Source organism: Bacillus sp. Bwzl_19, assembly GCF_054900515.1.
Genome location: NZ_CM142729.1, coordinates 3357825 through 3415495, shown reverse-complemented (window position 1 = coordinate 3415495; position 57671 = coordinate 3357825). Strand labels below are relative to the sequence as shown.

62 protein-coding genes and 1 pseudogene (2 of these 63 cut by a window edge) are annotated in these 57671 nt (G+C 47.3%); 46 read left to right on the top strand and 17 right to left on the bottom strand.

Annotation, left to right across the window (positions count from 1 at the left end):
- Window positions 1-176, bottom strand: partial view of a bifunctional hydroxymethylpyrimidine kinase/phosphomethylpyrimidine kinase gene (locus ACW5MY_RS18135; RefSeq protein ID WP_013354014.1) — the beginning only. Its footprint begins 637 nt before the window's first position; 176 of the gene's 813 nt are visible here — the first part of the coding sequence; the start codon lies at window positions 174-176; its stop codon lies off the left edge, out of view.
- A gap of 89 nt (window positions 177-265) precedes the next feature.
- Between ACW5MY_RS18135 and ACW5MY_RS18130 the strand changes: the two genes are divergently transcribed.
- The 6 genes from ACW5MY_RS18130 to ACW5MY_RS18105 all read left to right on the top strand — a co-directional run bounded on the left by ACW5MY_RS18130 (window position 266) and on the right by ACW5MY_RS18105 (window position 4296).
- Window positions 266-454, top strand: a complete 189-nt coding sequence (locus tag ACW5MY_RS18130) for a hypothetical protein (protein ID WP_014471204.1) — start codon at window positions 266-268, stop codon at window positions 452-454.
- An 83-nt stretch (window positions 455-537) separates the two neighbouring features.
- Complete coding sequence (locus ACW5MY_RS18125) at window positions 538-1344, top strand: glycosyltransferase family 2 protein (RefSeq protein WP_013354012.1); 807 nt, start codon at window positions 538-540, stop codon at window positions 1342-1344.
- Between the two features lie 14 nt (window positions 1345-1358).
- Window positions 1359-2042, top strand: a complete 684-nt coding sequence (locus ACW5MY_RS18120) for a uracil-DNA glycosylase (RefSeq protein ID WP_013354011.1) — start codon at window positions 1359-1361, stop codon at window positions 2040-2042.
- A 58-nt stretch (window positions 2043-2100) separates the two neighbouring features.
- On the top strand, window positions 2101-2523 hold the full coding sequence (locus ACW5MY_RS18115) for a YwdI family protein (RefSeq protein ID WP_289394471.1): 423 nt from the start codon (window positions 2101-2103) through the stop codon (window positions 2521-2523).
- A gap of 18 nt (window positions 2524-2541) precedes the next feature.
- Window positions 2542-3861, top strand: coding sequence for a purine/pyrimidine permease (locus tag ACW5MY_RS18110; RefSeq protein ID WP_013354009.1), 1320 nt, complete (start codon window positions 2542-2544; stop codon window positions 3859-3861).
- A 63-nt stretch (window positions 3862-3924) separates the two neighbouring features.
- Window positions 3925-4296 carry a DUF423 domain-containing protein gene (locus tag ACW5MY_RS18105; protein ID WP_013354008.1) on the top strand — a complete coding sequence of 124 codons (372 nt, stop codon included), beginning with the start codon at window positions 3925-3927 and terminating at the stop codon, window positions 4294-4296.
- 46 nt (window positions 4297-4342) lie between these two features.
- Here ACW5MY_RS18105 and gerQ read toward each other — a convergent pair whose 3' ends face one another.
- A complete protein-coding gene (gene gerQ, locus ACW5MY_RS18100; RefSeq protein ID WP_013354007.1) occupies window positions 4343-4894 on the bottom strand; it encodes a spore coat protein GerQ in 552 nt (183 codons plus the stop codon).
- 280 nt (window positions 4895-5174) lie between these two features.
- Here gerQ and ACW5MY_RS18095 point away from each other — a divergent pair, with 280 nt between their 5' ends.
- The 16 genes from ACW5MY_RS18095 to ACW5MY_RS18020 all read left to right on the top strand — a co-directional run bounded on the left by ACW5MY_RS18095 (window position 5175) and on the right by ACW5MY_RS18020 (window position 22433).
- Window positions 5175-5945, top strand: coding sequence for a glycosyltransferase family 2 protein (locus ACW5MY_RS18095; protein ID WP_013354006.1), 771 nt, complete (start codon window positions 5175-5177; stop codon window positions 5943-5945).
- A gap of 4 nt (window positions 5946-5949) precedes the next feature.
- Complete coding sequence (locus ACW5MY_RS18090) at window positions 5950-7374, top strand: capsular polysaccharide export protein, LipB/KpsS family (protein WP_013354005.1); 1425 nt, start codon at window positions 5950-5952, stop codon at window positions 7372-7374.
- A 22-nt stretch (window positions 7375-7396) separates the two neighbouring features.
- Entirely contained in the window at window positions 7397-8566 is a 1170-nt protein-coding gene (locus ACW5MY_RS18085) for a DegT/DnrJ/EryC1/StrS family aminotransferase (protein ID WP_013354004.1), read from the top strand.
- Window positions 8567-9430, top strand: a complete 864-nt coding sequence (locus ACW5MY_RS18080) for a GNAT family N-acetyltransferase (protein WP_289394018.1) — start codon at window positions 8567-8569, stop codon at window positions 9428-9430.
- On the top strand, window positions 9430-10551 hold the full coding sequence (locus ACW5MY_RS18075) for an N-acetylneuraminate synthase family protein (protein WP_013354002.1): 1122 nt from the start codon (window positions 9430-9432) through the stop codon (window positions 10549-10551). Before ACW5MY_RS18080 ends, ACW5MY_RS18075 begins: the two co-directional genes overlap by 1 nt.
- On the top strand, window positions 10544-11284 hold the full coding sequence (locus ACW5MY_RS18070) for a cytidylyltransferase domain-containing protein (protein ID WP_014472356.1): 741 nt from the start codon (window positions 10544-10546) through the stop codon (window positions 11282-11284). The genes ACW5MY_RS18075 and ACW5MY_RS18070 overlap by 8 nt, the downstream gene beginning before the upstream one ends.
- Before the next feature lies 1 nt (window position 11285).
- Window positions 11286-12290, top strand: coding sequence for a PseG/SpsG family protein (locus ACW5MY_RS18065; RefSeq protein WP_061573617.1), 1005 nt, complete (start codon window positions 11286-11288; stop codon window positions 12288-12290).
- Window positions 12291-12317: 27 nt separating this feature from the next.
- Window positions 12318-13055, top strand: coding sequence for a sugar phosphate nucleotidyltransferase (locus tag ACW5MY_RS18060; protein WP_013353999.1), 738 nt, complete (start codon window positions 12318-12320; stop codon window positions 13053-13055).
- A 2-nt stretch (window positions 13056-13057) separates the two neighbouring features.
- A complete protein-coding gene (gene rfbB, locus ACW5MY_RS18055; protein ID WP_013353998.1) occupies window positions 13058-14005 on the top strand; it encodes a dTDP-glucose 4,6-dehydratase in 948 nt (315 codons plus the stop codon).
- Window positions 14006-14025: 20 nt separating this feature from the next.
- Window positions 14026-14874, top strand: a complete 849-nt coding sequence (rfbD, locus tag ACW5MY_RS18050; protein ID WP_013353997.1) for a dTDP-4-dehydrorhamnose reductase — start codon at window positions 14026-14028, stop codon at window positions 14872-14874.
- Complete coding sequence (locus tag ACW5MY_RS18045; protein WP_014471193.1) at window positions 14871-15326, top strand: dTDP-4-dehydrorhamnose 3,5-epimerase family protein; 456 nt, start codon at window positions 14871-14873, stop codon at window positions 15324-15326. The genes rfbD and ACW5MY_RS18045 overlap by 4 nt, the downstream gene beginning before the upstream one ends.
- Window positions 15327-15547: 221 nt before the next feature.
- Entirely contained in the window at window positions 15548-16009 is a 462-nt protein-coding gene (gene bslB / locus ACW5MY_RS18040) for a biofilm surface layer hydrophobin BslB (RefSeq protein ID WP_014471192.1), read from the top strand.
- A 185-nt stretch (window positions 16010-16194) separates the two neighbouring features.
- A complete protein-coding gene (locus ACW5MY_RS18035; protein ID WP_013353994.1) occupies window positions 16195-17481 on the top strand; it encodes a Glu/Leu/Phe/Val family dehydrogenase in 1287 nt (428 codons plus the stop codon).
- Window positions 17482-17688: 207 nt separating this feature from the next.
- On the top strand, window positions 17689-19236 hold the full coding sequence (gene pruA, locus ACW5MY_RS18030) for an L-glutamate gamma-semialdehyde dehydrogenase (RefSeq protein ID WP_462061636.1): 1548 nt from the start codon (window positions 17689-17691) through the stop codon (window positions 19234-19236).
- 71 nt (window positions 19237-19307) lie between these two features.
- On the top strand, window positions 19308-20990 hold the full coding sequence (locus ACW5MY_RS18025) for a M20/M25/M40 family metallo-hydrolase (protein ID WP_289394014.1): 1683 nt from the start codon (window positions 19308-19310) through the stop codon (window positions 20988-20990).
- 24 nt (window positions 20991-21014) lie between these two features.
- Complete coding sequence (locus tag ACW5MY_RS18020) at window positions 21015-22433, top strand: amino acid permease (RefSeq protein WP_065522453.1); 1419 nt, start codon at window positions 21015-21017, stop codon at window positions 22431-22433.
- Between the two features lie 31 nt (window positions 22434-22464).
- Here the strand turns inward: ACW5MY_RS18020 and ACW5MY_RS18015 are convergent, their stop codons facing one another.
- On the bottom strand, window positions 22465-23667 hold the full coding sequence (locus ACW5MY_RS18015) for a multidrug effflux MFS transporter (RefSeq protein ID WP_289394013.1): 1203 nt from the start codon (window positions 23665-23667) through the stop codon (window positions 22465-22467).
- Window positions 23668-23887: 220 nt separating this feature from the next.
- Here ACW5MY_RS18015 and ACW5MY_RS18010 point away from each other — a divergent pair, with 220 nt between their 5' ends.
- From ACW5MY_RS18010 to ACW5MY_RS17980, 7 genes are all read left to right on the top strand, one after another.
- Entirely contained in the window at window positions 23888-25126 is a 1239-nt protein-coding gene (locus ACW5MY_RS18010; RefSeq protein WP_014471187.1) for an MFS transporter, read from the top strand.
- A 161-nt stretch (window positions 25127-25287) separates the two neighbouring features.
- Entirely contained in the window at window positions 25288-25902 is a 615-nt protein-coding gene (locus ACW5MY_RS18005) for a type 2 periplasmic-binding domain-containing protein (protein ID WP_289394012.1), read from the top strand.
- Window positions 25892-26602 carry a cupin domain-containing protein gene (locus ACW5MY_RS18000; RefSeq protein WP_014471185.1) on the top strand — a complete coding sequence of 237 codons (711 nt, stop codon included), beginning with the start codon at window positions 25892-25894 and terminating at the stop codon, window positions 26600-26602. Before ACW5MY_RS18005 ends, ACW5MY_RS18000 begins: the two co-directional genes overlap by 11 nt.
- The gene (gene bacC / locus ACW5MY_RS17995) at window positions 26599-27360 is read left to right on the top strand and encodes a dihydroanticapsin 7-dehydrogenase (protein ID WP_013353985.1); all 762 of its coding nucleotides are present in this window, start codon (window positions 26599-26601) and stop codon (window positions 27358-27360) included. The genes ACW5MY_RS18000 and bacC overlap by 4 nt, the downstream gene beginning before the upstream one ends.
- Window positions 27361-27376: 16 nt before the next feature.
- The gene (locus ACW5MY_RS17990) at window positions 27377-28795 is read left to right on the top strand and encodes an ATP-grasp domain-containing protein (protein ID WP_289394011.1); all 1419 of its coding nucleotides are present in this window, start codon (window positions 27377-27379) and stop codon (window positions 28793-28795) included.
- A complete protein-coding gene (locus ACW5MY_RS17985) occupies window positions 28792-29973 on the top strand; it encodes an MFS transporter (protein ID WP_007407671.1) in 1182 nt (393 codons plus the stop codon). Before ACW5MY_RS17990 ends, ACW5MY_RS17985 begins: the two co-directional genes overlap by 4 nt.
- A 12-nt stretch (window positions 29974-29985) precedes the next feature.
- Entirely contained in the window at window positions 29986-31185 is a 1200-nt protein-coding gene (locus tag ACW5MY_RS17980; RefSeq protein ID WP_014471183.1) for a pyridoxal phosphate-dependent aminotransferase, read from the top strand.
- Window positions 31186-31199: 14 nt separating this feature from the next.
- Here the strand turns inward: ACW5MY_RS17980 and ACW5MY_RS17975 are convergent, their stop codons facing one another.
- The 3 genes from ACW5MY_RS17975 to hemQ form a co-directional block, all read right to left on the bottom strand.
- Window positions 31200-31979, bottom strand: a complete 780-nt coding sequence (locus ACW5MY_RS17975) for an SDR family oxidoreductase (protein WP_014471182.1) — start codon at window positions 31977-31979, stop codon at window positions 31200-31202.
- Between the two features lie 549 nt (window positions 31980-32528).
- A complete protein-coding gene (locus tag ACW5MY_RS17970; protein WP_061573620.1) occupies window positions 32529-32726 on the bottom strand; it encodes a helix-turn-helix transcriptional regulator in 198 nt (65 codons plus the stop codon).
- A 165-nt stretch (window positions 32727-32891) separates the two neighbouring features.
- The gene (hemQ, locus tag ACW5MY_RS17965) at window positions 32892-33656 is read right to left on the bottom strand and encodes a hydrogen peroxide-dependent heme synthase (RefSeq protein WP_013353979.1); all 765 of its coding nucleotides are present in this window, start codon (window positions 33654-33656) and stop codon (window positions 32892-32894) included.
- A gap of 256 nt (window positions 33657-33912) precedes the next feature.
- Here hemQ and pta point away from each other — a divergent pair, with 256 nt between their 5' ends.
- Window positions 33913-34884 carry a phosphate acetyltransferase gene (pta, locus tag ACW5MY_RS17960; RefSeq protein ID WP_013353978.1) on the top strand — a complete coding sequence of 324 codons (972 nt, stop codon included), beginning with the start codon at window positions 33913-33915 and terminating at the stop codon, window positions 34882-34884.
- Window positions 34885-34922: 38 nt separating this feature from the next.
- On the opposite strand, the gene ACW5MY_RS17955 is transcribed toward pta, so the two are convergent.
- Window positions 34923-35900 carry a YeiH family protein gene (locus ACW5MY_RS17955; RefSeq protein WP_013353977.1) on the bottom strand — a complete coding sequence of 326 codons (978 nt, stop codon included), beginning with the start codon at window positions 35898-35900 and terminating at the stop codon, window positions 34923-34925.
- Window positions 35901-36014: 114 nt separating this feature from the next.
- On the opposite strand from ACW5MY_RS17955, the gene ACW5MY_RS17950 reads away from it, so the two are divergent.
- The 6 genes and pseudogenes from ACW5MY_RS17950 to ACW5MY_RS17925 all read left to right on the top strand — a co-directional run bounded on the left by ACW5MY_RS17950 (window position 36015) and on the right by ACW5MY_RS17925 (window position 40705).
- Window positions 36015-36905 carry a LysR family transcriptional regulator gene (locus tag ACW5MY_RS17950; RefSeq protein ID WP_013353976.1) on the top strand — a complete coding sequence of 297 codons (891 nt, stop codon included), beginning with the start codon at window positions 36015-36017 and terminating at the stop codon, window positions 36903-36905.
- A gap of 55 nt (window positions 36906-36960) precedes the next feature.
- Window positions 36961-37824: a lipoate--protein ligase family protein gene (locus tag ACW5MY_RS17945; protein ID WP_013353975.1), complete on the top strand. Its 864-nt coding sequence runs from the start codon at window positions 36961-36963 to the stop codon at window positions 37822-37824.
- 154 nt (window positions 37825-37978) lie between these two features.
- Window positions 37979-38158 (top strand): hypothetical protein, encoded by a 180-nt coding sequence (locus ACW5MY_RS17940; RefSeq protein WP_013353974.1) that lies wholly within the window; start codon window positions 37979-37981, stop codon window positions 38156-38158.
- 49 nt (window positions 38159-38207) lie between these two features.
- Entirely contained in the window at window positions 38208-39131 is a 924-nt protein-coding gene (locus tag ACW5MY_RS17935; RefSeq protein ID WP_088613629.1) for a DUF6895 family protein, read from the top strand.
- Window positions 39100-39878: pseudogene (locus tag ACW5MY_RS17930) on the top strand (hypothetical protein). Before ACW5MY_RS17935 ends, ACW5MY_RS17930 begins: the two are co-directional and overlap by 32 nt.
- Window positions 39869-40705: a hypothetical protein gene (locus tag ACW5MY_RS17925; protein WP_013353971.1), complete on the top strand. Its 837-nt coding sequence runs from the start codon at window positions 39869-39871 to the stop codon at window positions 40703-40705. The pseudogene ACW5MY_RS17930 and the gene ACW5MY_RS17925 overlap by 10 nt, the downstream one beginning before the upstream one ends.
- On the opposite strand, the gene ACW5MY_RS17920 is transcribed toward ACW5MY_RS17925, so the two are convergent.
- The 5 genes from ACW5MY_RS17920 to ACW5MY_RS17900 all read right to left on the bottom strand — a co-directional run bounded on the left by ACW5MY_RS17920 (window position 40695) and on the right by ACW5MY_RS17900 (window position 44564).
- Window positions 40695-41648, bottom strand: coding sequence for an ABC transporter permease (locus ACW5MY_RS17920; RefSeq protein WP_289394009.1), 954 nt, complete (start codon window positions 41646-41648; stop codon window positions 40695-40697). The genes ACW5MY_RS17925 and ACW5MY_RS17920 overlap by 11 nt on opposite strands.
- Window positions 41645-42565 (bottom strand): ABC transporter ATP-binding protein, encoded by a 921-nt coding sequence (locus ACW5MY_RS17915; protein WP_013353969.1) that lies wholly within the window; start codon window positions 42563-42565, stop codon window positions 41645-41647. Before ACW5MY_RS17915 ends, ACW5MY_RS17920 begins: the two co-directional genes overlap by 4 nt.
- A gap of 97 nt (window positions 42566-42662) precedes the next feature.
- The gene (locus ACW5MY_RS17910; protein WP_013353968.1) at window positions 42663-43217 is read right to left on the bottom strand and encodes an HAAS signaling domain-containing protein; all 555 of its coding nucleotides are present in this window, start codon (window positions 43215-43217) and stop codon (window positions 42663-42665) included.
- Entirely contained in the window at window positions 43218-43493 is a 276-nt protein-coding gene (locus ACW5MY_RS17905; RefSeq protein WP_080565290.1) for a PadR family transcriptional regulator, read from the bottom strand.
- A 300-nt stretch (window positions 43494-43793) separates the two neighbouring features.
- A complete protein-coding gene (locus ACW5MY_RS17900; protein ID WP_013353966.1) occupies window positions 43794-44564 on the bottom strand; it encodes an RsfA family transcriptional regulator in 771 nt (256 codons plus the stop codon).
- A gap of 203 nt (window positions 44565-44767) precedes the next feature.
- Here ACW5MY_RS17900 and ACW5MY_RS17895 point away from each other — a divergent pair, with 203 nt between their 5' ends.
- From ACW5MY_RS17895 to ACW5MY_RS17885, 3 genes are all read left to right on the top strand, one after another.
- Window positions 44768-44992 carry a YuzB family protein gene (locus ACW5MY_RS17895; protein WP_003151034.1) on the top strand — a complete coding sequence of 75 codons (225 nt, stop codon included), beginning with the start codon at window positions 44768-44770 and terminating at the stop codon, window positions 44990-44992.
- Between the two features lie 161 nt (window positions 44993-45153).
- Window positions 45154-46455, top strand: a complete 1302-nt coding sequence (locus ACW5MY_RS17890) for an HD domain-containing protein (protein ID WP_013353965.1) — start codon at window positions 45154-45156, stop codon at window positions 46453-46455.
- A 39-nt stretch (window positions 46456-46494) separates the two neighbouring features.
- Window positions 46495-46995 (top strand): YwgA family protein, encoded by a 501-nt coding sequence (locus ACW5MY_RS17885; protein ID WP_014471169.1) that lies wholly within the window; start codon window positions 46495-46497, stop codon window positions 46993-46995.
- A gap of 64 nt (window positions 46996-47059) precedes the next feature.
- On the opposite strand, the gene ACW5MY_RS17880 is transcribed toward ACW5MY_RS17885, so the two are convergent.
- Window positions 47060-48439, bottom strand: coding sequence for an APC family permease (locus tag ACW5MY_RS17880; protein WP_045512764.1), 1380 nt, complete (start codon window positions 48437-48439; stop codon window positions 47060-47062).
- Between the two features lie 379 nt (window positions 48440-48818).
- Between ACW5MY_RS17880 and ACW5MY_RS17875 the strand changes: the two genes are divergently transcribed.
- A complete protein-coding gene (locus ACW5MY_RS17875; RefSeq protein ID WP_013353962.1) occupies window positions 48819-49238 on the top strand; it encodes a MarR family winged helix-turn-helix transcriptional regulator in 420 nt (139 codons plus the stop codon).
- A gap of 38 nt (window positions 49239-49276) precedes the next feature.
- Here ACW5MY_RS17875 and ACW5MY_RS17870 read toward each other — a convergent pair whose 3' ends face one another.
- The gene (locus ACW5MY_RS17870; protein WP_003151042.1) at window positions 49277-49465 is read right to left on the bottom strand and encodes a 2-hydroxymuconate tautomerase; all 189 of its coding nucleotides are present in this window, start codon (window positions 49463-49465) and stop codon (window positions 49277-49279) included.
- A 105-nt stretch (window positions 49466-49570) separates the two neighbouring features.
- On the opposite strand from ACW5MY_RS17870, the gene ACW5MY_RS17865 reads away from it, so the two are divergent.
- The 3 genes from ACW5MY_RS17865 to ACW5MY_RS17855 all read left to right on the top strand — a co-directional run bounded on the left by ACW5MY_RS17865 (window position 49571) and on the right by ACW5MY_RS17855 (window position 51339).
- Window positions 49571-50230, top strand: coding sequence for a site-2 protease family protein (locus ACW5MY_RS17865; protein WP_014471167.1), 660 nt, complete (start codon window positions 49571-49573; stop codon window positions 50228-50230).
- Window positions 50231-50242: 12 nt separating this feature from the next.
- Window positions 50243-50764: a YwhD family protein gene (locus ACW5MY_RS17860; protein ID WP_289394005.1), complete on the top strand. Its 522-nt coding sequence runs from the start codon at window positions 50243-50245 to the stop codon at window positions 50762-50764.
- A 143-nt stretch (window positions 50765-50907) separates the two neighbouring features.
- Window positions 50908-51339, top strand: coding sequence for a hypothetical protein (locus ACW5MY_RS17855; protein ID WP_013353959.1), 432 nt, complete (start codon window positions 50908-50910; stop codon window positions 51337-51339).
- A 24-nt stretch (window positions 51340-51363) separates the two neighbouring features.
- Here ACW5MY_RS17855 and ACW5MY_RS17850 read toward each other — a convergent pair whose 3' ends face one another.
- A complete protein-coding gene (locus ACW5MY_RS17850) occupies window positions 51364-53436 on the bottom strand; it encodes a transglycosylase domain-containing protein (protein WP_013353958.1) in 2073 nt (690 codons plus the stop codon).
- A gap of 199 nt (window positions 53437-53635) precedes the next feature.
- Here ACW5MY_RS17850 and speE point away from each other — a divergent pair, with 199 nt between their 5' ends.
- Window positions 53636-54466, top strand: coding sequence for a spermidine synthase (gene speE / locus ACW5MY_RS17845; RefSeq protein ID WP_289394004.1), 831 nt, complete (start codon window positions 53636-53638; stop codon window positions 54464-54466).
- A gap of 58 nt (window positions 54467-54524) precedes the next feature.
- Window positions 54525-55397 (top strand): agmatinase, encoded by an 873-nt coding sequence (speB, locus tag ACW5MY_RS17840; RefSeq protein WP_013353956.1) that lies wholly within the window; start codon window positions 54525-54527, stop codon window positions 55395-55397.
- 113 nt (window positions 55398-55510) lie between these two features.
- Here speB and ACW5MY_RS17835 read toward each other — a convergent pair whose 3' ends face one another.
- Window positions 55511-55630: a PhrC/PhrF family phosphatase-inhibitory pheromone gene (locus ACW5MY_RS17835; RefSeq protein ID WP_014471166.1), complete on the bottom strand. Its 120-nt coding sequence runs from the start codon at window positions 55628-55630 to the stop codon at window positions 55511-55513.
- Window positions 55614-56759, bottom strand: coding sequence for a response regulator aspartate phosphatase (locus tag ACW5MY_RS17830; RefSeq protein ID WP_013353955.1), 1146 nt, complete (start codon window positions 56757-56759; stop codon window positions 55614-55616). The genes ACW5MY_RS17835 and ACW5MY_RS17830 overlap by 17 nt, the downstream gene beginning before the upstream one ends.
- A 228-nt stretch (window positions 56760-56987) precedes the next feature.
- Between ACW5MY_RS17830 and ACW5MY_RS17825 the strand changes: the two genes are divergently transcribed.
- Window positions 56988-57671 carry the beginning of a YncE family protein gene (locus ACW5MY_RS17825; protein ID WP_289394003.1) on the top strand. Its footprint extends 711 nt past the window's final position, so 684 of the gene's 1395 nt are visible here — the first part of the coding sequence; its start codon is at window positions 56988-56990; its stop codon lies off the right edge, out of view.

Genomic DNA, 57671 nt, shown 5'->3' with positions numbered 1-57671 from the left:
GCATCGATCGGAAACACTTGATGATCCCAGCTGTTTTCCGGGTCCATCGCTACGATAACGGTCAAAGCCGTCATTCCGTATACGTTTTTTTCTTGAAATGTTTTTAAATCGGCCTGAATTCCCGCGCCGCCGCTGGAATCAGAACCGGCTATAGTAAGTGCTTTGTGCATTGACATATCAATGGCCTCCATCAGTGTTTTATATCTCATTATAGTTAGATTTTCTCCTGATCACAATACGGAAGGCTTAGAGGAATGATTTGACAGTGCTTGTTCCGCCGGCCTTGATCTGTTTGTGCACGTGTTATGCGCTGGTGTTGGTGCCTGTTTATCAGTCAAAACTTTGGAATGTCATGGATGCGGGCAGATTTGATATCAAGGCGGTATGCATGGTTTGGGGAGACCTTCTGATCATTCTGGTTTTGCTGGCGGGCATGACCTGGATATGTGTCTGACCGGGTGAAATAAAAAATCCCCCCTGATCTCTCAGCCGCTTTATGTTTTAATAGAACATGAGAAAAAGCAGAAGGAGCGGATCATGAATATATCAATTGTCATAGTCACGTATAATCGGATTCCGGCTTTGTGTGAGCTGCTGGAGTCAATTTCCAGGCAGACCGTAAAGCCTTATGAAGTGATCATCGTAAATGATGCGGGGGAATCGGTCGAGCAAGCGAAGCAGCTGTACAGCGATCTGCCGATTCAGATTATTGATTTAGAACAGAATGCCGGTCATGTGGAAGCTCGAAACGCCGGTGTGAAACAAGCGTCAGGTGATTGTATCATGCTGTGCGATGATGATGATTTCATTACGCCGGGCCATTTGGAAAGAATGGCGGCTGAGCTCGCTGATGCCGACTTTGTTCATGCTGACGCGGAAATTGTGTCATTTGAAGAACGGGACAACACGAGATATCCGGTATCACGGAAGCCATTCGCCTATACGGCCGATTATGAGGATATGCGGGTGTTTTCCACGTATGTTCCGTCAGGCAGCATGTACAGACGTTCTCTGCATGACACGTTAGGATATTTTGATCCGGATGTCCATAATTATTGGGACTGGGATTTTTATTTACGCGCTGCGAAACAGCACCGTGTGAAGCGTGTTCCTTGCGCGAGCGTCATCTATGCGTTTTTTGAGGGAGGCGGCAATCAGTCCGCGGATCTCGGCGCCAAACGGAAGCAGTACTTAGACCGGTTAAGCGAAAAGCACGGGCTTGGGGAGCTCCCGACGAAAAACTTCGCGGTTCTTCTTGAAGAGCCGGATATGAAGAGGCGGGAGGCGCCGACTGACATTGTGTGGGACGGAAAGCCCGTCTATTCGAGACTGCACAGTTCATAAGGGGGACGGACAGTTTGAAACAGCTTTTAAAAGACAGCTGGTGGAATCAGCTGAAAGATGAATTCGACAAACCGTATTATCAAGAGCTGAGAGAGATGCTGAAACAGGAATACAGCAGCCAAACGATTTATCCTGACAGCCATGATATTTTTAATGCCTTGCATTATACGTCCTATGAGGATGTAAAAGCGGTCATTCTCGGACAAGATCCGTATCACGGTCCCGGACAGGCGCACGGGCTCAGTTTTTCCGTTCAGCCCGGCGTCAGACAGCCGCCGTCATTGAAAAATATTTTCATAGAGCTTCAGGATGATATCGGCTGCTCCGTACCGAATCACGGATCACTCGTCAGCTGGGCGAAGCAGGGAGTGCTGCTGTTAAACACAGTGCTTACGGTTCGCCGCGGCCAGGCTAATTCCCACAAAGGCAAGGGATGGGAGCGGCTCACTGACCGCATCATTGATGTGGTGAATGAAAGAGAAAAGCCGATTGTCTTTATCCTGTGGGGACGTCACGCACAGATGAAAAAAGAGCGTATTGACACATCGAAACACGTTATTATTGAATCGACTCACCCGAGCCCGTTTTCGGCAAGGAACGGCTTTTTCGGGAGCAGACCGTTTTCCCGTACAAACGCCGCCCTTGAAAAAATGGGGGAGCAGCCGATTGACTGGTGCATCCCCGATCTGCCGCAATAACCGGTTTTTTGAGGCGTTTCCGCCCGGCGGAAACGCCTTTTTTGACGCCCGGGGCCGTATGCTGTCAGAAAAAATAACAAACTCATTTCTGCGATTCGGTCAGAAATTTGATAAAATGCAGGAAGAAGACAAATTACTGCTGGAGGATTTACTCATGAACATACATATCTCTGCTTTGATTCAGAAGATGGAAGAAGAACTGAGGCAGGCAAAAACGGCGTCCCGCGCCGAGGAGATCAAAATGCACGTGGCCGCCGTCCGCTCTCTGTGTGACGTCGTGCTCGGCACCCAGACGCACACCGCTGTGGCGCCTGTGCAGAATCCGATTTCGAAAGAGGCGCCGAAGCCTTCCGCGTCTCCTTCGACAGACCCGCTTCTGCTTGAAAAAATGATGGGCAGCGCCGGGCTGAATCAATATCAGAAAAAAACGAAAGACGAACGCGGGGAAGACGGAAACGGGGATTCCATTTTCGATTTTTAACAGGAGAGGTTGATTGACTTGAAACTAATACTCGGGGGTTTGCAATGGACGGCATTTATGATCGCGGCTGCGATTGTGGTTCCTGTCGCCATCGCACAATCATTTCACTTGAACCATGCCGATTCTGCCGCATTGATTCAGAGTACATTTTTTGTGCTCGGCGTCGCCGCGGTCATCCAATGTCTTCAGGGACATCGTCTGCCGATTAATGAAAGCCCGGCAGGCTTATGGTGGGGCGTGTATACGATTTACGGCGGACTGACGGGCACGGTGTTCACGACATTCGGCGAGACGCTGCGGGCGCTTCAGGGGGCGCTGTTATTAAGCGCTGTCTTTTTCTTTTTGTTCAGCCTTTTTAAAGTGATTGAACGGCTGGCCGTACTGTTTACGCCGGTTGTGACTGGCGTGTATCTGCTGCTTTTGGTCATGCAGCTGAGTCAGCCGATAGTAAAAGGTCTTTTGGGCATCGGCTATTTAAAAAACAGCGTCGACGGCCTTGTCTTTGGGCTTGCCATGGTTGTGACGGCCGCAATGTTCATCATGTCCCGATCACATGTTACGTTTTTAAGGCAGTATGCGATTCTTCTTTCGCTTGCGGGCGGATGGATATTGTTTGCGGTCTTCGGCGCTGCCAAACCGATTCAAATACCGGACCGCATCATTCAGCTGCCGACTCTCTTTCCGTTTGGAAAACCTGTGTTTGACAGCGGACTGATCATTACATCACTCTTCATTACAGTGCTTTTGATTGTCAACATGCTTGCGAGCATTCGGGTTGTTGAAGCGGCGGTGAAAAAATTCGGCGGCACCGCAGGGAAGCGGCGTGAGCGCCCGGCCGGGTTTGCGGCCTCGATCAGCCACCTTTTGAGCGGATTGACGGGAGGCATTGCGCCTGTGCCGATCTCAGGGGCGGCCGGTTTTATTGAGACGACGAAGCTTCCTTCGAAAAAGCCGTTTCTTTTGGGCAGTGTATTTGTCGCTATCATCAGTATGATCCCATTATTTATGAATGCGTTTGCGAGTCTGCCCTCACCGGTCGGCTTTGCGGTGAATTTCGTCGTTTTCTCCACAATGGCGGGTCTTGCCTTTACGGAGTTTGACTCTTATGAGAAAGCGGAGCAAAAACGAATCCGCTCCATTATCGGTCTGGCGCTTCTGACGGGAGTCGGTGTGATGTTTGTGCCTGAGAGCGCATTATCAGGCATGCATCCGATTCTGATTTCGCTCTTAAGCAACGGTCTTGTGCTCGGAACGCTGCTGGCGATAGCGGTCGACCGGATCTATCTTATCAAAAAGAAAAAATCCGACAATCTCGTGTCATCGGAGGACGGGCGTTGAATTTTCCCGATGTTGGGTTATGATTGAATTGGAAACTTTAACGAAAAGGCGGGAGAAGAATAGATGAAAGTGTTTATTATTCTGGGTGCGATTAACGCCTTATTGGCTGTGGCGCTGGGTGCTTTCGGGGCGCACGGGCTTGAAGGGAAAATCCCTGATAAATATTTGCAGGTATGGCACACAGGCGTGCAATATCATATGTATCACGCGCTCGGCCTTCTGGCTGTCGCGTTTTTAGCCGAAAAGCTCTCTGGCGTGGGGAGCGTTTCTGTCGCGGGCTGGCTGATGTTTGCGGGCATCGTTCTGTTTTCTGGAAGCTTGTACGTATTGAGCGTGACGCAGATTTCCATTCTCGGAGCGATTACACCGCTCGGCGGCGTGGCGTTTATTATTTCGTGGATTATGATTGTCGTCGCGGCCGTCAAATATTTATAAAGAAAAAAAGCCAATCCTCTGCCAAGTGAGCGATTGGCTTTTTGATTTATCTCGGAGAATAAGAAGACATGGAGTACGGATAAGTATAAGCAATTTCCTCATCAAACGTGATGTAATCAAGGTAAATGGTCAGAAGCAGATAACGGGTACCCGTTTTCGGGTCGCTGATGATGATATGATCACGCCCCGCAGCCTGAATCACGCCGCGGAAAATCTTTGAATTCCATTCTTTGCTGTTTTCAAACGTCATATAAATCGTCGCCGTTTTGCCCCGATTCAACCGCAGAATATTTTCAATGTATGACTCTTCAATCGGCAGCATGCCGGGAACGTTTTGTGACGATGATGGACCTGACGGGATCTGAAAGCTGCTGCCGCCCTGCTGCTGCGGCTGCGTCTGGCCGGGGAACCCCCCGCCGAAGCTCTGCTGGCCTTGCTGCATCGGCATCGACATCTGCTGCTGCATCGGCATCATCTGTGATCCTTGGCCCTGAGGCTGCGGATAAGGATTAGGCCCGAGCTGCGGCTGGAATCCCTGCATATCCATTCCCATCCCCATCCCCTGCATTTGCTGATATTGATTCTTTTTCGGTTTCATATTGTTCCTCCTTTGATGAAAACCTCGTGATGCTGGAACCTCCTGACAAGTAATCAGACAGCCGTCAGAGCGGCTGCTGTTTTTATCTATTCCACCATATGAGCCTTTAGAAAGATTTATGCGAAAAAAGAAAACACGCTGCCTGAGACCGGCCATCAGAGCCGGCCTTTTTTGTGCGCGCAAAGCTGACTTTTCACATAATAGTCTGTATTCCTAGCGCATCTTTGACATAAGGAACATATGATAGCGGTAGTTTCAGGTACGAAAAGGGGGTGACGAGTTGCCTAAAGTGTCAGTGATCATGACGAGCTATAACAAAAGTGACTATGTGGCCCGCTCAATTAAAAGTATTCTGTCTCAGACGTTTACAGACTTTGAGCTTTTCATTATGGATGACAACTCAAATGAAGCGACATTGGCGGAAATACGCCCTTTTCTCACGGATCCCCGCGTCCGGTTTTATCAAAGCGATGTATCGGGCGTCAAAGAAAGAACGGAAAAAACACGCTATGCGGCCTTGATTAATCAGGCAATAGAAATGGCGGAGGGCGAATACGTGACGTATGCGACCGACGACAACACGTATGTGCCGGACCGGCTTGAGAAAATGGTGAAAGAGCTTGATGACGACCCGGAAAAAGCCGTTGTGTATTCAAGTTCCAAAACCTATCATCTGAATGAACAGAAAGAGACGGTGAAGGAAACGGCCAGGCCCGCCGAACGGATTGTGTGGAATGCGCCGTGCGCCATTGACCATTGTTCGGTCATGCACCGGTTTTCCGTGCTGGAACAGGTCAAATCGGCATTCGGCTCCTATTGGGATGAAAGCCCCGCGTTTTACCGGATCGGTGACGCCCGTTTCTTCTGGAGAGTGAATCATTTTTATCCGTTTTACCCGATTGCTGAGGAGCTTGACATCAATTATATTACCGATCAATCCATCCATTATCAGCTTTTTGCGGCGGAGAAAAACGAGTTTGTGAACAGCCTTCCGCAGCAGACCACGTGCCGAGAGCTGAGGGAATCATTAAAAAAGCTTGGAAAGGGGTGAGGGCTTGTCGGCATACTTAGCGAACTATTGGGTGCTGTACCGGCAGTATATTGACCTTTTTCATTCACTTCGCTACAAAGACATCCCGCTCGCATTGATCAGTAATTTTTATCAATATATCAGTCCGGCGCTTCGGGAGAGCATGGAGCAGAACCCAGAGCTTTTCGGCCCGGCTGACCGGCATATTCCTGAAGCCAATATTCAGTCTTATTTTGATCAAAAGAAGCAAACCATTAAGAAAACAGATGAGAAACCGGTAAACGGAAAAGTCATTCTGCATTTTGACCACCTTCGATTCACCGAGGGAAACTACCGGCAGTTTGATCCGGCGAAAACGGCGGTTTTAGCCAGATGGAGTCTTCCTGATCATCACGGGCTGCCCGTTATCAGCAAATTGGAGCTGACGGGAATGGACAAAAAAGGGAACCCCGTCCCTTATATTGAAAAAGCCCATTCCATTCTGAAAGAGCACAGCAGCCATCCCGCTTTCGGAAACAGAGCGTTTCAGGAGCGTTTGTATAAAGACATTCCGTTATTTATTGAAGCGATTGATGCCATTGATATTTTGTTTACGGCCGAGAACATTTCCGCCGTTGTAGTCGGCACGACAGAGGATATTTACAGCCGTGTGCTTGCGCTGATGTGCGCGAAAAAAAACGCCGTCAGCATCTGTCTTCAGCATGGGGCGCTCATGGGAGATGAAGCGTTTCTGCCCGTGTTTACGGACTATCAGGCTGTGTTCGGGGCTTATGAAGCGGAGTGGTATAAAGCAAAAGGCTGCAGGGAGGAACAAATCATCATCACGGGTCATCCCCGTTTCGACGAGATTTTCTCAAGAGAGCCGATAGATAAGGACACGTTTTACCGAAAGCTTTCCTTTCTCCCGTCAAAGCGAACGGTGCTGATCGCCACTCAGCCGTTCTCTGATGAATTTTATACGGGAGTTCTTGAAGAACTGATCAAGCATAAGAACATGCAGCTTATTATTAAACCGCATCCGTGGGAAATCGGCAAAAACAAGCTGGATGCTTACCATCAGGTGCTGCGGAAATATAAAGCCGGCAAAATCATCAAAAAAGAAATGGGGCTTTATGATATTCTCCCGTATGTTGACGCCGCGGTGACGCAGACATCAACGGTCGGCCTTGAAGCGATGCTGTTTCAGAAACCCGTACTGATCGGAAAATCAGCGGGAACCCGCCAATACCCTTATTATCATTCTCTCGGGGAATTTGCTTTTGAGGACCCGCAGGCGCTTGCTCAGGAATTGATTCGGGTATGCGAAAGCCCCGACGAATATCAAAAGGCAGAAAAGGCGCGCCGCACTTTTATCGCCGCGAACTATCCTGTTCAGGATTCGCTGGCCGCTTTATGCCGAGTGCTTCAGGAAAAAACCGGAGTCGACTTCAGACGGGTTGACCCTTCATAAAAAAGATAGGAGCGCAAAGAAAATGGTGCAAAAAAGATCATCTTTTCTTCCCTATTCATTGCCCATGATCGGGAAGGACGAAATTCAGGAGGTTATTGATACGCTTGAAACGGGCTGGCTTTCAAAGGGACCGAAAGTGGAGGCGTTTGAAAAAGCTTTCGCCGCCTGGACGGGAGCAAAGCACGCGATCGCGCTGAATTCATGTACCGCCGCGTTGTTTTTGGCCCTGAAAGCGAAAGGGATCGGTCCCGGCGACGAGGTCATTACGTCTGCCGTGACGTTCAGTTCAACAGCCAATACAATCGTGCATACAGGCGCAGTTCCGGTGTTTGTAGACATTGATCCGCTTACCTTGAATGCGGACCCTGAGAAAATTGAGGCGGCTGTGACCCCGCAGACAAAGGCGATTGTGCCCGTTCATTTCGCCGGCCAGTCGTGTGAGATGGATCAGATTCTGGCCATTGCCGAAAAGCATCAGCTGTTTGTCTTAGAGGATGCGGCCCATGCCGTGTACACCACTTATAAACAGAAAATGATCGGATCAATCGGGGACGCGACGGCATTCAGTTTCTACGCGACAAAAAACCTGGCAACCGGAGAAGGCGGCATGCTGACGACGGATGATGACAGGCTTGCCGACCAGATCAGGGTGCTCAGCCTTCACGGCATGAGCAAAGGCGCGTGGAACCGTTATTCTTCAAACGGAAGCTGGTACTATGAGGTCGAAACGCCCGGCTATAAAATGAATATGTTTGATCTTCAGGCGGCGCTTGGGCTTCATCAGCTGAAACGGATTGACAGCATGCAGGAAAGAAGAGCCGAAATTGCGGCCCGCTACCAGGACGCCTTCAGAGACATGAAAGGGCTGACCGTCCCATATGTCAGTGAGAACGGACGGCATGCATGGCATTTGTATGTTATTCAAGTAGAGGAGCAGGAAGCAGGAATCAGCCGGAACGATCTGATTTCCGCTTTGAAAGACCAATATAATATCGGCACAAGCGTTCATTTTATTCCGGTTCCGTTCCATCCGTATTATCAAAAAACATACGGATATAAGGAAACTGATTTTCCGGCCGCGGCCGCGTATTATCACCGCACCGTATCACTCCCTCTTTATCCGTCAATGACAGATGATGACGTTGAATACGTCATTGCAGCCGTTACGGATATCATCAAAGGGGCTGATTAGGTGTACAGACTGAGGGAAAATCTTACTCAAGACATGATTCAAGCCTTTCTCCATCAAAAGGGCATTCAGCCGGAGGCCTATGAATCGTCGCTCTGTTTATTGGAAGAAAACAGCCTTCAAGGCGTGATTTTATACGAAAACTCTTCGTGGGAAAGTCAATTGTTCCAAAAAAAAATCATCAATGTGAAGCTCGCAGCCGCAAACAGCACCGGGCAGCTCAAAAGGCTGTTTCAGGAGTTTTACGCCTCAAGGCGGGCTGACGGCACCGATTTTATATTTATTAAAATACCGGCTGAAGATGTCGGAGCTATGCAGGTCGTTCAGCAGCTTCCGACCGCCTGTTTTGTCGGGAGTTTGTTCAAGCTCGTCAGTCCGGTGCGTGTTTATAACAGTTGGCCGCCGTTTGAGATTACAGAAGCCGGACCCGGCGACACGGAAGCGATCAGCCGGCTGGCCCGCGACGCCTTTACAAAAAGCAGGTATTACCAAGACCCTCATCTCAGCTATGAAAGTGCAAACCGCCTGTTTGAAGAGTGGGCGCGGAATAATGCGGAAGGCAGAGCTTCCTTACAATTCGCCGCCAAATACAAGGGAGAGACCGTGGGCTTTGTTCAAGGGCTGTCTAAAGGCGATGAATTTGTCCTTGATCTGATGGCGGTAAAACCGGGATTTGAAGGAAAGGGCGCGGGATACCATTTAGCGGCGCGCATTATTGAACAATCACTGCGCTTTCAGCATAAGACTGTATCAGCGGGAACGCAGCTTCACAATGTAAGAGCCATCCGCCTGTATGAAAGAATGGGATTTAAAGCGGATGCGTCTTATTACTATTATCATGTGTGGCCCGGGAAGGAGGCGGACTGATGGCATCATGCAAAATCGGATCGAAGTCAATCGGCGAAGGTTCGCCCGTTTTCATCATCGCCGAAGCCGGGATTAATCATGACGGAAAACTGAGCCAGGCGTTTGAATTGATAGACGCGGCCAGTGAGGCCGGTGCGGATGCAGTCAAGTTTCAAATGTTTCAGGCGGACAAAATGTATCAGAAAGACCCCGGCTTGTACAAAACCGCAGCGGGTAAAGACGTCTCAATATTTTCTTTAGTGCAATCAATGGAAATGCCCGCCGAATGGATAGAACCGCTGCTTGACTATTGTAAGAAAAAAGGCGTGCTGTTTTTAAGCACGGTATGTGACGAAGGCTCTGCGGACTTATTATATGCGACATCTCCGTCAGCTTTTAAAATCGCCTCCTATGAGCTGAACCATCTGCCGTTATTGAAATATGTCGCGGGGCTGAAGACCCCGATTATCTTTTCAACCGCGGGCGCTGATATTTCAGATATTCAGGAGGCTTATAAAACTATTACCGGCGAGGGGAACAAAGAGATTGCGATTATGCACTGTGTGGCGAAATATCCCGCACCGCCTGAATACAGCAATCTGAGCGTCATTCCCATGCTCGCCGCCGCTTTCCCGGATGCTGTGATCGGCTTTTCCGACCACAGCGCCCACCCGTATGACGTCCCGTGCGCAGCTGTCAGGCTCGGAGCGAAGCTGATCGAAAAGCATTTTACGATAGACAAAAACCTGCCCGGCGCCGATCACTCCTTCGCCCTCAATCCGGATGAATTAAAGGAAATGGTTGCGGCGATCCGTTCAGCTGAAGCGGAGCTGAGACAGGGGCATCACGCTCCGGTGCCGGAAATACTGTCGGGAAGCTCCCATAAAACCACGACATCAATTGAGGGGGATATCAGGAAATTCGCTTACAGAGGCATTTTTTCAACAGCGCCGATTCAAAAAGGCGAATGTTTTACAGCGGATAACATTGCCGTTCTTCGTCCCGGACAAAAGCCGCAGGGGCTTCACCCGAGGTATTTTGAACTTTTAACTGACGGGGCGCGTGCGGTCAGGGATATCCCCGCCGACACGGGCATCACCTGGGATGACCTTTTGACGAAAGGCAGCTCTTATGATGACTGACATTCTGTTTATCATTCAGGCACGGATGGGAAGCGAGCGTCTTCCAGGCAAAGTGCTGAAGCCGATCGGCGGATATACCATTCTCGATATGATTGTCAAAAGAGTTCGGCAAAGCGCGTATTATGATCAATCACGGGATAATCTGATCATCGCCACGTCTGACAATAAGACCGACGACATACTGTCCGCACACTGCCTCAGCAAGCACTACCGTGTGCACCGCGGCAGCGAGCAGCGCGTGCTTGACCGGTTTGCACAAGTCATCGAACAAGTAAAACCGGCCATCGCAGTCAGACTGACGGGGGATAACCCGTTTGTCGATCCTTCGCTGCTTGATCTTCTGATTAAATCGCATTCAGACCAGCACGCGGATTACACGTATATCGGGGGTACGCCGCTCGGCATCGGCGGCGAGGCGGTAAACGCGAATCTTTTAACAGAACTGAGCGCCGCCAAAACGCTGGCGGACAAATATCAGGAGCATGTGACACTTTTGATAAGAGAATCTCCTGAGAAGTATCGGCTCCTCTTTCCAGAACCCCCGCAGGAACTTCGTGCTCCTCACTTGCGGCTGACCGTCGATACCGAAGAGGACTACCGGCTGGCCTGCGAGCTGTACGCAAAAGCAGGAGCGCGCCCTGATATTCCGGCAAAGGAATTAATTCATCTGCTGAATAGCGATCCGGAGCTCAGAGCCATTAATCAGATGATCCGGCAAAAAGAGGCTGATTAAGATGCGGGTTTTGATATTCTCAGACGGGGGCTATGAAATCGGCATGGGGCACGTCGTCCGGATGAAACTGCTTGCCGATGCCATTAAGACCAAATGCTCCATTACGTTTTATACCAACAAAGAGGCTTCCTCTTATCTTTCTTCTGACAAATGGGAAGTAATCATCAAGCCTGACAAGGGACAGAAGGAATTTATTGTCCGGGAAATAAACCGGCAGGCTCCTGACCTGCTCATATTCGATCTGCTCGATATACCGTGTGACTGGCTTGAAGAAATCAAAAAGCACTCATCTGCCCGCATCGTCTTGTTTGAAGAAAAACGGGAACATGTTATTCATTTATGCGATGCCGTCATAAACGGCATATATGGCGGACTGAAAAGCCGGATGGTTAAAATGGGCAGCGCCGTTGTATATGAAGGCCCGGAATATATGATTCTTCATCCGGGTTTTGAAAAAGCCAAACAGCTCTATCAGCTCAGAAAAGAATGCCGGACCATTTTGGTTTCTTTAGGAGGAAGCGACCCTAAGAAGCTTGTCTTTAAAGTGATAGAAGCATGCCGCCGCATTCCGGATATTCAGCGCAAACAGGTGATCATCGTCATGGGCGGCGCCGCTCCACACGCTGATGACGTGCGCGCGCTTATTGCGCAAATGCCTTATGCCGGGTTGGTAAGGCAGACAAATGACATGGCCGAGCTTCTCACAAAGGCTGATATGGCCGTCGTGTCCGGCGGCATTACTTTATATGAAACCATTTGTACGGGTGTGCCCTGCATCGTTCTATCTCAAGTGGCGCATCAAACCGTGACGGCAGAAAAATTCGCCGGACGGGGAGCCGCCGTTCATCTCGGCCTCGGAGAACGCATGTCAGCGGACGTTCTTGCTCGGCATATGTCTGAGCTGACCGCTGATTATCAGATGCGGCTCGGACTTCATCAGAACGGAACGCCGCTGGTTGACGGGAGAGGCATCAAACGGGCGGCGGCGATTCTTTTTGAATTGTGATAAAACCACACGTAAGGAAGTGTTGATGTGAAAGGTGTTATCTTAGCCGGAGGCACCGGCTCACGCCTTATGCCGCTGACGAAAGCGGTCAATAAGCATTTACTCCCTGTCGGTCCATATCCGATGATTTACTGGTCGATCATGAAGCTGGAAGAAGCGGGAATTAAGGATATATTGCTGATTACGCAAAAAGAGTATATTCCGCAATTTCATAAACTTCTTGAAAACGGAGAAGAGCTCGGCGTCTCGATCACATATCAGGTTCAGCCCGCCGCATCCGGCATTTCGGACGCTTTATCGTACGCAAAACGGTTCACCGGACGCGACCCGTTCGTTCTGCTTTTAGGAGATAATATTTTTGAAGATTCATTAAAACCTTATACGGAACGCTTCGCACAGCAGGGAAAAGGAGCGAAAGTGCTGCTGAAGGAAGTTGATGATCCTGAGCGCTTCGGCATCGCCGAGATTGATGAAAAAAACAAACGGATCAAGTCGATCATTGAAAAGCCGGAGCAGCCGCCGACCAGCCTATGCGTCACAGGGATCTACATGTATGACGCCGAAGTGTTTTCTTATATTGATCAAATTTCCCCTTCAAAACGCGGCGAGCTGGAAATTACGGATGTCAATAATTTATACATTGAACACAGTGAGCTGACGTATGATGTGTTAAAGGGCTGGTGGGTGGATGCGGGCACGCATGAATCGCTCTGCCTCGCCGGAAGCCTGGCGCAACAGGCGATACAGAAAGGACAGGAACATTAATCATGCCAAAATCATATTTAATTACAGGCGGCGCCGGATTTATCGGCCTCACCTTTACAAACATGATGCTGAAAGAAACGGACGCGCAGATTACCGTCCTGGATAATCTCACGTATGCAAGCAGGCCGCTTGAAATAGAAGCCTTAAAAAAGAACGGCCGTTTCCGTTTTATTAAAGGTGACATCTCTAAAAAAGAGGACATCGACAAAGCCTTTTCCCAAATGTATGACGCCGTCATTCATTTTGCGGCTGAATCTCATGTGGACAGAAGCATAAATCAGGCAGAGCCGTTTATCACAACAAATGTGATGGGCACATACCGACTGGCCGACGCGGTGTTACAGGGAAAGGCCGGCAGACTGATTCATATTTCAACTGACGAGGTGTACGGAGATTTGGGGCCGGATGATCCCGCTTTTACGGAGACGACGCCGCTTTCGCCGAATAATCCGTATTCCGCAAGCAAGGCAAGCTCAGACCTGCTCGTCATGTCCTATGTGAAAACCCATAAGCTTCCCGCCATCATTACGAGATGCAGCAACAATTACGGGCCTTATCAGCATCACGAGAAAATGATTCCGACCATTATCAGACACGCCGTAAACGGCACGCCGGTTCCGCTGTACGGCGACGGGATGCAGATCAGAGACTGGCTGTTTGCCGAAGATCATTGCCGCGCCATTAAACTTGTACTGGAAAAAGGAACGCTCGGCGAAATTTACAATATCGGCGGCGGAAATGAACGGACGAATAAAGATCTGGCGGCTTTTATCATGAAGGAGCTCGGAGTCGAGGGACGGTTTGCCCATGTCGAAGACAGAAAAGGGCATGACCGCCGTTACGCCATCAATGCCACAAAGCTGAAACAAGAGCTGGGCTGGCGGCAGGACGTAACGTTTGAAGAAGGAATGAGAAGAACCATTCGCTGGTATACAGGCAGCCAAGACTAATCGGAAAGAAGGGGATCCGATTGACAAAAGTATTAGTAACCGGAGCGGCCGGCCAGCTGGGGCGGGAGTTATGCCGCCGACTGAAGCAGGAAGGGTATGAAGTGATCGCCCTGACAAAAGCGATGATGAATATATCCGACCAGCAATCGGTGCGGCACTCGTTCAGCCATTACAAGCCGGATATCGTCGTCAATACGGCGGCATACACCTCCGTTGACAAATGTGAAACGGAGCTCGACAAAGCGTATTTAATAAACGGAATCGGAGCCTATTATACATCGCTTGAGGCTGAAAATACCGGAGCGAGATTTATTCACATCAGCACCGATTACGTCTTCAGCGGCAAAGGAACACGGCCTTCTCACACAGATGATCCCGCAGACCCCGGAACGATTTACGGAAAAAGCAAAAAACTCGGCGAAGAACTGATCCGGTTAACGGGAAAAAACCACACCATTATCAGAACATCGTGGGTGTACGGCAGCGGCGGGAACAACTTTGTCAATACGATGCTGAAGCTTGCGGATACACATGATCAAGTGCGTGTCGTAAACGATCAAGTCGGCGCACCGACCTACACAAAGGATTTAGCCGAAACGGTGATCGGTCTCTTTGACAGGCCGCCGGGCACGTACCACGCCGCAAACAGCGGAGTGTGCAGCTGGTATGAATTCGCCAAGGCCATTTTTGAAGAAAGCGGCAGGACCGCCGATGTGCTGCCCGTCACGACGGAGGAATACGGAAATAAGACGCCCCGTCCCGCTTACTCGGTGTTAAGCCTTGAGTCGATTGAACGGCAGGGGCTTGGCATGAGGCATTGGCGGGATGCGCTGCGGGATTATTTACAAAGGGAGGGACAGTGCAAGTGATCGAAGGCGTAAAAATCAAAAAGCTGATCAAACACAGTGACGACCGAGGTTTTTTCTCAGAACTCGTCCGTGACGATGAACAACTTCTGGAACATTTCGGGCAGGCTTCCTGGTCAAAAAGCTATCCCGGCGTCATTAAAGCGTTTCACTATCATGAGAAACAGGATGACCTGTGGTTTTTCCCGACGGGCCATGCCCAAGTCGTGCTGCATGACCTTCGCGAAGAGTCAGCAACCAAGGGAGAAACGGATGTCTACTACATGGGAGAAGACAATCCGATGCTGCTTCTCATTCCCAAAGGAGTCGCGCACGGTTACAGAGTGCTGGGAGAAACCCCGCTGACTATTATTTATTTTACGACAATGTCCTATAATCCGGATCAGCCTGACGAAAAAAGAATCCCGTGGAATGATGAAACCATCGGATTTGACTGGAAGACGGCTCATCGGTAGCGCACAAGACGGAGACAGCGGATGTCTTCGTTTTTTGATTTTCAGCTGATGTCTTTGAAAATAAAAGATAGAATATTCTTAAAAAACAATTTACTTACATGGGTAAAGGTGGTAGATTATTCTCAGGAAAAGAGAAACTCCAATTCGCGCGAATGGAATCATCAGACACGCTTTTCCGGCAGAGGACGCTCTGAATCCCATATAATCTGGAGGAATCAATGATGTTAAAAAGAAAATCATTTTCTGCTTTTTTCATCAGTGCTGCTGTATTTTTAGCTGTGTTCTTGCCATCTTTTCATGCGAATGCCCAATCTGCCGTTATTGAAGCGAAAACCATCAACAGTACGAAAGAATACGCGACGTCTGATATTGAAGTCACATACAAGCCGAATGCGCTGCTTGCCGTCGGTGCCATTGAATTTCAATTTCCCGACGGGTTCAACGCCACTGTGAGGGACTCTGTAAACGGAAGAACATTGAAAGAAACGCAAATTCTCAACTATGGAAAAACGGTCAGACTCCCGCTTACCCTTGACTTGCTGGGAGCGACTGAATACAATCTCGTTCTGGTGCGTAAAAACCTTCCGCGCGCCGGCACGTATACAATCAAAGGCGATTACGTAAACGGTTTGGGTGCCGGCAGTCTTTACGCCGAAACAAAACTGGTCATTGACCCGCGTTAATCCGGGATGAAAGAGGCTGACAACAGCCTCTTTTTTTATGCGCAAAATCCTGGCATGAATCTTGCATATAAAAAGGGGCATAACGACAATGTGAAAGGGACTGATGGGTCTTGGTGTAAAAGCGCTTACATTTTGTTCTGCCGGTAATTGAAGCTTACACGTAAAATACGATGAGGTGATAAAACATGTCAGCCAACCCGCTTTCTAAAAGCAATCAGAAAGATGAAGAAAAAGAAGTTCTTAATTTGTTCTTGTCAACACAATCGATCATTAAGGAAGCCCTGCGTAAACTGGGGTATCCCGACAATATGTATGAATTAATGAAAGAGCCGATGCGGCTTTTGACCGTCCGCATTCCGGTCAAAATGGACAATGGCTCAGTACAGGTTTTCACGGGCTACCGCTCACAGCATAATGATGCGGTCGGCCCGACAAAAGGGGGCGTGCGGTTTCACCCTGAAGTCAGTGAAGAAGAGGTCAAGGCGCTTTCCATCTGGATGACTTTAAAATGCGGCATCACAAATCTTCCTTACGGGGGCGGGAAAGGAGGCATCATCTGTGATCCGCGGACGATGTCATTCGGGGAGCTGGAACGGCTGAGCCGCGGATATGTGCGGGCAATCAGCCAGATCGTCGGCCCGACAAAGGATATTCCGGCTCCTGACGTATATACCAACTCGCAGATTATGGCGTGGATGATGGACGAATACAGCCGGCTGAGAGAATTTGATTCACCGGGATTCATTACGGGCAAACCGATCGTTCTGGGCGGTTCACAGGGGCGGGAAACGGCGACCGCGCAAGGCGTCACGATTTGTATTGAGGAAGCCGTTAAGAAAAAAGGGATTCCATTGGAAAATGCGCGCATCATCATTCAAGGGTTCGGAAATGCCGGAAGTTTTCTCGCTAAATTTATGCATGACGCGGGCGCCAAGGTGATCGGCATCTCAGACGCCCACGGCGCTTTGTATGATCCTGACGGCCTTGACGTTGATTACCTGCTGGATAAGCGGGACAGCTTCGGCACGGTGACGAATCTCTTCTCAGATATCATAACGAATCGGGAGCTGCTGGAGAAAGACTGTGATATTCTCGTGCCTGCCGCGATCTCCAATCAGATTACGGCTGAAAACGCTCATAACATTAAAGCCTCGATCATTGTGGAAGCGGCGAACGGGCCGACAACGATAGACGCCACGAAAATCCTGAATGAAAGAGGTGTGCTTCTTGTGCCGGATATTTTGGCAAGCGCGGGCGGCGTGACAGTGTCTTATTTTGAATGGGTGCAGAATAATCAAGGATTTTACTGGTCTGCGGAGGAAGTCGCCGGAAAACTGCGCAGTGTTATGGTGAATTCATTTGAATCCATTTATCAGACAGCGCATACCCACAAGGTCGATATGCGTTTGGCCGCATATATGACAGGCATCAGAAAATCGGCTGAAGCCGCCCGTTTCCGCGGCTGGGTATAAGTGTTACCCGCAAAGAAATTTTGCGCTGATTAAACAGAAGATCGCAAAATTTCTTTGCGTTTTCTGAATGCAGCTGACAGATTCGGACAAGCTTCGTCCGCTTTCGGCAGAGATTTTCTTTTTTTTATCACAGCTTGTTATGCTGGTATGCTTCTTGCATCTTCATAAAGCGTGAGCACACATTACAAAATACGAGGAGGAATTCTAATGACAGTTTCTTACGCACACGAACCGTTTACAAATTTTCAGGAAGAGACAAATAAACAATCGTTTCAAGAAGCGCTGGCTTATGTGAATTCACAGCTGGGCAAGCATTATCCGATTATCATCAACGGTGAATCGATTGAGACGGATAAAAAAATCGTTTCCGTCAATCCGGCTGATAAAAAAGAAGTGATCGGCACTGTATCGGCGGCCGGCAAGGAGCTTGCGGAGAAGGCCATGCAGGCGGCGCTTGAGGCATTTCAAACATGGAAAAAAGTACGGCCGGAACACCGCGCGAACGTGCTGTTTAAAGCGGCGGCGATCATCCGCAGAAGAAAGCACGAATTTTCCGGGTACCTTGTGAAAGAAGCGGGAAAACCGTGGAAGGAAGCGGATGCTGATACGGCGGAAGCGATCGACTTTTTAGAGTATTACGCCCGTCAGATGCTGAAGCTGAAAGACGGTTCCCCTGTAAAGAGCCGTGACGGAGAATTTAATCAATATCATTATGAGCCGCTTGGCGTGGGAATCGTCATTTCTCCATTCAACTTCCCGCTTGCGATTATGGCCGGAACGGCGGCAGCGGCTATCGTAACAGGCAACACAATATTGCTGAAACCGGCGGATGCGGCGCCTGTCGTGGCGGCGAAATTCGTTGAAGTCATGAAGGAAGCGGGCCTGCCGGACGGCGTACTCCAATTCATACCGGGCGACGGAGGAGAAATCGGCGACTTCCTGGTTGAGCATCCGAAGACGAGGTTTGTGTCATTTACAGGCTCCCGTGCAGTCGGATGCCGCATCTATGAACGAGCCGCAAAAGTGCAGCCGGGCCAAAAGTGGCTGAAACGGGTCATCGCCGAGATGGGCGGAAAAGATACGGTGCTTGTAGACAGAGATGCTGATCTTGATCTAGCCGCTTCCTCAATCGTGTATTCCGCTTTCGGATTTTCAGGCCAAAAATGTTCGGCCGGTTCCCGCGCGGTCATTCATCAGGACGTCTATGATGAAGTTGTCGAAAAAGCCGTCGCTTTAACAAAATCACTCACCGTCGGAAGTCCGGAAGATTTTGATACATACATGGGGCCTGTCATCCACGAAGCGTCTTATAATAAAGTTATGAGTTATATCGAAATCGGCAAAACAGAAGGAAAACTTCTGACGGGAGGCGAAGGTGATGATTCGAAAGGATACTTTATTCAGCCGACTATTTTTGCGGATGTAGATGAAAACGCCCGCCTGATGCAGGAGGAATTTTTCGGGCCGGTCGTCGCGATCTCTAAAGCCCGGGATTTCGACCATATGCTTGAGATCGCCAACAATACGGATTACGGACTGACAGGCGCTTTGTTATCGAAAACCCGCGCGCACATTGAACGCGCCCATGAAGACTTTCACGTCGGAAATCTATATTTCAACCGCGGCTGTACGGGTGCGATTGTCGGATACCAGCCGTTCGGGGGCTTCAATATGTCAGGAACGGATTCAAAAGCCGGAGGACCTGATTATCTGATTCTTCATATGCAGGCGAAAACAACATCTGAAGCCTATTAATCTTTCGGAAATAGCGCGATGACAAAGAGATTCGCGCTATTTTCTCTATATGAGAGTAAGGAGGATGAAACATGTATCAGCAGCTCAGCAAAATGCTTCCGGAGGAGAAAATAGAAGCCATTACGAAATCGCTGGTGGCATTAAACAGCATTAACGGCACATTGGAAGAAGGAAAGAAGGCCGACTATATCAAAGATATGATCAAGAGCTTTCCCTACTTTCAGGACAACCCGTCACATGTGTGGGAGCAGGCGATTCCTGAGGACCCTTACGGACGCAAAAATATTTTCGCGTTTATTGAAGGAAACGGTGACAGCCTGAATACGGTCATTTATCACGCCCATCTTGATACGGTCGGCATTGAGGATTTCGGCCCTTTAAAAGATATCGCTTTTGATTCCTACCGTCTCGCGGAGTATTTCTCGAGCTATGAATTTGATCAGGAGGTGCAGCGGGACGCCCGCTCAGGCGAGTGGATGTTCGGAAGGGGATCGGTTGATATGCAGAGCGGTATTGCCGTTCATCTCGCCAATCTGCTTCACTTTTCTGAACGGCGTGAGCAATTGCCGGGCCATATTCTGTTCATAGCAAACCCAGATGAGGAAAGCCAGCATTCCGGCATCTTAACAAGCATTTCTGAATTAAAACGGCTGAAACAAGAAAAACAGCTTCGTTATTTAGCGGCGATTAATACCGACTTTATCACGCCGCTGTATGATGGTGACACGACACGGTACATATACACGGGCGCCGCCGGGAAGCTTTTGCCTTGCTTTGCGATTTACGGGCGGGAAGTGCATGTCGGGGATACGCTGTCCGGCATAGACCCGAATTTGATCGCGTCAGAAATCACCAGAAGAATCCATAACAATATTCATATGGCAGAAAACATTGAAGGAGAGCTTGTGCTTCCGCCGACCTGCCTGTACCAGCGTGACAACAAAGAAGCGTATAATGTGCAGACCGCCGTCAGCAGCTACGTCTATTTTAATTATTTTATTTACGAAAAAACCGCCAAAGAAATCATGGATCAGCTGACTGCCGTGGCTGACGAAGCCTGCAAAGAGACAGAACAAAAATTATCTGATTATTACGACGAATATTGCAGGAGAACGAGCCTTCCGAAAAAAGAGATCTCATGGAACGTTCAAGTGTACAGTCTGGAAGATTACCTGAAAAGGCTGAGAAGCCGCGGCATAGACCCGGCGCAGTGTATAGAGCAGGCGTTTAAAACGTATGAACATCTTGAACTGCGGATGAGATGCTTTAAAGCCGTCGAGGAACTGCAAAAACTTGATCCTGAGCAGGGTGCCAAGGTCATTATTTTCTATGCGCCGCCTTACCTTCCGCACAATTATTTGAAGGAAGAGAGCACGCGGGACCGGCTATTGCAGCATGTCATTCAAGAAGCCGTCGATAAAACAGCGGCGTCAACGGGAGAAACATTCGCTTTTAAAAAGTTTTTCCCTTATTTAGCGGACGGAAGCTTCTTATCGCTGCATGAAACAGACGCTGAGGTTTCCGCCTTTACCGATAATTTTCCGGGATGGGATGTCATCGGCATGATTCCTTTTAAAGAAATCAGGGAATTAAATATTCCATCGGTCAATATAGGGGTATATGGCAAGGACGGCCATAAATGGACGGAACGGGTGTATAAACCGTACACATTCCATGTGCTGCCTGAACTCATTCAGCAGACGACGCTGCACCTTTTGCACAGCTACCGATTAGACATACGCACAAATGGCTGACATAACGGGATAAGGGGGATGTATATGCAGGGAGATACCAATCAAAATGAATTACAGCGCACGATGAAGGGCCGGCATTTATTTATGATCGCCCTCGGCGGCGTGATCGGGACGGGGCTGTTTCTGGGCTCCGGTTTTACGATCAGTGAAGCGGGGCCGATCGGCGCGATAATGGCTTATGTGATCGGCGGATTTTTAATGTATCTGGTGATGCTTTGTTTGGGGGAGCTTGCAGTCGCCATGCCGGTCGCCGGTTCGTTCCAGGCGTATGCCGCAAAGTTCCTGGGGCCGTCGACGGGTTTTACGATCGGATGGATGTACGCATTCAGCTGGGCCAATACAGTGGGGCTTGAGCTGACGTCGGCGGGGATTTTAATGCAGCGGTGGTTTCCGGACGTTCCGATTTGGGTGTGGTGCCTTGTATTCGGTGTCGTCATTTTTTCCATTAACGCGCTATCCGCGAGGAGTTTTGCGGAAATGGAATTTTGGTTTTCCAGCATTAAGGTCATGGCCATTGTATTGTTTATTATTCTCGGCTGCGCTGCCGTATTCGGCTTTGTCGGTTTTAACGGCGGGCAGACGGCGCCGTATCTGTCAAACTTTATGACGGACAAAGGGCTTTTCCCGAACGGGGCACAAGCTGTGCTGTTTACGCTTGTCATGGTGAATTTTTCATTTCAGGGAACCGAACTGGTCGGAATCGCCTCTGGAGAAAGCGAAAACCCGGAAAAGACGCTTCCCCGCTCAATCCGAAACGTCATATGGCGGACGCTGTTTTTCTTTGTGCTGGCGATGTTTGTTCTCGTATCCATTTTGCCGTACCAAACGGCAGGCGTCATCGAAAGCCCGTTTGTGGCTGTGTTAGATAAAATCGGCGTTCCCTATGCGGCTGATATCATGAACTTTGTCATTCTGACCGCCATGCTGTCGGTGGCGAATTCCGGGCTGTACGCTTCGTCCAGAATGATGTGGTCACTATCAAAAAGCAAAATGGGTCCCGCTTTCTTAACGAAACTGACGAAAAAAGGCGTGCCCCTGAAAGCTCTTTCCATCACCATCGCTATCTCCGGTTTATCCCTGCTGACAAGTGTAGTCGCGGCTGAAACGGTGTATGTATGGCTGATTTCCATTTCGGGTATGATTACCGTCGTCGCGTGGATGTCAATCTGCGCTTCACAATTCGTTTTCCGCAGGCGCTTTCTCGCTGAAGGAGGAAATCTGAAAGACCTGGCATTTAAAACGCCTCTTTATCCGCTCGTGCCGATTCTCGGATTTTCGGTCTACGGGCTGATCTTAATCAGTCTCATCTTTATCCCCGACCAGCGTATCGGTCTGTACTGCGGCGTCCCGCTGATGATCATCTGTTACGCGTATTATCACTTCGGTATCAAAAAACGCTTGAAGCGTGAGCCGGCTTCTTCGGAAAAAGGCGCCGCAGGATAAGAAGAAAGCCCTCCGCAATAAGCGGCGGGCTTTACTTTGTTTTCCGTTTTGCCGACAGAGCGTAGGAAAGAACGGCAAAGAGCTGAAAACCGAAAATGCTGACAGCCATCGGCCAGGCGTTTTCTTCTCCGGCTATTCCGACCAGTGGGGCGGCAGCCGCGCCGCCGATAAATGGCAGGAGTCCGAGAAGAGCCGCAGCGCTCCCCGCGCCTTTCTCCTGTTTTTGCATAGCCAAAGAAAACCCTGTCGTCGTGACGACGCCGACTGAAGAGACAATAATAAATAAAGAAATGCAGACCGCTGTCAGGCCTAATCCGAAGGCAAGCGATAAAAGCAAAGCGATGCTCCCGATGACGGCAATGAACAGCCCGGCGACAAACAGCTTCCTTTCATCATGTGTTTTGGCCATCCGTCCGGTGATTTGGGCAGCGCATATGATTCCCGCTCCGTTTACGGCGAACAGCAGGCTGAACGTTTGCGCCGACACGCCGTAGATGTTTTGCAGCACAAACGGCGACCCGGCAATATATGCGAACATGCCGGTCATCACAAACGCCTGGCTGAGCGCAATTCCCATAAACATCCGGTCGCCGAGCAGGCTCCGAAACGTCATCAGCGTCTCCCGGAGTCCGCCGCTTGTCCGTTTTTCAGGCGGAAGTGACTCAGGCAATGCCGTAATTACTGCGGCAAAAATGATACAGCCGATCACCGCCAGCACGATAAACACGATTTTCCACCCGGCGAACTGAAGGATAAATCCCCCTGTAATCGGCGCTAAGATCGGCGCCGCCCCATTCACAAGCATCAGTAATGAGAAAAAAGCCGTCAATTCTTTTCCGGAATACATATCGCGTGCGGAAGCCCGTGCGATGACGATTCCGGCCGCCCCTGTGAACCCTTGAATAAACCTCATGACAATTAAAAACGAAACAGAAGGGCTGAAGGCGCATAATAAAGAAGACAGCATATAAAGCAGCAATGACAGAATCAGAGGCCTCCGGCGCCCGATCATATCACTGAGCGGCCCGACAACAATCTGGCCGATCGCAAGCCCCAAAAGACAAAACGTCAGGCTCAGCTGCGCAAGTGACGCTGACGTATGGAGGTCGGCCGCCACTTCAGGCAAAGCGGGCAGATACATATCGAGTGAAAGCGGCCCGAATGAAGCCAGCGTCCCGAGAATCAATACCATGCCGAGGCCTGCGCGGCCGGCCTTTGAATAACCGTTATTCATTTCATGACCCACCTTAACAAATGATTCTATCACTATAGCATAACCGGATGGCATATTTTATAACATTTGCTGAATATAAACTAAATATTTTATTTAAAATCTGAATGTAAATAAAAAAATGAAATTAGTTTTCGTATGAAATGTAAAATGAAAAATAAGGATGCTAAACTATAAAACAACAAAAGGTAGAAAAGTTTTACGGAAGAGGTGTTTAAAGAGCATGAACAGCAAACAAACCGAACACATCGAAACGAAACGCCGATTTCCGGTCTTTCTCGCGCTTGCTTTGACATTAGGCGTATTTGCCGCGGGTTCTGAAGAGCTGGTGATTTCCCCGCTGCTTCCGGATTTAGCGCAGGCTTTCAGCTCGGATGTCAGTGTGCTGGCGCTTTCCATCAGTATTTACGGAGTGATGATTTTTATTGGGGCGCCGCTTTTGGTTCCGCTGGGAGATAAATATTCCCGTGAACTCAGCCTGATGGCGGGGCTTCTTATATTTACGGCCGGCACGGTGATCTGCGCGCTGGCGCACAATATCTTTTTCTTCTTTCTGGGCAGGGCGCTTTCCGGGCTTGCGGCGGGTGCGTTTGTGCCGACAGCTTATGCGCTGGTCGGCGACCGTGTGCCTTATGCGCATCGCGGCAAGGTGATGGGTTTGATCGTTTCGAGCTGGTCGCTTGCTTTGATTTTCGGTGTTCCGATCGGCTCTTTTATCGGCGGTGTTTTGAATTGGCGGTGGACATTTTGGATTTTCGCCCTGATGGCTGTCCTCGTTGCTTCGCTCATTTTCATTGAGGCGCGCCGCAGCACGGCGGATGGGGACAAAACAGAAGAGGAAAGCGGACGGCAGGCAGGCACCTTCCGGGATGCGCTGAAGGTGCCCCGTGTTCCTGTATACCTCACGATCACTTTTTGCAACATGATCGGTTTTTACGGCATGTATTCATTTCTCGGCACGTATCTTCACCGCGTGCTGCCGGGAGGAAATACCGCTTCCGGGCTGATGATCATGGTGTACGGAATCGGGTTTTCCATGAGTGTGTTCACGGGGAAAATCGCCGACAAGGCGGGAAAAATGCGTTCCCTGATCGCGGCATTGGCCGTTATCAGCATATGGCTTGCCTGTCTCGCTTATGCGCCGTCATCAATGCCGTTTTTGGTCATCGGGTTATTCGTCTGGGGCTTGATGCAAAGCCTGACGGTGACCTTGCTCAGCACCATTTTAAGCGATTGCTCACAGAGCCGCCGGGGCAAAATCATGGCATTCTACAGTCTGGCGTCCAATTTGGCCGTGACCCTGGGTTCGGCTGTCATGGGTCCGGTCTACGTCGGATACGGATATGCAGCTGTCGGGTTTATCTGTGCGGCCGTCACCCTCATCGGCTTTGGCCTCAGCGTTTTTGCTTACAGAAGATATGGCAGACATGAGCATACGGCTGACCAATCATTGTATCGGTAAAATAAAGTTTCTATAATTTTATAAATGTTAATTTTTAACACCTTAGTTTGTAAGGTGTTTTCTATTATATAGGAATAATTATCAATATTCTCAAATAATATTGACAGTTTGAATCTCTATGGATAATATTTACTTAAAATTTAACAGATTGGTTGGTGCTCATGATTATATTGGATAATAGCATTCAGACGAAAAGCAAGGCTTATTCAATATCTAAACTGATTACGATCAACACGCTCGGTCCTGAAGGGACAAGCAGTGAGTACGCAGCAAAAAACTTCATCACCAATTTTACCCTCCTCCAAGGGGTGAACAGCAAGTTATCTCTGCATGATACATTTGAATCGTGCATTGAAAAAACGCTTCAAAGTCCGTTGGAATACACAATTGTGCCTCACGCGTATGACGGTATTAAGCATTTCTACATGAGACCGGATCTGCAGCTTCTGCAAATTTTCAGGTGCGACACCCCAATGTACGGCCTGGCTGTCCGGCCTGATTTTGAATATACCGATGTCATGCTTGATAAGGCTGTTATCGTATCCCACCCGTCTCCTATCAATTTGATTAAGTATTTTACCCGTAAAGATGTCACGTTTGATCTGGTGAACTCAACAAGCGTAGCCGCAAAAAGAGTGAAGGACGGTTTGTCCGACATCGCGCTGACAAATGAACTGGCCAGACAAAAGTACGGCCTTCAATTTGTAAAAACATTTAAAAGCATTCCCATGAGCTGGTCATTATTCGGAAAAGGAGAGATTCATGATGAAAACTAAACAAGACTTGCAGGAACTTTATTTCCCGACGCCTAAATTAATAGAATGGGAAAACGGAGTAAGACAATATTCATCCGTCAGAGGCGATACGGAAGTTCTGCTCTCTTACGTTCCGCCGCATACAAACGTCGAACCGCATCAGCATAAGGAAGTCCAAATCGGCCTTGTCGTTTCCGGCGAGCTGTCCATGACAGTCGGAGACGTCACAAGAAAGATGACGGCGCTGGAATCAGCCTATATCGCGCCTCCTTATGTGCCACACGGCGCAAGAAATGAAACGGATCAAGAAGTGATCGCTATTGATATTAAACGCCTTAAAGCCGGTGAAACCTACACAAGCCCCGAGGATTATTTTTTGAATATTTTTAAAACTAGAGACTTATTGCCTGGTATGGAAGTCACATTCTTCGTGGAGGACTGGGTGGAAATCATGCTTGCCAACATTCCGGGCAACGGCGGGGAAATGCCGTTCCATAAACACCGCAATGAACAGATCGGCATCTGCATCGGCGGCGGCTATGATATGACCATTGAAGGCTGCAAAGTGGATATGACATTCGGAACAGCTTATTTCTGCGACCCGAGAGAAGATCACGGCGCCATCAATAGATTTGAAAAGGATTCAAAATCAGTCAATATCTTTTTCCCTCCGCGCTATAACAGAGCAAAAGCGAAAAAATTAGAGGCGAAAGAGTCATGAACTTGACAGATAAAACCGTCCTCATCACAGGGGGCGCATCAGGCATCGGTTATGCTGCGGTTCAGGCGTTTCTGAATCAGCAGGCAAATGTGGTCGTCGCGGATATTGATGAGGCGCAGGGAGAAGCGATGATCCGGAAAGAAAATAATGACAGGCTGCATTTTGTCCAGACGGATATTACAAATGAACCGGCATGTCAAAACGCCATCCTGTCAGCGGTTGACAAGTTCGGCGGATTGGACGTGTTAATCAATAACGCCGGCATCGAAATTGTCGCCCCGATTCATGAGATGGAGCTGAGTGATTGGAACAAGGTGCTTAATGTCAATCTCACGGGCATGTTTCTCATGAGCAAGCACGCGCTGAAGTATATGCTCAAAAGCGGCAAGGGCAATATCATTAACACGTGCTCCGTCGGTGGAGTCGTCGCATGGCCCGACATTCCCGCATATAACGCATCTAAAGGCGGCGTTTTGCAGCTGACGCGTTCTATGGCCGTCGATTATGCGAAACACAACATCCGCGTCAATTGCGTGTGCCCGGGAATCATCGACACACCTTTGAATGAAAAGTCGTTCCTTGAAAATAACGAAGGCACGCTTGAAGAAATCAAAAAAGAAAAAGCGAAAGTCAATCCGCTGCTGAGGCTCGGCAAGCCTGAGGAAATAGCGAACGTCATGCTGTTTCTCGCCTCGGATTTATCAAGCTATATGACCGGAAGCGCCATCACCGCAGACGGTGGATACACCGCACAATAGAGAAGGAGTGTTACATATGGAGAGAAAAACAGTATTGGTTATCGCTGATCTTGGGGGCTGCCCGCCGCATATGTTTTACGAAAGCGCAGCCGAAAAATACAACCTCGTCAGCTTTATTCCGAGACCCTTTGCAATTACAGCCTCTCATGCGGCCTTAATTGAAAAATACTCGATTGCGGTCATTAAAGATAAAGACTATTTTAAGAGTCTGGCTGATTTTGAGCATCCCGATTTGATTTACTGGGCTCATGAAGATCATGACAAACCTGAGGAAGAAGTCGTCGAAGAAATCGTCAAGGTGGCCGACATGTTTGCGGTTGACGCCATTACGACCAACAATGAACTGTTTATCGCTCCGATGGCAAAAGCGTGTAAACGTCTCGGCCTGCGGGGAGCGGGCGTACAGGCCGCTGAAAACGCGAGAGATAAAAACAAAATGAGAGCCGCCTTCAACCGGGCCGGCGTCAAATCCATCAAAAACAAACGGGTGACGACCCTGGAAGATTTCCGCGCCGCGCTTCAGGAAATCGGAACGCCGCTTATTCTGAAGCCTACATATCTGGCGAGCTCGATCGGCGTGACGCTTATCAAAGAGATGGAAACGGCCGAAGCTGAATTCAACAGAGTCAATGAGTACTTGAAATCGATTAACGTACCGAAAGCGGTCACGTTTGAAGCGCCGTTTATCGCGGAAGAATTCTTGCAGGGCGAGTATGATGACTGGTACGAAACAAGCGGTTATTCCGACTATATCAGTATCGAAGGCATCATGGCCGACGGAGAATACTTCCCCGTCGCGATCCATGATAAAACACCGCAAATCGGATTCACGGAGACAGCGCATATTACGCCGTCCATCCTGGATGATGACGCCAAGCGGAAAATCGTCGAAGCTGCCAAGAAGGCGAATGAAGGACTCGGCCTCGAAAACTGTGCAACGCATACAGAAATAAAATTAATGAAAAACCGGGAAGCCGGACTGATTGAGTCAGCGGCCAGATTCGCGGGATGGAATATGATTCCGAATATTAAAAAGGTCTTCGGCGTCGATATGGCGCAGCTATTATTGGATGTTCTCTGTTTTGGAAAAGAAGCCGATCTGCCGAAAGGATTATTAGAGCAGGAGCCATGCTATGTCGCAGACTGCCACTTGTATCCTCAGCATTTCAAAGAGAACGGCCAGCTGCCTGAGACGGTTGTCGATTTCGTCATTGAAAGCATTGAAATTCCTGACGGCGTCTTAAAGGGAGACACTGAACTCGTTTCTTTCTCAGCGGCGGAGGCGGGTACGTCAGTGGATCTGCGGCTGTTCGAAGCGTTCAACAGCATTGCGGCGTTTGAGCTGAAAGGAAGCAATTCGAACGACGTGGCCGAATCAATCAAACAAATTCAGCAGCAGGCGAAGCTGACTGCAAAGTATGCGTTATCGGTATGAAACAGCTGAAACCGAACTCTAAGTATTTGCTTTTCGGGCAGGCGCTTTCGTTTATGGGAGACTATTGCGTTCTCCCGGCCCTGCTCATTTTGTCTACATACTATCATGACTACTGGGTGACGTCCGGCGTCATCGCGGTCCGCAGCATTCCGATGGTGTTTCAGCCGTTTTTAGGCGTGCTTGTGGACCGGCTCGACAGGGTGAAAATCATGCTGTGGACGGATGTGATCAGAGGTGTCATCTTCTTGGGGCTGACATTTCTCCCGAAAGGCGAATATCCGCTGCTTTTTCTGGCGTTGCTGTTTGTCTCTTACGGAAGCGGCGTGTTTTTTAACCCGGCCCGTCTCGCGGTCATGTCGTCTTTAGAAGCGGATATTAAAAATATCAATACCTTATTTGCCAAAGCCACGACGATTTCGATTATTGTCGGCGCCGCAGCCGGCGGTCTTTTTCTATTAGGCGGTTCTGTCGAGCTTGCCGTCGCCTTTAACGGGGTAACCTACCTTGTCTCCGCGTTTTTCATCAGCCGTATTAAGCTTCAATACGTGCCGATTCAGTCAGAAAACGTGAGAGAAGCCTTTCAGTCGTTTAAGGAAGGCCTGAAGGAAATCAAAACAAATGCTTTCGTGTTAAACGCCATGTTTACGATGATTACGATGGCGCTGTTATGGGGTGTCGTCTACAGCTATTTTCCGATTGTCAGCCGCTTTTTAGGCGACGGGGAAATCGGCAATTTCATTCTGACGTTCTGTATCGGCTTCGGCGGCTTTATCGGCGCCGCCCTTGTCAGCAAATGGGGCTTTAACAATAATAAAGGGCTGATGTATTTTACAGTGTTATCAATTGTCTCGCTTGCGCTGTTTTTGTTCACCCCGATTTTCGCCGTGTCAGTCATTGCCGCCATTCTTTTCTTTATTGCAATGGAATACGGCGAGGTGCTGGCGAAGGTCAAAGTTCAGGAGAATGCGGCGAACCAGATTCAGGGCCGGATCTTTTCCGTGGCAGAGGCGTCCATCGGATTGTGCATCGCCGTCGGTTCCATGCTGATCAACATTGTAGATGCGGCGGTTATCATGGCGTTTATCGTGCTTCTGGTCAGCGGGTTGTTTCTGCATACAAAACTGGTCAATAAATCGTTTTCAGAACGGAATAACGAATCGGAGCAAATTCATTTATAAGGAGCCTTTCAGATGGAAATCATACCGTCCGACGTCATCAAGACACTTCCGAAACAGGAATTTTCGCTCGTTTTTCAAAAGGTAAAAGAGTTGGAGAAAACGGGGGCCCGGATCATCAATCTAGGGCAGGGGAATCCCGATCTCCCCACTCCGCCGCATATCGTTCAATCATTGCGGGAGGCTGCGCTGAATCCTTCGTATCACGGATACGGCCCGTTCAGAGGCTATCCGTTTCTGAAAGAAGCCATCGCGGAATTTTATGAGAGAGAATACGGTGTATCGGTCAATCCGGAGACAGAAGTTGCGCTGTTCGGCGGAGGAAAGGCGGGTTTGTACGTTTTGACGCAATGCCTGCTGAATCCCGGCGACATCGCCTTAGTCCCGAACCCCGGCTACCCTGAGTATTTATCGGGAATTACAATGGCCAGAGCGGAGCTGCATGAGATGCCGCTTCATCCAGAGAACGGCTATCTGCCGGATTTTGAGCAGATTGATCCCGCCGTCCTGAAAAAAGCAAAGCTGATGTTTTTGAATTATCCGAATAACCCGACGGGCGCGACAGCGGATCAGGCGTTTTATGAAAAAGCGGCGGCGTTTGCTAAAAAACATGACATCCATCTCATTCACGATTTTGCATACGGCGCGTTCGAATTTGATCAGAACCCGGCCAGTTTTCTCCAGGCGAAGGAAGCCAAGACGGTCGGCGCGGAGCTGTATTCATTTTCGAAAACCTTCAATATGGCAGGCTGGAGAATGGCGTTTGCCGTGGGGAATGAAAAGATCATTCAGGCGGTCAATGAATTTCAGGATCACGTATTCGTCGGTATGTTCGGCGGCCTTCAGCAGGCGGCAGCGGCGGCGCTGTCAGGAAGCCCTGAACATACAGAACGGCTGAAGCGCACATATCAGGAACGGATTGATTTTTTCACTGAGTTATGTGAAAAGGAATTGGGCTGGAGTATTGAAAAGCCGAAAGGGACTTTTTATGTCTGGGCTGAAATTCCGAATGAATTCGAGTCTTCACACCAATTTTCGGATTATCTGCTGGAGCATGCCCATGTTGTCGTGACGCCCGGCGAGATTTTCGGCAGCCGCGGAAAGCGTTATGTCAGAATATCAATGGTGGCCAAGCAGGGGGACTTGAGGGAATTCGTTTTGCGGATTCAAAAGCTCGGTTTGTCCTTTGCTTCATTACAAGGAACATCCCGCTGACAGCGGGATGTTTTTTATATGCTTTTCATGCTTCCGCCGTCGGCCGACACTTGCTGCCCCGTAATATAAGAGGCTTCTTCCGAGGCGAGAAAGGCAGCCAGCGCCGCGGCTTCTTCTGCGGTTCCGACACGCTTCATCGGAACGCCTGAGGCAATCCGTTCTTCCGCTTCTGCTTTGGAAATGCCGTTTTGCTTCATGACATTCTGCACGAATTGGTGATAGCGGTCTGTGGCGATAAATCCGGGATTCAGACAATTGACAGTGATGTGAAAAGGCGCAAGCTGAATGGCGATATTTTTGCTGGCATTAATTAAAGCGGCGTTCATCATGCTGTTGGTAAACATGTTGGCGCCGGGCTCTTTCCATAGGTTTCCCACAATATTAATGATTCGGCCGAATTCGTGCTGCTTCATGATCGCTGCGGCTGTTTTCATAGAATCGATATAAGCGATTGTTTTATTCGTAAAGGTATTTGTCATATCCTCTATATCGCAGTTTTCAAAAGTGTCCGGCGAGCCGCCCGGTATGTTGTTGATCAATACATCAAGCCGTCCGCATTTTGATCTGATTTCTTCAAAAATGCCGCTTCTCGTCTTCTGATCCGACATATCCCCGGCCAGAACGGTGACGCCCGCATCCGGATGTTTGGCGAGAATCTCTTCTTTTACGGATTCAATATTTTCGGGAACTCGTGAATTAATGACGGTATGAAAGCCATTGTCCGCCAGTTTCAGAGCGATCGCTTTGCCGATCCCCTGACTGGCTCCCATAATAAATGCGGTTCGTTTTGACAACTGTCTGCACCCCTTTACCAAAATGGAATCTCTTTTACATCGTAAAAAAAAATGACGAAAATAGCAAATTTTATTTAAATTCTGACAAATGAAAACCCGCCAAAGAGGCGGGGGGGTGTTCGATTAATATCATTAGATTGGAATTATAATGAAGGTTTCTAATTATTAATTGTTAGTATTTCTTATTCAGAATGAGGATTGATAAAAACGCTGTACTTATAATTAGCGAGGAAAATAGGAGTAAAATTTGTTCTTTGTCCAGGTTGATTAATTTAAAATAAAATATAGTCAAGAAAATAAAAAGATAAATGAAAGTCAGCATACCAGTATGAGCCAAGCTCTTCTGTATAATAAACTTTCCTCGTTCATCTCTTTTTAATGGTAATGATGGGGAGGTGGCCCATAGAACATAGCTTATAATTGAAAGCGTTAATGTAGAAAAAGTTATTGAAGGTAATTTTGTTTGAGTAAATACTGAAAGTGCAATGAAAGCTCCTGATATAATGATGAAAAAAACAAATGAAATCATAAAAAAGTTTTTCTTCATTTTTATTCCTCCTCTAACAAAAATATATTATCTACACTTTCTCTGAAAATCTTTGCTATTTTCAAAGCTAAGGGCAGGGAGGGGTTATATTTCCCATTCTCAATTGAAATAATAGTTTGTCTGGACACTTTTAATTTCAGGGCTAAAGTTTCCTGTGAATAAGAATGTCTTTGTCTAATTTCTTTTAACCGATTTTCCATTCATATTTCACCTCATTTTGAAACAACAATTGCTAAAGATGTAAAGTAAATTATACGTAAAGCACACTTTACATAACTTTCAACTTTTTATCAATGTTTTTTCGATTTGTATTCGAATAGTATTAAAAAAAGCCTGATTTTTTACAATCAGGCTTTAACCACTTATTACACGTGTAAAAACTGCGGAAGCGTGTCGAGAGACAAGCGGTTTCCGACAAAAAATGAACCGAATTCGCCGTAGCGCGCGCTGACTTCGTCAAAGCGCATTTCATAGACAAGCTTTTTGAACTGAAGCACATCATCACTGAAGAGCGTGACGCCCCATTCGTAATCGTCAAAACCGACAGACCCGGTGATAATCTGTTTGACTTTGCCGGCATAGCTCCGTCCGATTAAGCCGTGGCTTCTCATCAGGCTTTTGCGTTCATCCATAGAAAGCATGTACCAGTTGTCATTTCCGCTTCTTCTTTTATCCATCGGATAGAAGCAGACGTATTTCGCTTCCGGCAGCTCAGGGTACAGGCGTGCGCGGACATGCGGGTTTTCATACGGATCGCCTTCTCCGCTAGCCAGGTAGTTGCTCAGCTCAACCACGGACACGTAAGAATAAGCCGGGATTGTAAATTCAGCAAGCTTTGATTTATTAAATTCAAGCTCGATTTCGTTCAGCTCTTCCATTGTCGGGCGAAGAATCATCAGCATGAAATCGGCTTTCTGTCCGACGATGCTGTAGATGGTTTGCGAGCCTTTGCCTTCTTTTTGGGCGACGCCCCATTTTTCAAGCAGTCCCGTAAATTCGTGAATAATCGACAGGCGCTCATCGCTGGATAACAGCTTCCATGACGTCCAGTCCATTGTGCGGAAATCGTGAAGCGCGTACCAGCCGTCAAGCGTTTGGGCGGCTTCGTTCGTTTTTTGCTGCTCACTCATGTATCTTCACTCCTATATCTTTTCATTGATGCCTTCACTATATCACAGTTTAACCGTTTCAGCTGTGGAGAAACCTTGAATAATCCATAGCCTTGTGTCAGAAACTAAGCCGTGAACAAACCGTCAGTTAAATTAGTTAGAAAAATAAGATTTTTCTTTGAAAGCGCTATAATGAAAGTTGGTTATTTGAATTTAACAGGAAGAAGAGTATGCTGTAAAAGTAAGCGTTTTTTGTCAACATAGAGGAGGGTATATCGTGGCAGATTTATTTACAAAAGTACAAGAAAAAGTAGCAGGAAAAGATGTAAAAATCGTATTTCCTGAAGGAATGGACGAACGTATCCTGGTTGCGGTCAACAACTTGGCGGGCAACAAGGTATTAAAGCCGATCGTAGTCGGCAATAAAGAAGACATTCAAGCAAAAGCGAAAGAATTAAATCTTACGCTTGACGGCGTTGACATTTTTGACCCGAATACATATGAAGGCATGGAAGAACTCGTTCAGGCTTTCGTAGAACGCCGCAAAGGCAAAGCGACGGAAGAACAGGCCCGCAAAGCCTTATTGGACGAAAACTATTTCGGCACAATGCTTGTGTACAAAGGTCTCGCGGACGGACTTGTCAGCGGAGCTGCACATTCTACTGCCGATACGGTTCGACCTGCACTGCAAATCATTAAAACAAAAGAAGGCGTGAAAAAAACATCTGGTGTCTTCATCATGGCTCGCGGTGACGAGCAATATGTATTCGCTGATTGCGCGATCAACATTGCTCCTGACAGCCAGGACCTTGCCGAAATCGCCATTGAAAGCGCCAATACGGCTCAAATGTTTGATATTGACCCGCGCGTTGCCATGCTCAGCTTCTCTACAAAAGGATCGGCGAAATCAGACGAGACGGAAAAAGTGGCCGAAGCGGTGAAAATTGCGAAGGAAAAAGCGCCTGAACTTACGCTTGACGGCGAATTCCAATTTGATGCTGCATTTGTGCCGTCTGTTGCGGAGAAGAAAGCGCCGGACTCCGAAATTAAAGGAGACGCGAATGTATTTGTATTCCCAAGCCTTGAAGCAGGAAACATCGGCTACAAAATCGCTCAGCGCTTAGGCGGATTTGAAGCGGTTGGACCGATTCTGCAAGGATTAAATATGCCTGTAAACGATCTTTCCAGAGGATGTAATGCGGAAGACGTCTACAATCTTGCGTTAATTACGGCGGCTCAAGCGCTGTAATCCGGAAAATGCCGGCCTTTACGAAGGCCGGCATTTTTTTATAGAAAGAAAGTCACTGCCGCCCAGCCGAACAGGGATAAACAGAGAGAACCGATCAAACCAGCCGCGAGCGCCCGCCAGCCGTCATGCCGAAACGCCGATATATGGACTTTTAAGCCGAGACCCGCCATCGCCATGCCGATTAAAACATAAGACACTTGCACAAGAAACGCGGAATGCGCGGCAGAAATGACGCCTGATGTGTGGATGGCGCTCATTCCGAGAAATCCGAAGATAAACCAAGGGATGGGCAGCGAAGCGGCAGAAACCGTCTCTGACTTACCGCTGCGGCGGGCCCGCATGCCAAGCATGAATGCGGCCGGAACGAGCAGCGCGACCCGGGTCAGCTTGACGATCACCGCCATCTCGACGGCTGTTTTTCCTCCGGCGCTGCCGGCCGCCGCCGCATGCGCCACCTCATGAAGCGTTGCTCCGCAAAAGGCCCCGTAAGCCGCGGGCGAAAAGCCCAATACATGATAAGAAAGAGAATACACAACAGTAAAAATGGTTCCTAATAATGAAACGGCGGCGGCACTGATGGCTGCTGCATTTTCATTTGATCTGATCTGCGGCGCGATCGCGGCAATGGCAGCCGCCCCGCAGATCGCTGTGCCGCAGGCCGTTAATATGCTGAGTGTCTGATCCATTCGAAACAGCCGGGACAGTCCGTATACAACAGCGCCCGCAAACATCATACAGCAAACGGCAATTGCAAATACGTGCCAGCCGGCATGATAGATATCCGCCAGGTTCAGTCTCATGCCAAGCAGGATAATGCCTGCTTTCAGCAAATATTTGCTTGAGAACGCAATCCCCGGCTCTAATGCCGCCTGATGTCCGAAAACGGCGCGCCAGAGCATGCCGATCAGCATCGCGAGGACAAGCATTCCGAGCATTTGTAAAAAAGGCAGGCGGCTGACATAGAAAGCCGCAAACGCAATTCCTGCGGTAACTGTAACACCCTTTACCATCTTCATTTCAGTCACTTCCCATTTGTTGATAACTCCACTTTACTGCGGTCTTAATCATTAGTAAAATATATTTATATGATCTAAACGATTAGGAAAAATAATGATTAGGGGCGATGCTTTTTGTATTATGGGGAACTGAAAACATTCATTGCCGTCGTGGAAGAAAAAAACTTTACAAAAGCGGCGCAGAAGCTGATGATTTCTCAGCCGAGCGTCAGTCTTCACATTAAAAATCTGGAGAAAGAATTTCAAACCGCCTTGCTGAACCGCTCGCCGAAGCACTTTACGACAACGCCGACGGGAGACATTCTCTATCAGCGCGCCAAGCAAATGGTCTTTTTGTACGAGCAGGCGAAAACCGAAATTTACGCCCATCACCATTATGTCAAAGGGAAGCTGAAAATCGCAGCGAGCTTCACCATCGGCGAATATATTCTGCCGCCGCTTCTCGCAAAGCTTCATGCCGAGTATCCCGAGCTGAACCTGGACGTCATGATCGGAAACACGGAGGAGGTCAGTGAAGCGGTTCGGATGCTTGAAGCCGATATCGGATTAATTGAAGGGCATACGGGGAAAAACGAGCTCGACATTCAGCCGTTTATGGAGGACGAATTGTGCATTGCCGCACCGAACGGACACCCGCTCGCCGGCAGAAAAAACATATCGGTTACAGACTTGCAAAATCAAGCGTGGGTGACGAGGGAGAAGGGTTCGGGAACGAGGGAATATTTAGACCACGTCCTTCATTCAAACGGACTGCGGCCGAAATCCTTGATGACGATCAGCAGCAACCAGGGCGTCAAGGAAGCCGTCATCAGCGGAATGGGCCTTTCCGTCCTGTCAAAAAGCGTGCTGCAAAAGGATCTGCTTCACCGCAGCATTTCCGTGCTTGAGATAAAAGGATTCTCCTTGAAGCGGAAACTGTCTATCATTCAATCTTCCATTATGGAGAGCACAAAAAACAAAGAAATCTTCATCGTTCTTTTGAAAAGCCAATTTCAATCATCTTAAGCGGAGTGATATAATAAATGCATGAAAAGCCTATGACGAAAGGGATTTAATATAGATGGGAAAGCAACCGATTGATTTACTGATGCAGCCGAGCTGGAGAATCATTGACCAATCCAGCCTCGGCCCTTATTTTGATGCGAAGCAGTCATTCGCAATAGATGATACGCTGTGCGCCTCCGCGGGCAAAGGGGAATCGCCTGCGACAGCACGATCTTGGGTGCACCACCGGACGATCGTGCTCGGCATTCAGGACACACGGCTTCCATTTTTAGAGGACGGCGTGAAATTGCTGAAGGACGAAGGCTACCGTGTCATTGTCCGAAATTCCGGGGGCCTCGCGGTCGTTCTCGATGAAGGCGTATTGAATATCTCGCTTATTTTTGAAGATGAGAAAAAAGGCATCGACATCGACAGAGGCTACGAGGCGATGACAGAGCTGGTGCGGCGGATGCTGAGTCCGTACAACGCTGAAATTGAAGCGTATGAAATTAAAGGATCGTACTGTCCGGGGAGCTATGATCTCAGCATCGGCGGCCGAAAATTCGCGGGAATCTCACAAAGACGGCTGCGGGGCGGAACCGCGGTTCAGATTTATCTCTGCGCCGATAAAAGCGGCAGTGAAAGGGCCGACTTGATCAGACGTTTCTATCAAGCCGCTTTAAAAGACAAAAGCAACGATACAAAAGGCGTATACCCCGACATAAGGCCCGAAACGATGGCATCATTAAGTGAATTGCTGCAAACGGACATTTCCGTACAGGACTTAATGCTGGCGCTTTTGACCGAACTGAAGGAACTCAGCGGCCGCCTGTATGCGGCCGGATTATCGCCGGAAGAAGAAATCGTATTTGAAAAAAATCTGACCCGAATGCTTGAGCGGAATGAGAAGGTGTTTGGTACGCAGGAAAGCTTGGACTGAGTCCGGGCTTTTTTGTTTTTCTGATAATTATATACTATTTATTTATAGTGAAAAAAGAAGTGTTATATCAAAAATAGTTTACAATATATACCTTATTTGATTAATATATTGATGTAGGTTCCAAATAATTCTATAAACTAAAGGAGATGGAGATATGAATTTTAAAAAAATAAAAGAAGAAAAAAGAATCACGATCCCGACACATTTGTTAGCCGGAGATGCAGAGCAATCAGGCAATACTTTCGCTTGGAGCGGCTGGGTGCTTGTAGTGCCAAGCCAAGAAGACAATCAAAACCCGAATTTGAATTTCTCTGATTTAGCCACTCAAAAGTAGATTATCAGCTGTTTGGAACCTACACATCTGAGACAAGGTGGTGAAAAATTTGACCCAAGCGTATATAAAAGAAATTAAGCAGGGAGCACTGTCATGGATCGTTGAGAATATTCATTTCTTTGATATGAATCATAAAGTAGCGAATGATTTCAGATGGCGGCTTAAAACATTTATAGAGCTCATTTTTCTTACCAATTACCTGATCAGAAATCAGGCAGATGATAAGGAGGTTACGGTTTTAACAGACTTTATTACAGAAAGGCTTCACAATGAAAAGCTAGAAGAATTTATTCATTTTGATCCGGACGGTCTTGCCGGATTGGCTATTGCGGGGGAATTTCTTACCTTAACAGATCACCCGTCCCGGGCTTCGGTGATATGGGAGCTGAAAAAATTCACGGGATCGCGTTTTGATGGCAGCCTTGCTAAAATTCCCTTTCGGAAAATGGATCTGAAGTACAGTCTGGAAAGAGCGGGCGTGACTTCAGAAATAACGGATTTTTCTGACTTATATAACTACACAGCAGCTGGTCAGAATATCCCAAATACATATATGACTGATCATGATGCGTACAGTATAACTCATACGATTTTTTATATAACAGACATGGGATGTTCTTCGCTTACAGATAAGGAGTATAATCTGCCGTCTTTGAAAGAAAAGGTCCTGAAGTTTCTCGGGATTTATATATGTCTCGAGAATTTAGATATTACCAGTGAATTATTGATGTGCAGTTCTTTTTTAAATATTGACATGGAAAGAGAAAATCATAAACCGCTCTATGAGGCAGCATGGAATAAAATATATCAGGGCCGAATGAAAGAGGGGAATGTTCCGGGCATCACCTATCAACATAAACCCGGTTTGAAAGATGAACAGCGAAGAGAAGATGTGTTTAAACATTGCTACCATACAACACTTGTTGCTGCGGGAGCCGCGCATGCCTGTCTCAGAGCAGAAAGGAACTATTAACTTGAACAGATTAGCTGAAGAGACGGATCAATTTTTATTATCTTTTGCCGAACAATCGCTTCCGGATATGAAGTGCATTCAGCTGTTTGCAGGCTTCTGCAAATACTACAGAAAGACAAGCCATTCTTCCGCTGTAAAAGAACATATTGAACGGATTGCGTCTGCTTTCGTTGATAAGTCATGCTGGGAAGATCTGTTTCACAGTAACACGGCCATTGTGAATGAACGGCAAAAACCTATAAAAAGAAGCAGGGATTGAAAGCGAATGATCAGATTATACGTCATGGATTGCAAAACGGCTATCTTATAAAAAAAGAATGGCCTTATTTTAAATACGATGAATTAGTCGGTTTGCTGAACGAGCTGGGAATGTCATCTGATGATGAGAAAGTGCGTTTTTACAAAGATTCGATGTTTCAGCCTTTGCTTCATGACGCATGGAAAAGGACAGCTGAAAACGAGCTGGAGTTTATTGAGTATTGTCTTCTTTATTTAGATGAGGGAGAGCATCAGCTTCATCCCGGCTTGAAGGCGTCCATTCAAAAATGGCTTGTGTTTTGTCTCGGCAGCAGAAATATGAAACAGCTGTGCACTATGTTATTTATTCAATCATGTATCGATCCTTTTTTTTATGGCTGTCAAGCAGCTCTTCATTACATTAATAACGAAAATCCATCCATTCATTGTGCCCCGGCTCTTCTGCCGGCGATTGAGATTCTGAATCTGGAGTGTGAAACATGCAGATAGTAGAGGAACATTTTAATATAAAAAAAACAGAAGAATGGCTGCTGGTTTTTTGGAAGAACCTTCAGCTGCACCCGGAAGAAATGGAAGCAGAGGAGCTCATGCACCTGTTTTGCGGTTTAGCGGCATGTCATCATTTCGAAAAAAACAAGGATACGGAAGAAGTCATCCTCTACTTAGACAGTTATTTTGGAGAAAAAACGCACGAATGCCACCCGGTCCTGTTCGCGTACGCGTATCATGTATACCGCAAGATGTATGCCGCAAAAAGCATTTTTTTTCATAACGGTCGTGAACAAATGGTCAGCGGTTTAAAAGATGAGCTGAAATCAGATCCTTCTTCTATGATTCTAATGGTGTTAGCAGCTTATTTTAAAGCGGTGACCCCGGAGGAGCTGATCGTTTTCTTAGAAAACGGCTTGGAAAGGGAGGCTGATTTGCTTATGGCATCGGGCGGCAGGCAGGAAGAATTAGCGGATACCCTTTATGTTGTCACTTACTTGCAGATGAAAGAATTGCAGCCTTTTCTCATAGAATGGTACAAAACATCAGACTTTGCTTTCTCAGGCTTAATGTTAGCTGAGTGCAGAAGGTATCACATCGATGCCGTTGCAAAATACACAGCCATTATGAAATTTCTCCAGTTCGATGAGACGCTTTTTATACGGGAAGGGCGGGAATTTCTATGCTTTCAGCAGCGAAGCAACGGGGGCTTCGGTTATTTAAATCCATTGGCCATGGACCAAGGGAAGGTCAGCGGCAAAATGCTGGACCGTCAGTATTTTTTGCCGTCCGCTCATTATGCCGCCGCCACTCTGTCTATGCTGTAATGTCTCTCTTTTGAAAGACGGTAAATGAAATCAGCAAACAAATAAGAAAGTAGATTGCTATAACCGTCATAGAATAGGGGATGTTTAATGTTGAAATCGCATCACCGGCGCTTTTATTTACATAAGCAACGAGATTTAAATGCGGAAAGAGCGTAAATTTATACCACGTAAATTGAGCAAGCAAATCAGTTCCGCCTAATATACTGCCGGCAAACAGCAGTAAAATGGATAAGCAAAGGGAGAGAGCCTGACTTTTGAATAATACTGACAAAGTGAATGCGATGGTGACAATGCTTATAATTGATATGAAACGTAAAAGAAGAATGATCCCGGATGCTTTTAATGAACTGATGGTATACAGGCTGTCATTTAAATGAGAATAGACGAGCGGATATGAGGCATTAGAAAAACTGAATAACACGCCGCCGATCAGCAAACAGCTTATACAGTAAAATAAGTAAACCATGCCGGTAAACAGGAGGGATGCCAGAAATTTTGATGTTAAAATCCGCCATCTTCGGTTCGGACTTGTAGCGATAAACTTAATCGTCCCAAGAGCAAACTCTTTGGAAACAATCCCGCTGATGGTTAAAATTGCGGTTAAGCTTACGAAAATTTCAAGCGCGTTTGAAGTAACCGTACTGAAAAACCTCCAGCCGTTCCATTCATAGGGGTTAATGTTATGCTCCAAATAATAGTCTTTATTTTTAACATCAGCTGAATAATAAACGCCCGTCGTTTCAGTCGGTTTCTCGATTTCTTCTTGTTTTTTTTCGGCGAGAAGCCGTTCTTTCCAATTGTTATCCGAAGAAGCATCTACCTCATGATTCATGATAAGGCCGGTCAGCAAAACGATGAGAAACAGGAAAAAAAGAGATAAAAGTGTGCCTTTTTTTCGGGTTATTTTTATGAATTCGTTCTGCGCCAGATGAAATATGCTCATACCGCGTCCTCCTTATCTGTTATCATCATGTATTTTTCTTCCAGGGACAAAGTTCTTGCGGAGACGCGGGAAATCAGAATCTCTTTCTCTGCTAAAGATTTAATGACATACGGGATGGTGTCTTCTTCTGCTTCCAATTCAATGATGCGGCTGTCTTTTTGCTGTACTTGAAGAATACCTTCCTGTTCTAATATTTCTTTCGCCCTTTCAGGATTATTAACCATGACGGTAAACAGCTTTTTCTGAGCAGGGTCATTTCTTTTTTTCATCTCTTCAATTCCTAAAATCCGTCCCTTTTTGATATAGGCAACCCTGTCGCAAATCTCCTCCATTTCCGACAATAAATGGCTTGATATTAAAATAGAAACTCCCTGCTGCGCTAAATCAGAAAGAATGGTGCGCAATTCTTTCATCCCTTTAGGATCTAGCCCATTCATCGGTTCATCCAGAATTAATAACTCAGGGTTGTGGAGAAGAGAATAAGCGAGCCCCAAACGCTGTTTCATGCCTAATGAGAAATGTTTTACTTTTTTGCGGGCAGCCTGCTCTAATCCGACTTTTATGAGAATATTCATAAGGTCATCTGTTCGGAGTGAGGCGCTGCGAAGTTTAGTGAAATATTTCAGGTTTTGCAAAGCGGTCATATTCGGATACATGTCCGGCCCTTCGATGATAACCCCGATATGTTTCATCAAATATTCAAAGTCGCTGTCCGGTCTGCCCTTGAATGAAATGGCTCCTTCTGTTATTTTAATAAGCTGTACGATCATTCTAAAAATAGTGGTTTTTCCTGAACCGTTCGGTCCTAAAAGGCCGAATATCTCACCTTTTCTCACATCGAAAGAAATTGACTGTACAATAGGAGTATGATTGATGGTTTTAGAGACATTTTTCAATATCAGGGCTGGTTCAGTCATGATATTTGCACACCTTCCTTATGAATTAGGATAAAAGCCGTCAAAACCGAAGAACATGCTTCCGATCAGACCGGCAGCGATTAAAATGAGAGCAATGCTATACCACATTTTTCGATTCAATGGTTTCCCTCCTTACAACGCTGACATTCCATTTGAAATAGCGCAAAAAGACACGGAATATCAGCTTCGAAAGATCAAATCCGGCCATAAACACCGCCATACCCGCTCCGAGGACAATACATCCGTTAAAAATGGCTGTAACAATCGGTACTTTCACAAGAAGAAAGAATGACCCGGTTATCAGCATAAGCCCGATCGCCATCAAACTTAACACCGTAACAGAGGCAAAAAGAAACGGTGTCAGCATAACCATGAAGTTAAACAGGCTCATGCCTAACAGCAGGCCGAATGCTTTGAAAAAGGAGCGCCATGTTTTCTGCTCCTGAGCATCATTGATGAAAATATCAGCTTTTAAGGTGCGCGCAAGTGTTTTGGGATCTCCTAAATTGTTAGCGATTTGTTCGTCGCTTTTTCCTTCAGCACCGCCCATTTGGAATATTTCGCCGATATCCGCGAGTATCTCTTTTTGTTCAAGTTCCGGCAGATCTTTTATTTCCCGCCGGAGCTGTTTTAGGTATTGGTCTTTAAACATTCACTTTCCCTCCTTAATGATGCTGTTCACTTTTTCGGACAGGTCGAGCCATTCTGCTTTTAATGTGTGATAGTAAAAGGCGCCTTCTTCTGTTACTTTGTAATATTTGCGTGACGGGCCTTGATCTGAGGCTGCTGTATATGTTTTTAAATAATTATTTTTTGTGAGTCTTCGTAATATGGGGTAGATGGTGCCCTCCGACACAGGGAACGTTTCACTTATGACCTTGATTAATTCATAACCATATAGATCTTCATAAAGAAGCAGAGATAACACACAAAGTTCCAAAGCTCCTTTTCGTAATTGGCTATTCACTTTACTATCATTCCCATCATATCTAATAATTGTATTATTTATACAGTGTATTGCACAGTAGATAATTGATCAATAATTCCCAAGAACCATTTGGGATGAGGAATTGAATCTTTATGCTTATGTACGGACGGGGACTGAGATGCGCAGGCCTTTTGGAAGAAGGCCCCCCGGATAATGTTTACATTAATATAGATCAGCATGCGCGTCATTGACAAATGACAAAAACCCCTTTTTCCGTGATAAGGAAAGGGGGTTTTGCCGTTATTCTGCCATTTTTTCTAAATTGCCGTTCCGATCCATTTTAAAGGACGGGGAGGCGTGTTCGTCTTCAAATAAAACTAGTTTTCTGGCTCTGTTCATAATTTTAACCAAGGTTTCGTAGTCTTCCTGAATGGTTTTTTGATCTTTTTCAAGTTTTTCGACAGCCGCTTCCAGCTTCTCGGTTTTAGACTGCAGTTCTTGGTTTTCCCGTTTTAAACGGTCATTTTCCATTTGCAGGGCAGAGGTTTGCTTTCCGCTGCCTTCATAGCTCTGCAGAAATTGAATGACGTCTGCCATTGTAAGCTCAGTTGTCGGATTCGGCTGCTGTGGCGCCAGCAAATGTGATAAACTAGCTAACTCTTCCTTGAAGCTTTCATCGACATAAGGCATATGTTCGCCGGACATGACGGCTTGCGGCTCATCTTTTGGCGCTTCTGTTTGAACCGTCTTTTCGGCTGCGGTTTCTTGAATGATATCCGAATCCGGTGCAGGCGGCTGATATAATAATTTCTTCTTGGCCGGCTGGCCGTTGCCGAGCGCGCGCATCCGCTGTTTCCGCTGTTTTTTGGCGAGCTGAAGCGCTTTTTCGTATTGATGGCGGACGACGGCATTCCATCTGAATCCGCATGCTGCCGATGTTCTGTTTAATTTATCGCCTACCTCTTCAAAGGCGTTAAGCTGCGTGCTTCCTTCCCGAACGTGCCGGAGCACGGTTTCCGCAAGCAGCAGATCATTTTCCTCTGACCAGGCGTCCTGTCTTTGCTTTGTCAATGTTCTCAACCCCCAATAATCTTGATGGTATTAGAATGTCCAGATTGGAAAATATTTATACAAATTGGCTGAAAGAATGAGAGATACGCAGAGCCTTGCAGGATAAGATGAATCCTTGTACAATGGAATGTGATGTGATTTTTTTCGTTTTTTAAAATTAAGAATTAACATAGAGGAACATTGAATGAAGGGAAGCGTACATCATGGCTAATGAATTCCGAGTGTGTGATGATTGCCAAGCCACCAATATTAAAACATTGCTGCCGCGTTTAAAAGAAGCTGATCCGGATGCAAAAGTGGAGGTCGGCTGTCAGTCATATTGCGGGCCCGGACGCAAAAAATCGTTTGCTTTCGTAAACAACCGCCCGCTGTCTGCGCCGACTGAGGACGAGCTGATTGAGAAAGTGAAAAAGAAGATCAAAAAGTGAATTTGTGTGTTTACGACAGCCTCGCCCGATGGGTCAGGCTTTTTTGCTTCAAAAAAATCAGTTTCGGAAAACTGGAACAAAACGCCGGACAAATTCAAGGATGTTTTCAAATGATTGAGCCGATATAATAGAATCACGGCTAAAAAAAAGAGGGAATGACGATGGCGTATCCAAATGGAAAATTATCAGAAGAAAAAGTGTTTAAAGATCCTGTTCACCGCTATGTTCATGTGCGGGACAAGCTGATCTGGGATTTGATCGGCACCCGTGAATTTCAGCGGCTGCGCCGGATCAAGCAGCTCGGTACGACGTATTTGACGTTTCACGGCGCGGAACACAGCCGTTTTAACCATTCTCTCGGCGTCTATGAGATTGTCAGAAGAATGGTTGACGATGTCTTTAAAGGGCGTCCTGAATGGGATGACAATGAACGCGAACTCTGTCTCAGCGCAGCGCTTTTGCACGATTTGGGGCATGGGCCGTTTTCGCATTCCTTTGAAAAGGTTTTTCATCTGGATCATGAAGATTTTACGAGGGAAATCATTCTGGGCGACACTGAGGTGAATCAGGTTCTCAGAAAGGCGGGTCCGGGATTTGCGCAGGATGTTGCTGAAGTCATTGCCAAAACATACAAAAACAAACAGGTGGTCAGCCTGATTTCGAGCCAGATTGACGCCGACCGGATGGATTACCTTCAGCGGGACGCGTACTATACGGGCGTCAGCTACGGACATTTTGATATGGAACGGATTTTAAGGGTGATGCGTCCCCGTGAGGACCAGATCGTCATTAAGCAAAGCGGCATGCATGCCGTCGAAGACTATATTATGAGCCGCTATCAAATGTACTGGCAGGTGTATTTTCACCCTGTGACGAGAAGCGCTGAAGTCATTTTGACGAAAATTCTCCACCGTGCGAAGCAGCTCCATGAAGAAGGGTATATCTTCACTCACGCTCCCGTTCATTTTTATTCCATTTTTGAAGGGAAGCTGACGCTTGAGGATTATCTGAAGCTTGATGAAGCAATCATTTTGTATTATTTCCAGGCTTGGGAGGAAGAAGAGGATCCGATTCTGTCCGACTTGTGCCGCCGCTTCATCAACCGCCAGCTGTTTCAATATGCCGAATTTAACCCGAATGAAGAAATGTCGGCTTATTTTGAGCTGACCGCTCTGTTTAAAGAGGCGGGAATTGATCCCAATTACTATTTGGTGGTCGATTCTTCATCGGATCTGCCGTATGATTTTTACCGTCCGGGTGAGGAAGAAGAGCGTCTGCCGATTCATCTGTTAACGCAGAACGGCCAGATAAAAGAGCTGTCCAGGCAGTCCGCCATTGTCGAATCCATTTCGGGCAAACGGCGGACGGATCATAAGCTGTACTATCCGATGGACCTCATTTTTGACGATTCAGAAAACCCTGAAGCAAAATTAAAAATCCGGCAGCTGCTGGGACTGACATAGAAGGATTTTGGTAAAGAAGGAAAAGGAGATGTCGGGAATTTGTTGAAAGAACATGCAAAACTGATGAAGGTGTTCTCGGATTCTGGAGAAATCATCGGGCGGAAAAAGCTGCAGAAAATCATTTATATCGCGAAGAAAATGCAGTATCCTTTCTACGAAAAATATGATTTTCATTTTTACGGTCCGTATTCCGAAGAACTGACGCTTCGAATTGAAGAGCTGTGCAATCTTGGGTTTCTGGATGAGGTGAAGGAAAAAAAGGGCGGCTACTTTCAATACCGGTACTCGCTGACGGAGACGGGAGCCGAGTTTTTACATCATGCGGAGCTTACGATGCCGGATATGAAGAATTATATCGACAGCGTCAACAGCCGCTCATCCCGGTTTCTGGAGCTGGTGTCCACGATTTTGTATTTTGACGGCCTTGAAGCAGAGGAAAAGAAAGAGAAAGTGTTTACGATAAAAAGCAAACAGAAATATACTGATGAAGAATATGAAGAGGCGCTTCACTACATAGAAGAGCTGAAACACATTTGTTAAAGGCGATGGCTTTCGTCTTTTTTTATGCAAAAACCAGGCCGCGAACAAGCGGGCCTGGTTTTGTTTATTTTCTCAATTTGCTGTGCTTGTACGAATATAAAAAGTAAACGATTACGCCGATGATCAGCCAGACGATAAAATAAAGCCATGTTTTCAGCGGCAGATTGACCATTAAAAACAAACAGCAGATAATGGCCAAAATCGGCAGAACGGGTACAAACGGCACTTTGAATCCCCGAGGCAGATCCTTATGGGTGCGGCGAAGAATCAGCACGGACAGACTGACCATGGCGAATGTCAATAATGCGCCGATGTTTGAGAGATCTGACAGCTCTTTCAGGTTCACAAAACCCGCAATAAATGCGCTTGTCAGGCCGATCACCCACGTATTAAAGATCGGAGCCCCCGATTTCTTTCCGACAATCGTGAAAACTTTCGGCAGCATCCCGTCTCTTGCCATCGCCAGGGATATGCGGGTCGCCGCATATGTATGGGCGAGAACAACGGCCATCAGCCCGATCACCGCTCCGGCAGCGATAACGCCCGCCACCGCGTTTTGTCCGACAGTCTGTAATACATAAGACATGGCTTCCGGCACATTAAGCTGTGAATACGGAACCATCCCGGTCATGACGAGACAGACAATGACGTATACTAATGTACAGATCACCAGTGAACCGATAATACCGATCGGCAGGTTGCGCTGCGGTTTTTTGACTTCTTCAGCCGAAGCGGAAATCGCGTCAAACCCGAGAAACGCAAAAAAGACGGCAGAAGCCCCCGTGATCACGCCTTTGATTCCAAAAGGCATAAAAGGATGCCAATTGCCCGGCTTCACAAAAAAGCTGCCTGTGATGATAAACAGCAAAACAATTCCGATTTTTACGAGAACCATTACATTATTAAATGTTTTGCTCTCTTTGGATCCGCGTGACAGAACGACCGCAATTAATAGAGTAATGATGATGGCAGGAAGGTTGACGATGCCCCCCTGGCTCGGCACGTGCAGCAGACTGTCCGGCAAAGGCATGCCGATTTCGGCTAACAGATTATTGAAATAACTTGACCAGCCGCTTGCCACCGCAGAAGCCGTCACCATATAAACGGATAAGAGCGTCCAGCCCATTAAATGGCCGATAATTTCTCCCATGGTGGTGTAAGAGTAAATATAAGCGCTTCCGTAAACCGGGAGAACAGAAGCGATTTCGGCGTAACATAATGCTGCAAGACTGCAGACAACGGCTGCAATGATAAAAGAAAAGATAACGGAAGGCCCGGCATTTTTCGCGGCCGTAATGCCTGTAAGGACCATGACGCCCGTCCCGATGACGGCGCCGATGCCCAGTAATGTTAAATCAAATCCACCCATCGTTTTGGCAGTCTGCCTGTTTCTGCTTTGTTCAAGCAGCTGGGTGATGTCTTTTTTTTGTAGGATATTCCGCAACACGCATCCCTCCATCCGAAAGCAAAAGCCGAGAGGAACTCTTTGGCTTTTACCCGTGTCACATCTTCTGTGTAATCAACAATCCTGTGTTCTGTTTCCCCGTTTGTTCCGTTTCTTTCCCATCATATTGTCTGTCGCATCAGCTCAGTCTTTCCGTCAAACGCAGTCACCCTTAATGATTTTACCTGAATCATGTCTATAAAACCAGCATTGCATAAAAGGGACTGGTGAAAAAAGAGGGAGACAAAAGTCTGTACAGGGCAGGATAAAAGTTGCGGGTGTTCCGACCGGAATTTTGACTTTCTCCGTAAGGTATCAGTAAAATGTAATAAAAACAATTAAATGATGATGGATGCATCTTGAAATGGGGAGTTTCTGCATGAAGCACGATAACTTGCAAGCAAATGTACTGGATTACGCTCTCACAAAATACTTAAAGAGCACGAAAAAACTTGATGAGGCGACAATTCCGAAGAGTATAAACAATATTAGAGGATTTATTCTCAGGATTATTTACCGGCACGGCACGTGCACGATTAAAGATATATTGCAGGAAGTCACATTATCGCCTTCTGCCACGACCACCGCTCTCAATCATTTAGAGAAAGAAGGGTTCGTGGAAAGGTCGAGAAATAACGAAGACCGCCGCACAGTGTGGATGACGCTTTCCGAATCAGGGAAAATGGCGGCCATGCAAATGATTGAAAACCGGCAGCTGCTGATTGACGAGCTGTTCGAAGCATTGACAGAGGAAGAAAAGAAAACCTTTTTCAGCCTGGTTGAAAAGGTAGTGAAATAAGCCGGCTTGCGTACAGCAGCGCCGGCCTTTATCAAGGATTACTCCGTGTCGCTGATCCGTTTGCCGGCGACGGCGTAATGATCCTTTCTCATTTCTTCAATCATGACAATGATTTTTTCTTCGGCTGCGCCTGTCGTTTCTTTTACGGCTTCTGTTACTTTTTCAACCAGATTCCGTTTTTGTTCATCAGTGCGGCCTTCAAGCATTTTAACGGTTACGAGCGGCATGGTGCTGTTCCTCCTTTATCGTTTCCTCTCTTTGGAAGAGAGGTCACTTATAGTATACTGAACGGAGGACAATCTTGCATTTTTTAAAAAAGGGGATTTTTACACTTGGACAGATTTTTATATTATCCGCTGGAGCTTATGCCCTATGTCGTGATTACGCTGATCGTGGCATTTACGATGCATGAACTGGCGCACGCATATGTCGCGTATCGGTTCGGTGATGATACCGCGGCGAGACAGGGAAGATTAACGCTCAATCCGATTAAACATCTTGATGTTTTCGGAACCATTCTTATTTTGGTCGCGGGCTTCGGCTGGGCACGGCCGGTGCCGGTGAACCGCCGCGCCTTTAAAAGACCGCGGCTGGCGGGAGTGCTGGTTTCCGTCGCCGGGCCTGTAAGCAACCTGCTTCTTGCCTTTATCGGTTTCTTTTTGCTAGTGTTGATGCATGCTTACGGAATGGAGCTGCTTTCGGCATTCAGCATGGGGCTTGACCGCTTTTTCTCTATTTGGATTCAGCTGAATCTTGCGCTGTGTTTATTCAACCTGCTGCCGCTTCCTCCGCTTGACGGCTACCGGATTATTGAGGATCTCGTGCCGCCGCGGGTGCGCGCCAAAATGACTCAATTTGAGAGCTACGGGATTATCGTGTTCCTCGTGCTGTTTGTGACACCGGTCGGCTCCTATGTCGTGTGGCCGCTGTTAAGCGAGGGAAGAGACTGGATTCTCAGAGTATTTGCCATTATATTTCAACCGCTTTTGTAGGAGGGTATTTTCATGGAAGAAGGAAAAAAGAAGAAATCAATCGGGTTTAATATCATTAAAAGTGATCCGACCGACGGACATGGCGGTTTCGGCGCCGGATCGCTGAGCCTTGACAATATTTCTCCGGTATTTGTCGATGTGGAAGAGAAGGAAGCCTTCGTCGATATCGGCGCCATGCACGCCCGCAGTGTCGTGGAAAAAGGCATCAAATTCCTGCCGAACAAGGATGAAGTGCCGAACGGAAAACCGTACTGGCTCGTATGGGTCACCATCGACAGAAAAGAAGAAGGCCCTTATTACGCGGGTGTGACGGCTTGTGAAATGACCGTGGACAGAAGTATTCGCAGAGGCTATAAGTCATTGCCGGAGCATGTGAATTTAATGGATAAATCAATGAAGCGCCGCATTATCGTGGACAAAATGGATGACAGCTCAAAGCGGGTGCTCGCTGAATTTCTGAAGAAGCATGACCAAGGGCTCTGGGACCGTTCATCCGATGAATTGAAAACGGGTCTGCTTTCGGAAGAAAAATAATTTGTGAACTTTTTGTGAACCTTATAAATATTTGCACTATTTCGCAATTGTACTGAGTAAACTGTTGATACAGAATCAGGACATGGAAAGTCCCGAGCCGAACTAAGACTCGGGGTTTTTCATGTTTAAGCGGAGGTTTCATCATGTTCACCGTATTTGACATCGGTCCTTGGGTCATTGAGGCGGATGCGGCGGAAACGAGAAAACAACACGAAAAACCATGGGACGATCGATGCGATTGCGCGAACTGCCGGAATTTCTCCGAGGCGATGAATCTCCTTCCCGCCGAGAAAACAAGATTGTTTACACAGTTTGGGATTCGTCCGTCTGTCTGTCACGACGTGGGGGAGATCGGAAAGGAAAACGGCCTGCATCATTATGCGGGCAGTTATCCGATTGTCGGCCGCCTTGGCGAAGGCTGGCCGAAGTCTCATATTGAGAAGGCGGGAGATATCCGCTTTTCGTTTTCTTTGCCGAGTACAAGGTTTTTTATACCGAAGGATTTTCCTGATCCTATTATTCATCTCGACTTTTCACTTTTGCTCCCATGGGTGCTTGAGGAAGATGCGGATTAAAGCCCGGTGCGCGATGCACCGGGCTTAGTCTTTTTTGCCGAGCCACTTATCCCACCATTTTTTTTGCCGAGGTTCTTTACGGGCGGGGGCGTGTTCCTTCTCTTTTTTAGACGGTTCCGGACCGAAGCACACATCCGCGGGCTCTGTGCCTGCGATAAAATACGTATAATGCTTTGCGGCGCATCCTGGTCCTGATGTGTAGCCGGAAGCGGGATCAATGTAGACGCCCGTGACGCCCTTCGGCGGTTTAAACGCCATTTCCGGTTCTCCTTTGAGCGCTTTCTCCATAAAATCCGCCCAAATGGTCTTCGCATAGCTTTTTTCCTCAACTGAATCAATCGTGCTGCTTTTGTCATAGCCTGTCCATACGCCGGCAGCAAGAGCGGGATTAAAACCGATCATCCAGCTGTCCGCGCTCGTCGTGCCCGATTTCCCGCCGTAGGTTCGGGTCAGCCTGTCTGAAATGGTGCGTCCTGTGACGGAAGTATAGCCGTTTAAATCCTTATCAAACATGCCAGTCATCATGCTTGCCGTTACAAAAGCTGCTTTTTTATCAAGAACCTGTTGATGCCTGCGCGGCTGTTCATACAAGACGTTGCCGGCGGTATCCGTCACTTTTGTGATAAATGAAGGGGTGATTTGTTTTCCCCCGTTTGCGAGCATCGCGTAGGCATTGACCATTTCAATCGGGCGCACGGGTTCAGTTCCGAGCGCCAGAGACGGAAGGGGCTTTAAATGCTCGCTGATGCCGAATTCCTTCGCCGCTGACACGAGCTTATTCATGCCGAGAAAGAGATGGGTCTTCACGGCATAAATGTTGTCTGATAACGCAAGCGCCTGAAGCAGGGTAATCGGTTTATTGGCGTAGTAGCCGTTGTAATTGCTTGGAGAATAGGTGTCTCCGTTGTCGTCAATCTGGAACTCTGTTTCTTCGCTTTTCATCAGCGTGACCGGTGTAAAGCCGCTTTGAATTGCTTTGTAGTACAAAAGCGGCTTGATCGTGGAAGCCGGCTGCCGTTTCGCCTGTGTCGCCCGGTCAAACGGGCTTTTTTCGTAGTCACGTCCGCCGAGCAGCGCAAGCACGCGCCCTGTTGCCGGATCAATTGCGGAAAAGCCGACCTGAATGTCAGAGCCGGTACGGATCGTATGTGCCACAGTGTTTTCTGCGATCCGCTGCATGCGCTTATCAAGCGTCGTATAAACACGAAGCCCGCTCGTTGCCAGCTGTTCGCGCGTCATGCCGAGCTTTTTCTCAAGTTCTTTCATCGCATCATCGTAAAAATAAGGCGCCGTTTTCGCCGCGGTTCTGTTTTTCAGCGGCTTGTAGGCAAGCGGGGCTTTCTTAAGGTTTTCCGCTTTTGCTTTTGATATCATTTTCTGTTCGGTCATCAGTCGAAGAATGGTTTTCTGGCGCTGTTTGGCTTTCTTTTCGCTGATATAAGGCGAATAGCCGGACGGGCCTTTCGGAATGCCCGCCAAAAGCACGGCTTCCGCATCGTTCAGATCTTTGGCGTGTTTGCCGAAATACAGGCGGGAGGCGGCTTCAATTCCGTATGCGCCGTGGCCGTAATATATCGTATTTACATAACCTTCTAAAATCTCGTTTTTAGAATAGTTCTGTTCAAGGCGGATCGTGTAAAATGCTTCATTCCATTTTCGTTTCCATGTCTTATCATGCTCAAGGTAGAGATTTCTCGCGTATTGCTGGGTAATGGTGCTGGCGCCCTGAACCTTGGCCATTGCCTTTATGTCAGCAAGCGCGGCGGCGGCCATCCGCCGGTAATCAAAACCATGGTGGCTGTAAAAGTTTTGATCCTCTACCGCAATGGCGGCCTGCACCGCTATCGGATTGATATCTTTCAACCGGACCCAGTAGCGTTTTTCCCCGAAATCGGTCTCACCCAGCTTTGAGCCGTCATTTGCATAAAGAATCGTAGACTGAGGAACCCGGACGGAGGGGGCTCCCTGCCATTTCGCTGCAAGAAGAATGGATGTGAAGCAGACGCCGGCCAGCATTCCGCCCATCAATGTCAGAAAGATGCAGGCGCGGATGATTTTGAACGTGATTCTGAGCTGTTTTCCAGATACTTTATCCACTTTTGGGAACCCCCTTTTTCATGATTCTATTATTATGTGAAAAAAGGGGGTTTTTTAAACATCGCAAGCCGGACACATCTTTACTTTTTCCCTCCCATCCTCTATACTTTTTCCTTAGGTGAAAATGAGATTTTAACCGGAATAAAAGCGAAACAGACGCTTACAATAAATGAAATAAGCCTTGAAAGGGAGATGACAATTGAGCGAGCTTTGGTATACGGAGAAGCAGACGAAGAACTTCGGCATTACATTAAAGGTGAAACAAACATTACATACGGAACAGACTGAATTTCAGCATCTGGAAATGGTGGAGACAGAAGAATTCGGCAACATGCTGTTCTTAGACGGAATGGTCATGACTTCTGAAAAGGACGAGTTCGTCTATCATGAAATGGTTGCGCACGTACCGTTATTTACACACCCGAATCCGGAAAACGTCCTCGTTGTCGGCGGCGGAGACGGCGGCGTCATCAGAGAGATTCTGAAGCACCCGGGCGTAAAAAAAGCGACGCTTGTCGACATTGACAGCAAGGTCATTGAATACTCTAAAAAATTCCTTCCATCTATTGCGGGCAAGCTGGATGATCCGCGCGTAGACGTGAGAGTCGATGACGGCTTCATGCACATCGCGAAATCAGAAAATGAATACGACGTCATTATGGTTGATTCAACAGAACCGGTCGGACCGGCCGTCAATCTGTTCTCAAAAGGTTTCTATGCCGGAATTTCCAAGGCGTTAAAAGAAGACGGCATCTTCGTCGCGCAGACGGACAATCCGTGGTTTACACCGGAGCTGATTACAAACGTACAGCGCGATGTGAAAGAAATCTTCCCGATCACCCGTCTGTATACGGCTAATATCCCGACGTACCCAAGCGGTCTGTGGACATTTACGATCGGTTCTAAAAAGTATGATCCGCTTGAAGTGGAAGACAGCCGTTTCTTTGATATCGATACGAAGTATTACACGAAAGAGCTTCACAAAGCGGCATTTGTTCTTCCGAAATTTGTGAGCGACTTAATTAAATAAAAACGTACGGCGCAGGAGCGAATCTTGCGCTTTTTTACAGGAAAGCGAGGGTTTTATCATGAGGTTTGATGAAGCATATTCAGGAAAAGTATTTATCGCAAGCCGCCCCGATTGGAAAGAGGCGGACGCCATCCTCTACGGCATGCCGATGGATTGGACGGTCAGCTACCGCCCGGGTTCACGGTTCGGCCCGGGGAGAATCCGCGAGGTGTCTATCGGTCTTGAAGAATACAGCCCGTATCTCGACAGTGACTTGGCTGATTTGAATTTCTTTGACGCCGGCGACATTCCGCTTCCGTTCGGCAATCCGCAAAGAAGCCTTGATATGATTGAGGAATACGTGGACAGCATTTTAGAAAAAGGAAAGTTCCCGCTCGGCATGGGAGGGGAGCACCTTGTGTCATGGCCTGTCATTAAAGCCATGTATAAGAAGTTTCCGGACCTTGCCATCATTCATTTTGACGCGCACACAGACCTGCGCACGGATTATGAAGGCGAGCCGCTTTCCCACTCTACACCGATCCGCAAAGCGGCCGAGCTTATCGGGCCGCAAAACGTATTTTCATTCGGCATCCGTTCCGGAATGAAGGAAGAATTTGAATGGGCGAAAGAAAACGGCATGCACATTTCTAAGTTTGAAGTGCTTGAGCCGCTGAAAAAAGTGCTGCCGCAGCTCGCGGGACGTCCTGTTTATGTCACCATCGATATCGACGTTCTTGACCCCGCTCATGCGCCGGGAACGGGCACGGTTGACGCAGGAGGCATCACGTCTAAGGAATTGCTCGCGTCCATCCATGAAATCGCCCGCTCAGAAGTCAGCGTAAAAGGAGCTGACCTTGTAGAAGTCGCGCCGATCTATGACCACTCCGAACAAACCGCAAACACGGCAAGCAAGATGATTCGTGAAATGCTGCTTGGGTTTGTGAAGTAGAAAGAAGAAAACCCGGAATAACAGGGCAGAAGCAGCCTTTGTTCCGGGTTTTTAATAAGGAAGAACAGATAAAAAAACAGCCGTAAGATGTTGGCTGCTATCAAGTTTAATTTTTAAATCATTCCGCGCTGAGCAACTTCAAATTGATGTTCCGGTGCACTTGCGATGTCGGCTGAAACAAAAACAGTGCCTACAGCTAAGCAAGTAAGTACTAATTTATACTTCAATTTCATACAACTTCACACCTCCTTGAATTTGCTGTCTTGTTTCTTCCACTTTTAAAAAATATGCGGAAGCCTTCTCGAAATTTTCTCTCTCGTGGTAATATTTTGCCACATCTAAGGCAAAATCTTCAAGATCAGCATACATCAATTTATCCTTGAGGAAGTCAAAACATTCCATAATTGCTTCTTCATCAGGCTCACCGACGTACAAAGATTCTAAAAATTCATACTCCGCTATATATAATGAATCTTCCGCCTCCTTCGCGTAAGATACTCCTTTGTCATGATATTGCCTGGCTATGGCCATATTTCCGATTTTATAATGTATTTGTGTGATTAAGAAATAGGCTTGCGGAAGAGAAGTGATGATGTTCCCATCTTCAAAAACAGCTATTGCCCGTTTGATGTAGTCAATGGCTGGTTTGTAATTTTCTTGGCTGTTAAAACAAAGCCCGATATTATATAGAGTCCGGCCCATTAATTGAGGCTGCTGTTCTGCCTCTGCCATGGCATAAGCTTTTTTAAAATGCTGAATTGCTTCATCATATTGCTTTAAGTCAAGAAAGTTGGTAGCGAACAATGAATGGCACTGAAGCACCCTTATATTATATGCCTCCTGCTTATGATAAATTTTATAAGCCTGCCGGGCATAATCCATAGAAAAATAAGTCTGCTTCATATAATAGTAGGACTCTGACATCTTAAAGTAAAATTCCGCTTTTTCTATCTGATCTGTAACGTACGTCAATTTGCTTTCAGCTTTCTTAAAAAACTGAATCGCTGAAAGATATTCACGGCATTCCAGCTCATACATCCCCCGGAAAAAATTAAAATAATAATCAAGGCGTCCGGTCAGCCGGGCCTGCTTTTTATCAATATCCGCGAGCAGATCCGATAGTCTCGGCTGTTCTTCTATCCGCTGCGATTCCAGCGGTTCGAGGTATTCCAGCATCAGATTGTGGCGGAATTCCATGAGAGAATAGTACAGATGAAGATCCTGGTCATCTTCCAGGCTTGCAAGCTCTTCTTTGATTTCTCTCCGCAAGTACTCGGCGTCCGGGATGCTGAACCTTCGAATGTACATATACCATTCGTTGATTTTTTCTCCAACCGCTGAAGACGATACAACACTCGCCACTATTCCGAATCCCTCCCTTCCACGTTATGTATATGACATATTTTATCATTTTCATTCGGAAGGATAGCGCAAAAAAACCGCAATGTTTTCTTTTTAAAACCGCATGTCTGCGGATATCACTTCAAAAATCCGCTATTATCCCCGACAATTTGTACAAGCAAACAAATACATCTTCCATATTCTGTTGTATCTGCGTGAGCAGTGTATGTCTGAAAAGGAAGTGAAGATATGAGAAATAACATGCTTTCCTTTAAAGAAAAAGCAGGAGCCGCACAAGAAGATTGTTTATGTTTTTGCGAGGAAGAAGCAAGCCGTGAAGCGATGTTTCAAGCGCCGATTGAATTGCCTGAGGGGTTTGTTGTTGATCCGGCTGAAGCTGTTGCAAACGTGACGTGGAATGCAGACAGCCTTTCTTGTGTCATTGAACGCTGTTTCATTGAGACGGGGCCTGAGCCTGATGAAATCGGTGTTCAATTCGCAGTGCGCCTGCAGGGAACTGTTACGCTTCTCGTCAGTGTCTCACCAGTGCGAAATCAATATGGACAAGGGGACGGGTCTGTTTCTGTCATCCGCAATGCAGAGATTGACCAAGTCGTCTATTATTCTGATGAACCCGATGATTGCCCGGATGTCAGTGACATTACGATCGAGAACCTTGTTGTCGTTCTGCCATTCTATGGCAGTCCTTTATCGGTGACAGGCACGATTGTGCTTGTGCCGGAACCGGATCATCGATCTTACGTGTTTACTGCAAACACTGGAGACAGCACGGTTTCTGTCATTGATGCTGACGTGAATACTCTTGTAAGTACCATTTCTTTATCTGATATCCCGACTGATTTGGGTGTTACCTTGGATAAAGCGTATACGTATGTTCTCCATAGGAATGCGAATCTTGTGTCGATCATTAAC

Coding starts and splice junctions, on each gene's coding strand:
- ACW5MY_RS18125 (WP_013354012.1), top strand. CDS start 538: ATGAATATATCAATTGTCATAGTCACGTATAATCGGATTCCGGCTTTG.
- ACW5MY_RS18115 (WP_289394471.1), top strand. CDS start 2,101: ATGCTGTCAGAAAAAATAACAAACTCATTTCTGCGATTCGGTCAGAAA.
- ACW5MY_RS18105 (WP_013354008.1), top strand. CDS start 3,925: ATGAAAGTGTTTATTATTCTGGGTGCGATTAACGCCTTATTGGCTGTG.
- gerQ (WP_013354007.1), bottom strand. CDS start 4,894: ATGAAACCGAAAAAGAATCAATATCAGCAAATGCAGGGGATGGGGATG.
- ACW5MY_RS18085 (WP_013354004.1), top strand. CDS start 7,397: ATGGTGCAAAAAAGATCATCTTTTCTTCCCTATTCATTGCCCATGATC.
- ACW5MY_RS18075 (WP_013354002.1), top strand. CDS start 9,430: ATGGCATCATGCAAAATCGGATCGAAGTCAATCGGCGAAGGTTCGCCC.
- ACW5MY_RS18070 (WP_014472356.1), top strand. CDS start 10,544: ATGACTGACATTCTGTTTATCATTCAGGCACGGATGGGAAGCGAGCGT.
- ACW5MY_RS18065 (WP_061573617.1), top strand. CDS start 11,286: ATGCGGGTTTTGATATTCTCAGACGGGGGCTATGAAATCGGCATGGGG.
- rfbB (WP_013353998.1), top strand. CDS start 13,058: ATGCCAAAATCATATTTAATTACAGGCGGCGCCGGATTTATCGGCCTC.
- bslB (WP_014471192.1), top strand. CDS start 15,548: ATGTTAAAAAGAAAATCATTTTCTGCTTTTTTCATCAGTGCTGCTGTA.
- ACW5MY_RS18035 (WP_013353994.1), top strand. CDS start 16,195: ATGTCAGCCAACCCGCTTTCTAAAAGCAATCAGAAAGATGAAGAAAAA.
- pruA (WP_462061636.1), top strand. CDS start 17,689: ATGACAGTTTCTTACGCACACGAACCGTTTACAAATTTTCAGGAAGAG.
- ACW5MY_RS18025 (WP_289394014.1), top strand. CDS start 19,308: ATGTATCAGCAGCTCAGCAAAATGCTTCCGGAGGAGAAAATAGAAGCC.
- ACW5MY_RS18020 (WP_065522453.1), top strand. CDS start 21,015: ATGCAGGGAGATACCAATCAAAATGAATTACAGCGCACGATGAAGGGC.
- ACW5MY_RS18015 (WP_289394013.1), bottom strand. CDS start 23,667: ATGAATAACGGTTATTCAAAGGCCGGCCGCGCAGGCCTCGGCATGGTA.
- ACW5MY_RS18010 (WP_014471187.1), top strand. CDS start 23,888: ATGAACAGCAAACAAACCGAACACATCGAAACGAAACGCCGATTTCCG.
- ACW5MY_RS18005 (WP_289394012.1), top strand. CDS start 25,288: ATGATTATATTGGATAATAGCATTCAGACGAAAAGCAAGGCTTATTCA.
- ACW5MY_RS18000 (WP_014471185.1), top strand. CDS start 25,892: ATGAAAACTAAACAAGACTTGCAGGAACTTTATTTCCCGACGCCTAAA.
- bacC (WP_013353985.1), top strand. CDS start 26,599: ATGAACTTGACAGATAAAACCGTCCTCATCACAGGGGGCGCATCAGGC.
- ACW5MY_RS17990 (WP_289394011.1), top strand. CDS start 27,377: ATGGAGAGAAAAACAGTATTGGTTATCGCTGATCTTGGGGGCTGCCCG.
- ACW5MY_RS17985 (WP_007407671.1), top strand. CDS start 28,792: ATGAAACAGCTGAAACCGAACTCTAAGTATTTGCTTTTCGGGCAGGCG.
- ACW5MY_RS17980 (WP_014471183.1), top strand. CDS start 29,986: ATGGAAATCATACCGTCCGACGTCATCAAGACACTTCCGAAACAGGAA.
- ACW5MY_RS17970 (WP_061573620.1), bottom strand. CDS start 32,726: ATGGAAAATCGGTTAAAAGAAATTAGACAAAGACATTCTTATTCACAG.
- hemQ (WP_013353979.1), bottom strand. CDS start 33,656: ATGAGTGAGCAGCAAAAAACGAACGAAGCCGCCCAAACGCTTGACGGC.
- ACW5MY_RS17955 (WP_013353977.1), bottom strand. CDS start 35,900: ATGAAGATGGTAAAGGGTGTTACAGTTACCGCAGGAATTGCGTTTGCG.
- ACW5MY_RS17945 (WP_013353975.1), top strand. CDS start 36,961: ATGGGAAAGCAACCGATTGATTTACTGATGCAGCCGAGCTGGAGAATC.
- ACW5MY_RS17940 (WP_013353974.1), top strand. CDS start 37,979: ATGAATTTTAAAAAAATAAAAGAAGAAAAAAGAATCACGATCCCGACA.
- ACW5MY_RS17925 (WP_013353971.1), top strand. CDS start 39,869: ATGCAGATAGTAGAGGAACATTTTAATATAAAAAAAACAGAAGAATGG.
- ACW5MY_RS17920 (WP_289394009.1), bottom strand. CDS start 41,648: ATGAGCATATTTCATCTGGCGCAGAACGAATTCATAAAAATAACCCGA.
- ACW5MY_RS17915 (WP_013353969.1), bottom strand. CDS start 42,565: ATGACTGAACCAGCCCTGATATTGAAAAATGTCTCTAAAACCATCAAT.
- ACW5MY_RS17910 (WP_013353968.1), bottom strand. CDS start 43,217: ATGTTTAAAGACCAATACCTAAAACAGCTCCGGCGGGAAATAAAAGAT.
- ACW5MY_RS17895 (WP_003151034.1), top strand. CDS start 44,768: ATGGCTAATGAATTCCGAGTGTGTGATGATTGCCAAGCCACCAATATT.
- ACW5MY_RS17890 (WP_013353965.1), top strand. CDS start 45,154: ATGGCGTATCCAAATGGAAAATTATCAGAAGAAAAAGTGTTTAAAGAT.
- ACW5MY_RS17875 (WP_013353962.1), top strand. CDS start 48,819: ATGAAGCACGATAACTTGCAAGCAAATGTACTGGATTACGCTCTCACA.
- ACW5MY_RS17870 (WP_003151042.1), bottom strand. CDS start 49,465: ATGCCGCTCGTAACCGTTAAAATGCTTGAAGGCCGCACTGATGAACAA.
- ACW5MY_RS17860 (WP_289394005.1), top strand. CDS start 50,243: ATGGAAGAAGGAAAAAAGAAGAAATCAATCGGGTTTAATATCATTAAA.
- ACW5MY_RS17855 (WP_013353959.1), top strand. CDS start 50,908: ATGTTCACCGTATTTGACATCGGTCCTTGGGTCATTGAGGCGGATGCG.
- speB (WP_013353956.1), top strand. CDS start 54,525: ATGAGGTTTGATGAAGCATATTCAGGAAAAGTATTTATCGCAAGCCGC.
- ACW5MY_RS17835 (WP_014471166.1), bottom strand. CDS start 55,630: ATGAAATTGAAGTATAAATTAGTACTTACTTGCTTAGCTGTAGGCACT.